At 70.8% G+C, this 57,473-nt stretch carries 50 protein-coding genes; 18 read left to right on the top strand and 32 right to left on the bottom strand.

Annotated features, from left to right (window positions below; translation table 11 throughout):
• Positions 1-113 precede the first annotated feature (113 nt).
• From OG485_RS27520 to OG485_RS27505, 4 genes are all read left to right on the top strand, one after another.
• Complete coding sequence (locus OG485_RS27520) at positions 114-1,517, top strand: class II fumarate hydratase (protein WP_328671193.1); 1,404 nt, start codon at positions 114-116, stop codon at positions 1,515-1,517.
• A gap of 115 nt (positions 1,518-1,632) precedes the next feature.
• Positions 1,633-2,325, top strand: a complete 693-nt coding sequence (gene fomD / locus OG485_RS27515; RefSeq protein WP_328671192.1) for a cytidylyl-2-hydroxypropylphosphonate hydrolase — start codon at positions 1,633-1,635, stop codon at positions 2,323-2,325.
• A 436-nt stretch (positions 2,326-2,761) separates the two neighbouring features.
• Complete coding sequence (locus OG485_RS27510) at positions 2,762-4,939, top strand: SpoIIE family protein phosphatase (RefSeq protein ID WP_328671191.1); 2,178 nt, start codon at positions 2,762-2,764, stop codon at positions 4,937-4,939.
• 300 nt (positions 4,940-5,239) lie between these two features.
• A complete protein-coding gene (locus OG485_RS27505) occupies positions 5,240-6,706 on the top strand; it encodes a catalase (RefSeq protein WP_328671190.1) in 1,467 nt (488 codons plus the stop codon).
• Positions 6,707-6,815: 109 nt separating this feature from the next.
• Here the strand turns inward: OG485_RS27505 and OG485_RS27500 are convergent, their stop codons facing one another.
• Entirely contained in the window at positions 6,816-9,134 is a 2,319-nt protein-coding gene (locus OG485_RS27500) for a transglycosylase domain-containing protein (RefSeq protein WP_328671189.1), read from the bottom strand.
• A gap of 537 nt (positions 9,135-9,671) precedes the next feature.
• Here OG485_RS27500 and OG485_RS27495 point away from each other — a divergent pair.
• The 3 genes from OG485_RS27495 to OG485_RS27485 are packed head-to-tail and all read left to right on the top strand — an operon-like array spanning position 9,672 to position 13,224.
• On the top strand, positions 9,672-10,199 hold the full coding sequence (locus tag OG485_RS27495) for a PadR family transcriptional regulator (protein ID WP_326785751.1): 528 nt from the start codon (positions 9,672-9,674) through the stop codon (positions 10,197-10,199).
• Positions 10,196-10,894: an ABC transporter ATP-binding protein gene (locus tag OG485_RS27490; RefSeq protein WP_328448694.1), complete on the top strand. Its 699-nt coding sequence runs from the start codon at positions 10,196-10,198 to the stop codon at positions 10,892-10,894. Before OG485_RS27495 ends, OG485_RS27490 begins: the two co-directional genes overlap by 4 nt.
• Entirely contained in the window at positions 10,891-13,224 is a 2,334-nt protein-coding gene (locus tag OG485_RS27485; protein WP_328671188.1) for an ABC transporter permease, read from the top strand. The genes OG485_RS27490 and OG485_RS27485 overlap by 4 nt, the downstream gene beginning before the upstream one ends.
• A gap of 117 nt (positions 13,225-13,341) precedes the next feature.
• On the opposite strand, the gene OG485_RS27480 is transcribed toward OG485_RS27485, so the two are convergent.
• From OG485_RS27480 to OG485_RS27465, 4 genes are all read right to left on the bottom strand, one after another.
• Entirely contained in the window at positions 13,342-13,770 is a 429-nt protein-coding gene (locus OG485_RS27480; RefSeq protein ID WP_328448698.1) for a hypothetical protein, read from the bottom strand.
• Between the two features lie 4 nt (positions 13,771-13,774).
• A complete protein-coding gene (locus OG485_RS27475) occupies positions 13,775-14,227 on the bottom strand; it encodes a roadblock/LC7 domain-containing protein (protein WP_328671187.1) in 453 nt (150 codons plus the stop codon).
• 51 nt (positions 14,228-14,278) lie between these two features.
• On the bottom strand, positions 14,279-15,238 hold the full coding sequence (locus tag OG485_RS27470; protein ID WP_328671186.1) for a MarR family transcriptional regulator: 960 nt from the start codon (positions 15,236-15,238) through the stop codon (positions 14,279-14,281).
• 277 nt (positions 15,239-15,515) lie between these two features.
• A complete protein-coding gene (locus tag OG485_RS27465) occupies positions 15,516-16,490 on the bottom strand; it encodes a LysR substrate-binding domain-containing protein (protein ID WP_328671185.1) in 975 nt (324 codons plus the stop codon).
• Between the two features lie 176 nt (positions 16,491-16,666).
• On the opposite strand from OG485_RS27465, the gene OG485_RS27460 reads away from it, so the two are divergent.
• Positions 16,667-17,221, top strand: a complete 555-nt coding sequence (locus OG485_RS27460) for a peroxiredoxin (RefSeq protein ID WP_328448706.1) — start codon at positions 16,667-16,669, stop codon at positions 17,219-17,221.
• Positions 17,222-17,227: 6 nt separating this feature from the next.
• The gene (locus OG485_RS27455) at positions 17,228-17,761 is read left to right on the top strand and encodes an alkyl hydroperoxide reductase (RefSeq protein WP_328671184.1); all 534 of its coding nucleotides are present in this window, start codon (positions 17,228-17,230) and stop codon (positions 17,759-17,761) included.
• A 154-nt stretch (positions 17,762-17,915) separates the two neighbouring features.
• Here the strand turns inward: OG485_RS27455 and OG485_RS27450 are convergent, their stop codons facing one another.
• The 4 genes from OG485_RS27450 to OG485_RS27435 all read right to left on the bottom strand — a co-directional run bounded on the left by OG485_RS27450 (position 17,916) and on the right by OG485_RS27435 (position 23,012).
• Positions 17,916-19,331 (bottom strand): AI-2E family transporter, encoded by a 1,416-nt coding sequence (locus OG485_RS27450; protein ID WP_328671183.1) that lies wholly within the window; start codon positions 19,329-19,331, stop codon positions 17,916-17,918.
• 135 nt (positions 19,332-19,466) lie between these two features.
• Positions 19,467-20,165, bottom strand: coding sequence for a lytic transglycosylase domain-containing protein (locus tag OG485_RS27445; RefSeq protein ID WP_328671182.1), 699 nt, complete (start codon positions 20,163-20,165; stop codon positions 19,467-19,469).
• Between the two features lie 427 nt (positions 20,166-20,592).
• On the bottom strand, positions 20,593-21,918 hold the full coding sequence (locus tag OG485_RS27440) for a PhoH family protein (RefSeq protein ID WP_328671181.1): 1,326 nt from the start codon (positions 21,916-21,918) through the stop codon (positions 20,593-20,595).
• A gap of 320 nt (positions 21,919-22,238) precedes the next feature.
• Positions 22,239-23,012, bottom strand: a complete 774-nt coding sequence (locus OG485_RS27435) for an isoprenyl transferase (RefSeq protein WP_326785763.1) — start codon at positions 23,010-23,012, stop codon at positions 22,239-22,241.
• 144 nt (positions 23,013-23,156) lie between these two features.
• On the opposite strand from OG485_RS27435, the gene mgrA reads away from it, so the two are divergent.
• Both mgrA and OG485_RS27425 read left to right on the top strand, forming a co-directional pair.
• Positions 23,157-24,194 carry an L-glyceraldehyde 3-phosphate reductase gene (gene mgrA / locus OG485_RS27430; RefSeq protein WP_328671180.1) on the top strand — a complete coding sequence of 346 codons (1,038 nt, stop codon included), beginning with the start codon at positions 23,157-23,159 and terminating at the stop codon, positions 24,192-24,194.
• 408 nt (positions 24,195-24,602) lie between these two features.
• Complete coding sequence (locus OG485_RS27425) at positions 24,603-24,938, top strand: DUF192 domain-containing protein (protein WP_328671179.1); 336 nt, start codon at positions 24,603-24,605, stop codon at positions 24,936-24,938.
• A 311-nt stretch (positions 24,939-25,249) separates the two neighbouring features.
• On the opposite strand, the gene OG485_RS27420 is transcribed toward OG485_RS27425, so the two are convergent.
• The 16 genes from OG485_RS27420 to OG485_RS27345 all read right to left on the bottom strand — a co-directional run bounded on the left by OG485_RS27420 (position 25,250) and on the right by OG485_RS27345 (position 40,234).
• Positions 25,250-26,125, bottom strand: coding sequence for an LLM class flavin-dependent oxidoreductase (locus OG485_RS27420; protein ID WP_328671178.1), 876 nt, complete (start codon positions 26,123-26,125; stop codon positions 25,250-25,252).
• Positions 26,126-26,297: 172 nt separating this feature from the next.
• Positions 26,298-27,521: an RNA-guided endonuclease InsQ/TnpB family protein gene (locus tag OG485_RS27415; protein ID WP_328671177.1), complete on the bottom strand. Its 1,224-nt coding sequence runs from the start codon at positions 27,519-27,521 to the stop codon at positions 26,298-26,300.
• Positions 27,522-27,663: 142 nt separating this feature from the next.
• Positions 27,664-28,254 carry a dihydrofolate reductase family protein gene (locus tag OG485_RS27410; RefSeq protein ID WP_328671176.1) on the bottom strand — a complete coding sequence of 197 codons (591 nt, stop codon included), beginning with the start codon at positions 28,252-28,254 and terminating at the stop codon, positions 27,664-27,666.
• 85 nt (positions 28,255-28,339) lie between these two features.
• Positions 28,340-28,987 (bottom strand): OmpA family protein, encoded by a 648-nt coding sequence (locus OG485_RS27405; protein WP_328671175.1) that lies wholly within the window; start codon positions 28,985-28,987, stop codon positions 28,340-28,342.
• A 3-nt stretch (positions 28,988-28,990) separates the two neighbouring features.
• Positions 28,991-29,584 carry a hypothetical protein gene (locus tag OG485_RS27400; protein ID WP_328671174.1) on the bottom strand — a complete coding sequence of 198 codons (594 nt, stop codon included), beginning with the start codon at positions 29,582-29,584 and terminating at the stop codon, positions 28,991-28,993.
• A gap of 15 nt (positions 29,585-29,599) precedes the next feature.
• On the bottom strand, positions 29,600-30,205 hold the full coding sequence (locus OG485_RS27395; RefSeq protein ID WP_328674685.1) for a pilus assembly protein TadG-related protein: 606 nt from the start codon (positions 30,203-30,205) through the stop codon (positions 29,600-29,602).
• Complete coding sequence (locus tag OG485_RS27390) at positions 30,202-30,402, bottom strand: hypothetical protein (RefSeq protein ID WP_328671173.1); 201 nt, start codon at positions 30,400-30,402, stop codon at positions 30,202-30,204. The genes OG485_RS27395 and OG485_RS27390 overlap by 4 nt, the downstream gene beginning before the upstream one ends.
• Positions 30,403-30,516: 114 nt before the next feature.
• A complete protein-coding gene (locus OG485_RS27385; RefSeq protein ID WP_328671172.1) occupies positions 30,517-31,248 on the bottom strand; it encodes a response regulator transcription factor in 732 nt (243 codons plus the stop codon).
• Positions 31,241-32,653 carry a sensor histidine kinase gene (locus OG485_RS27380; protein WP_328671171.1) on the bottom strand — a complete coding sequence of 471 codons (1,413 nt, stop codon included), beginning with the start codon at positions 32,651-32,653 and terminating at the stop codon, positions 31,241-31,243. Before OG485_RS27380 ends, OG485_RS27385 begins: the two co-directional genes overlap by 8 nt.
• Positions 32,653-33,543, bottom strand: a complete 891-nt coding sequence (locus OG485_RS27375) for a DUF5936 domain-containing protein (protein ID WP_328671170.1) — start codon at positions 33,541-33,543, stop codon at positions 32,653-32,655. The genes OG485_RS27380 and OG485_RS27375 overlap by 1 nt, the downstream gene beginning before the upstream one ends.
• Before the next feature lie 13 nt (positions 33,544-33,556).
• Positions 33,557-34,498, bottom strand: a complete 942-nt coding sequence (locus tag OG485_RS27370; protein ID WP_328671169.1) for a type II secretion system F family protein — start codon at positions 34,496-34,498, stop codon at positions 33,557-33,559.
• Positions 34,499-34,562: 64 nt separating this feature from the next.
• The gene (locus tag OG485_RS27365) at positions 34,563-35,906 is read right to left on the bottom strand and encodes a CpaF family protein (RefSeq protein ID WP_328671168.1); all 1,344 of its coding nucleotides are present in this window, start codon (positions 35,904-35,906) and stop codon (positions 34,563-34,565) included.
• 18 nt (positions 35,907-35,924) lie between these two features.
• Entirely contained in the window at positions 35,925-36,395 is a 471-nt protein-coding gene (locus tag OG485_RS27360) for a TadE family protein (protein WP_328671167.1), read from the bottom strand.
• Positions 36,392-38,011: an AAA family ATPase gene (locus OG485_RS27355; RefSeq protein WP_328671166.1), complete on the bottom strand. Its 1,620-nt coding sequence runs from the start codon at positions 38,009-38,011 to the stop codon at positions 36,392-36,394. Before OG485_RS27355 ends, OG485_RS27360 begins: the two co-directional genes overlap by 4 nt.
• A gap of 192 nt (positions 38,012-38,203) precedes the next feature.
• Positions 38,204-38,917 (bottom strand): Flp pilus assembly protein CpaB, encoded by a 714-nt coding sequence (cpaB, locus tag OG485_RS27350; RefSeq protein ID WP_328671165.1) that lies wholly within the window; start codon positions 38,915-38,917, stop codon positions 38,204-38,206.
• A 435-nt stretch (positions 38,918-39,352) separates the two neighbouring features.
• Positions 39,353-40,234, bottom strand: a complete 882-nt coding sequence (locus OG485_RS27345; RefSeq protein WP_328671164.1) for a hypothetical protein — start codon at positions 40,232-40,234, stop codon at positions 39,353-39,355.
• 383 nt (positions 40,235-40,617) lie between these two features.
• Between OG485_RS27345 and OG485_RS27340 the strand changes: the two genes are divergently transcribed.
• Positions 40,618-42,303 carry a chitinase gene (locus OG485_RS27340; protein ID WP_328674684.1) on the top strand — a complete coding sequence of 562 codons (1,686 nt, stop codon included), beginning with the start codon at positions 40,618-40,620 and terminating at the stop codon, positions 42,301-42,303.
• Between the two features lie 258 nt (positions 42,304-42,561).
• Complete coding sequence (locus tag OG485_RS27335) at positions 42,562-43,932, top strand: M14 family metallopeptidase (protein WP_328671163.1); 1,371 nt, start codon at positions 42,562-42,564, stop codon at positions 43,930-43,932.
• A gap of 100 nt (positions 43,933-44,032) precedes the next feature.
• Here OG485_RS27335 and OG485_RS27330 read toward each other — a convergent pair whose 3' ends face one another.
• From OG485_RS27330 to OG485_RS27310, 5 genes are all read right to left on the bottom strand, one after another.
• Positions 44,033-44,755: a hypothetical protein gene (locus OG485_RS27330; protein WP_328671162.1), complete on the bottom strand. Its 723-nt coding sequence runs from the start codon at positions 44,753-44,755 to the stop codon at positions 44,033-44,035.
• Between the two features lie 144 nt (positions 44,756-44,899).
• The gene (locus tag OG485_RS27325) at positions 44,900-46,423 is read right to left on the bottom strand and encodes a GntP family permease (protein WP_328671161.1); all 1,524 of its coding nucleotides are present in this window, start codon (positions 46,421-46,423) and stop codon (positions 44,900-44,902) included.
• Between the two features lie 179 nt (positions 46,424-46,602).
• Positions 46,603-47,013 carry a RidA family protein gene (locus tag OG485_RS27320; protein WP_328671160.1) on the bottom strand — a complete coding sequence of 137 codons (411 nt, stop codon included), beginning with the start codon at positions 47,011-47,013 and terminating at the stop codon, positions 46,603-46,605.
• 7 nt (positions 47,014-47,020) lie between these two features.
• The gene (locus tag OG485_RS27315; RefSeq protein ID WP_328671159.1) at positions 47,021-47,788 is read right to left on the bottom strand and encodes an IclR family transcriptional regulator; all 768 of its coding nucleotides are present in this window, start codon (positions 47,786-47,788) and stop codon (positions 47,021-47,023) included.
• Positions 47,785-48,870 (bottom strand): sugar kinase, encoded by a 1,086-nt coding sequence (locus OG485_RS27310; RefSeq protein WP_443048945.1) that lies wholly within the window; start codon positions 48,868-48,870, stop codon positions 47,785-47,787. Before OG485_RS27310 ends, OG485_RS27315 begins: the two co-directional genes overlap by 4 nt.
• A 299-nt stretch (positions 48,871-49,169) precedes the next feature.
• Here OG485_RS27310 and OG485_RS27305 point away from each other — a divergent pair, with 299 nt between their 5' ends.
• Together OG485_RS27305 and OG485_RS27300 are read left to right on the top strand one after the other, a co-directional pair.
• Entirely contained in the window at positions 49,170-50,447 is a 1,278-nt protein-coding gene (locus OG485_RS27305) for an amino acid deaminase (protein ID WP_328671158.1), read from the top strand.
• 85 nt (positions 50,448-50,532) lie between these two features.
• On the top strand, positions 50,533-52,161 hold the full coding sequence (locus OG485_RS27300; protein WP_328671157.1) for an N-acyl-D-amino-acid deacylase family protein: 1,629 nt from the start codon (positions 50,533-50,535) through the stop codon (positions 52,159-52,161).
• 20 nt (positions 52,162-52,181) lie between these two features.
• Here the strand turns inward: OG485_RS27300 and OG485_RS27295 are convergent, their stop codons facing one another.
• On the bottom strand, positions 52,182-53,084 hold the full coding sequence (locus OG485_RS27295; protein WP_328671156.1) for a S1 family peptidase: 903 nt from the start codon (positions 53,082-53,084) through the stop codon (positions 52,182-52,184).
• A gap of 544 nt (positions 53,085-53,628) precedes the next feature.
• Positions 53,629-54,288, bottom strand: coding sequence for a hypothetical protein (locus tag OG485_RS27290; protein WP_328671155.1), 660 nt, complete (start codon positions 54,286-54,288; stop codon positions 53,629-53,631).
• A gap of 126 nt (positions 54,289-54,414) precedes the next feature.
• Between OG485_RS27290 and OG485_RS27285 the strand changes: the two genes are divergently transcribed.
• The 3 genes from OG485_RS27285 (at position 54,415) to OG485_RS27275 (ending at position 57,466) form a co-directional block, all read left to right on the top strand.
• A complete protein-coding gene (locus OG485_RS27285; protein WP_328448764.1) occupies positions 54,415-55,626 on the top strand; it encodes a pyridoxal phosphate-dependent aminotransferase in 1,212 nt (403 codons plus the stop codon).
• 123 nt (positions 55,627-55,749) lie between these two features.
• Positions 55,750-56,169 carry an SCO4983 family protein gene (locus OG485_RS27280; RefSeq protein ID WP_328671154.1) on the top strand — a complete coding sequence of 140 codons (420 nt, stop codon included), beginning with the start codon at positions 55,750-55,752 and terminating at the stop codon, positions 56,167-56,169.
• A gap of 223 nt (positions 56,170-56,392) precedes the next feature.
• Complete coding sequence (locus OG485_RS27275; RefSeq protein WP_328671153.1) at positions 56,393-57,466, top strand: substrate-binding domain-containing protein; 1,074 nt, start codon at positions 56,393-56,395, stop codon at positions 57,464-57,466.
• Positions 57,467-57,473 lie beyond the last annotated feature (7 nt).

Here is a 57,473-nt window from a genome sequence, read left to right as displayed (position 1 = left end):
GCCGGGGGAACGGCCGCCGACAAGGCGGCCGTTCGTGCGTCGCGGCGCTCGCGCGGCGCCGGGCGGGAACACGGGCGGGCTCCGGGATGCTGTGCCCCATGGAGGTGTCACCAATGACGGATGGCCAGGGCGAAGGCGCGTACCGGATCGAGCACGACTCCATGGGCGAGGTGCGGGTGCCCGCGGAGGCGAAGTGGCGGGCGCAGACGCAGCGCGCCGTGGAGAACTTCCCCGTCTCGGGGCAGCGCATCGAGCGCGCGCACATCGAGGCCCTGGCCCGGATCAAGGGGGCCGCCGCGAAGGTGAACGGCGAGCTGGGCGTGATCGCCAAGGATGTCGCGGAGGCGGTCCAGGAGGCGGCCGCGGAGGTCGCCGAGGGGCGCTGGGACGCGCACTTCCCGGTCGACGTCTTCCAGACGGGCTCGGGCACCTCCTCCAACATGAACGCCAACGAGGTCATCGCCACGCTGGCCGGCGAGCGGCTGGGCCGGGACGTCCACCCCAATGACCACGTGAACGCGTCGCAGTCGAGCAACGACGTGTTCCCGTCCTCCATCCACATCGCCGCGACCGCCGCCGTCACCCGCGATCTCGTCCCCGCGCTGGAGCATCTCGCCGCCTCGCTGGAGCGCAAGTCGCGGGAGTTCGCCGATGTGGTGAAGTCGGGGCGCACCCATCTCATGGACGCGACGCCGGTGACGCTCGGCCAGGAGTTCGGGGGCTACGCGGCCCAGGTGCGGTACGGGGTCGAGCGGCTGGAGGCCTCGCTGCCGCGGCTGGCCGAACTGCCGCTCGGCGGCACGGCCGTGGGGACGGGGATCAACACGCCGCCCGGTTTCTCCGCCGCGGTGATCGCGGAGGTGGCGCGGGCGACCGGGCTGCCGCTGACGGAGGCCCGCGACCACTTCGAGGCGCAGGGGGCGCGCGACGGGATCGTGGAGACGAGCGGTCAGCTGCGGACCATCGCCGTCGGGCTGACGAAGATCGCGAACGATCTGCGGTGGATGGCCTCCGGGCCGCGCACCGGACTGGCCGAGATCAGCCTCCCGGATCTCCAGCCCGGGTCCTCGATCATGCCGGGCAAGGTGAACCCGGTGATTCCCGAGGCGGTGCTGATGGTCGCCGCGCAGGTGACGGGGAACGACGCGACCGTCGCCGTCGCGGGCGCGGCCGGGAACTTCGAGCTGAACGTGATGCTGCCGGTGATCGCGAAGAACGTCCTGGAGTCGGTCCGGCTGCTCGCGAACGTCTCGCGGCTGCTCGCCGACCGCACGGTCGACGGGATCGTCGCGCACCGCGAACGGGCCCGTGAGTACGCGGAGTCCTCGCCGTCCGTGGTGACGCCGCTGAACAAGTACATCGGGTACGAGGAGGCGGCCAAGGTCGCGAAGAAGGCGCTGGCGGAGCGGAAGACGATTCGCCGGGTGGTGCTGGAGTCGGGGTACGTGGAGCGTGGGGACCTGACCGAGGAGCAGTTGGACGAGGCCCTGGATGTCCTGCGGATGACACACCCGTAACAGCCCGGGCCCGTGGAGAAACGCCTGATGACAGCTCCGTAACAGCCGGTTGCCGTTGGCGGGAACCGTGACGCGAACCGCAGCGTCGCATGCCTGGGGCACCTAATATCTGGTCATGGCGGAGGGTGGAGCGGTGAGACGAGCGGAAGCGGGCGGGCCGGCGGCCCACTGGGAGCCCGGGAGCCAGATCCTGTGGCGGTACCGGGAGAACGGCGGCGACAGCGTCCACATCTGCCGCCCCGTGACGGTCGCACGCGACGACGCCGACCTGCTCGCGGTGTGGATGGCGCCGGGTACCGAATGTGTGAAGCCGGTGCTCGCCGACGGTTCGCCGGTGCATGGAGAACCGCTGGAATCGCGCTACACGAAGCCTCGCGCGGTGCGGCGCGACCGCTGGTTCGGGACCGGTGTGCTGAAGCTGGCGCGGCCGGGCGAGGCCTGGTCGGTGTGGCTGTTCTGGGAACAGGGCTGGCGTTTCAAGAACTGGTACGTGAACCTGGAGGCCCCGCTGACCCGCTGGGCGGGCGGGGTGGACTCGGTGGATCACTTCCTCGACATCTCGGTCAACCCGGACCGCAGTTGGCGCTGGCTCGACGAGGACGAATTCGCCATGGCGCAGCGGGCCGGTCTGATGGATGCTCAACTGGCGGCACAGGTGCGGGAAGCGGGGTGGTCGGCGGTGGAGGTGATCCGTTCCTGGGGCGCGCCGTTCTCGGACGGATGGCAGCACTGGAGGCCGGATCCGGGCTGGCCGGTTCCCGCTCTGCCGGATGACTGGGACCGTACGCCCGCGCACGTGTCCTCATGAGACCCTTGATGCGCCCCCGTGGTACAACCGTAGGATCGTCTTCCGCAAGGGCAAACGGCAGCGACAACTCCCGCAGGATGAGCCGGGCTTGACCATATGTCACCGAGGGGCGGCAGGACGTGAGCGAGGGGTACGAGGCGTACGGCGGCGTGGCCGGCCAGGGACCGGTCGCACCGCGCGGGCTCACCACGACGGCCGTGCGGGCCAGGCGTCACCGGGCATACGGGGCTTCGCGGACACGCCCCGGGGCTTCGGCCGTCGAACCGCTGTCGGCACGGACCGTTTCCGGCCGTCGGCGAGCCGTACCGTGCCGGGCGACGGCTGTTCGCGCCGTCGGTCCCGGCCCTGACGACACGCAGAATCCGTTCCTGGGGCACACATTCCGGGTATCGGGGCTGCGGGAAGAACTGTGCGCACGGCGCGCAGCCCCGGACGGATGGACTCGACACGCGTGACGGAGCATCCCACCTCGCACGAGCGCCGGCAGAGCGGCGCCGGCCGGCCGCCCGCCCCCGCGGACCCTCGCGGGGCGCTCCTGCGTACCTCCGAGCCGCCGTCCCCGCTGCCGGGTTCCGGCGCGTTACCGGTACAGGCCCGCACGGGCGACGCACCGAGGGGTTCGGGTGCGTCCAAGCCTCGCGGCAAGCGCGGGAAGGCAGGCGGCCAGGTGTCCGCCGACGTCGGCGCGTCCGCGTCCTCGGGCACCGACGTGCCGTCGTCCTCGCCGGTCTCCTCCGGGCCCGGCTCCGAGCACTCGCAGCCCTCGGCGACCGAGCCCGACACCCACCGCCCCCGGCCCGCGCCGGAGGGCATCCCGATCCAGCCGGACGCCGAGCAGGGACGGGCCCCGCGGGCTTCCGGAGGCAAGGACCGCCGTACGGGACAGGGTGTGCCGCAGGGCGGACCGATGCCGATGCGGCGGGACGGGGACCGGCTGCGCTTCGTGGGCGCCGCGACCCGGCGGATCGCCCGGGGCATCGACCTCGACGAGATCGTGATGGGGCTGTGCCGGGCGACCGTGCCGACCTTCTCCGACGCGATCCTCGTCTATCTGCGTGACCCGCTGCCGGTCGGTGACGAGCGGCCGACGGGTCCGCTGGTGCTGCGGCTGCGGCGCACGGACCGGATTCCCGAGGAGCGGGACACCGAGAGCGGTTTCCTGCCCGCGCTGCGGCCGGAGCCCAACGAGCTGTCGGCGATGACGGCCGAGCTGTGCGAGGTACGCCCCGGCGGCGCCCTCGCCGAGGTGCTGCGCGGGGTGCGGCCGGTGTTCGCGGACGCGCCCGCCGCGCGGGCCGCGCTGCCCGAGCTGCTCGGCGACGATCTGCCGGTGCCGAGCGGGCAGCGCGCGATCCTCGCGCCGCTGCGCGGCCGGCGCCGGGTGATCGGGGCGGCGCTGTTCCTGCGCCGGCCGGAGCGGCTCGCCTTCGAGGCGGACGACCTGCTGGTCGCGGCGCAGCTCGCCACGCACAGCGCGCTCGGTATCGACAAGGCGGTGCTGTACGGCCGTGAGGCGTACATCGCCGACGAGCTCCAGCGCACGATGCTGCCCGAGACGCTGCCGCGGCCCACGGGGGTCCGGCTGGCGTCCCGGTATCTGCCGGCCGCGGAGACGGCCCGGGTGGGCGGTGACTGGTACGACGCGATCCCGCTGCCGGGCAGCCGGGTCGCGCTGGTCGTCGGTGACGTGATGGGCCACTCCATGACGTCGGCGGCGATCATGGGCCAGCTGCGGACGACGGCGCAGACCCTCGCGGGGCTCGATCTGCCGCCGCAGGAGGTGCTGCACCACCTGGACGAGCAGGCGCAGCGGCTCGGCACCGACCGCATGGCGACCTGCCTGTACGCCGTCTACGACCCGGTGTCGCACCGGATCACCATCGCCAACGCGGGCCATCCGCCGCCGGTGCTGCTGCATCTGGGCGGGCGGGCCGAGGTGCTGCGGGTGCCGCCGGGCGCCCCCATCGGTGTGGGCGGGGTCGATTTCGAGGCGGTGGAGCTGGACGCGCCGGCCGGGGCGACGCTGCTGCTGTACACGGACGGGCTGGTCGAGTCCCGGCTGCGTGACGTCTGGACCGGGATAGAGCAGCTGCGGGAGAAGCTCGCGGCGGTCGCGGCGCTGACCGGGCCGGATCATCCGCCGCCGCTGGAAGCGCTGTGCGACGAGGTGCTCGACATGCTCGGCCCGGGAGACCGGGACGACGACATCGCGCTGCTCGCCGCGCGGTTCGACGGGATCGCGCCGAGCGATGTCGCGTACTGGTTCCTGGAGCCGGAGGACGCGGCGCCCGGCCGGGCCCGGCGTCTGGCCCGGCGGGCGCTGGCCCGCTGGGGCATGGAGGACATGACCGACTCCGTGGAGCTGCTGGTCAGCGAGGTCGTGACGAACGCGGTGCGGTACGCCTCACGGCCGGTGACGCTGCGGCTGCTGCGGACGGACGTCCTGCGCTGCGAGGTCGGCGACGACGTGCCCCAGCTTCCCCGGCTGCGGCAGGCGCGGGCCACGGACGAGGGCGGTCGCGGTCTGTTCCTGGTGAACCGGCTGGCGCGGCGGTGGGGGGCGACCCGGCTGAGTACGGGAAAGGTCGTCTGGTTCGAGTTGAACCGGAACTGACCGGGTACTCGTCCGGTCTCGCCCCGGTGGGCCGGCGCCGAACCGCGCCGGTGCGGCGGGTGCCGGACGGCGGCTGCGCGGGTGCCTGACGGGCCTGTGCCGGTCCCGGACCGTGCCTCCTGTGCCGGTGCCTTGAGGTGTCTGTACGGGTGCCTGAAGGCGCCTGTGCGGGCCGGTCGGTGCCGGTCTGGCCGTACCGGTGCCGGCACCCGAACCGTGTTGCCGACAAGATGTCGGCGGCGTTGACTGCTGGGGTGAGCGAAGCGACCTGACGACCTCATCTCCGACGGGAGGACGCTCGTGACGCAGGCATCCCGGAAGGCTCCGTACACCACGAACAACGTCGGGATTCCGGTGGAGAGCGACGAACACTCGCTCACCGTCGGCCCCGACGGCCCGATCCTGCTCCAGGACCACTACCTCATCGAGAAGATGGCGCAGTTCAACCGGGAGCGGGTGCCCGAGCGGGTGGTGCACGCCAAGGGCAGTGGCGCGTACGGATTCTTCGAAGTGACCAACGACGTCAGTCAGTTCACCAGGGCGGATCTGTTCCAGCCGGGCAGGCGTACGGACATGCTGGCGCGGTTCTCGACCGTCGCCGGTGAGCAGGGCTCGCCCGACACCTGGCGCGACCCCCGCGGCTTCGCGCTGAAGTTCTACACCGAGCACGGCAATTACGACATGGTGGGCAACAACACCCCGGTCTTCTTCGTCCGTGACACGATCAAGTTCCAGGACTTCATCCGCTCGCAGAAGCGCCACCCGGTGACAGGGCTGCGCGACAACGACATGCAGTGGGACTTCTGGACCCTCTCGCCCGAGTCCGCGCATCAGGTGACCTGGCTGATGGGCGACCGGGGCATCCCGAAGACGTACCGCCACATGAACGGCTACAGCTCCCACACCTACATGTGGATCAACGGCGGCGGTGAACGGTTCTGGGTGAAGTACCACTTCAAGACCGACCAGGGCATCGACTTCCTCACCCAGGCCGAGGCCGACGAGCTCGCGGGGACGGACGCGGACAAGCACCGCCGGGACCTGTACGAGTCGATCGAGTCCGGGAACGCGCCGAGCTGGACGCTGAAGGTCCAGATCATGCCGTTCGAGGACGCGGCGGACTACCGGTTCAACCCGTTCGACCTGACGAAGGTCTGGCCGCACGGGGACTACCCGCTGATCGACGTGGGCCGCATGGTCCTGGACCGCAATCCCGAGGACTACTTCGTCCACATCGAGCAGGCCGCCTTCGAGCCCTCGAACATGGTGCCCGGCATCGGGCCCTCCCCGGACAAGATGCTGCTGGGCCGGCTGTTCTCGTACCCCGACACCCACCGCTACCGGATCGGCCCCAACTACAGCCAGCTGCCGCCCAACCGGCCGCGCTCCCCGGTGAACTCGTACGCCAAGGACGGCCCGATGCGCTACGAGCCGTCGACGACGTCCCGCCCGTACGCGCCGAACTCCTACGGCGGGCCCGTGGCCGACTACGAAGGCCGGTTCGGTGACCCCGCGAGCTGGCAGACCGCCGGCGAGCTGGTGCGCGAGGCCTACAAGCCGCACCGCGAGGACGACGACTGGGGCCAGGCGGGCACGATGGTCCGCGAGGTGCTGGACGACGCGGCCCGGGACCGGCTGGTGGGCAACGTCAGCGGGCATCTCAAGGCCGGTGTCACCCGCCCGGTGCAGGAGCGCGCCTTCCAGTACTGGCGCAACGTGGACAAGGAGACCGGCGACCGGATCGCGCGGAACGTCGACGGCGGCTGAGGCGCCGAAAGGCCGGCCGGTCCCCGGGTGGGGGACCGGCCGGCCTCTTCGACAGCGGGGGCACCCGGATCTCCGGGTGCCCCCTCTGTCACGCGTCCGCTGTCGTCCGCTACTCGCTGGTCTGGCCGAACGGGTTGTCCGGGACGCCGTCGGTGGGCGAACTCGTCGGTGTGGACGGGCTCGTCGTCGTCGGCTCGGTCGTCGTCGGCTCGTCCGTGGGGGTCGGCGGAGCGCTCGTGGTGGGCGGCTCCGTCGACGGCTCCTCGGTGGTCGGGGTCGACGACGGCGTGCTGGACGGCGTCTGGGTGGCGGTGGGCAGGTCGGTCGGCGCCACCGCCGCGCCCGACGTGGTGTTCAGGTCGAACTCGGTGACCTTCCCCGCCATCGCCGCGAAGGTGTAGGCCGCCCAGATCTTCGCCGGGTAGCCACCACCGTTGACACGGCCGCCCTCCAGGTAGAGGCCCGTGGCGCCCTTCATGGAGACGTGGTTCTGGGTCTTCGGGTCCTCGCCGAACAGCAGGACCGAGGTGACCAGGTTCGGCGTGTAGCCGGTGAACCAGGCCGACTTGTTGTTGTCGGACGTACCGGTCTTGCCGGCGACCTGCTGGCCGTCGCGGGCCTGGTTGTTCGCCACGGACTCCCTGGCCGTACCGTCGTCGACCACACCGGTCAGCACCGAGGTGACCGTGTCGGCCGCCTCCTCGCTGACGACCTGCTCGCCGATCGGGTCCGGCATCTTGACCGTGGTGTCCTTGTGCTCGGCCTTGCCGACGATCGCCGGGGTGACCTTCTTGCCGTGGTTGTCGAGCGTGGCGTACACGCCGGCCATCTCCAGCGGGCTCGCGCCCATGGAGCCGAGGGTCTGGGCGGGTACGGCCTGGATGCCCTTGGTGTTCATGCCGAGCTTGCCCGCGACCTTCAGCACCTCGTCCATGCCGACGTCGACGCCCATCTGCGCGAAGACGGAGTTGATGGACTTGTTCATCGCGGTCTGCACGGTGACGGGGCCGTAGCTGTGCTCGTCCTCGTTCGGCGGTGCGAAACCGATGTCGCTGCCCACCACGGGACGGCGGTTGGTGCCGTCGTAGACCGTGTTCGCGGTGATCGGCCGGCCGGAGCGCGTCTTGGCCTCCTCGGCGAGGGCGGCCGCGAAGATCAGCGGCTTGAACGTCGAGGCGGCCTGGTAGTCACGGCGCGTCGCGTTGTTGAAGTAGTGCTTGAAGTAGTCCTTGCCGCCGTACATCGCGAGGACCTTGCCGGTCCTGGGGTCGACCGACGCGGCACCGGCCTGGATGTCGGCGTCGACCTTGCGCTTCTTCGGGTCCAGCTTGCTGGTGAGCTGCTGCTTGACCGTCTTCTCCAGCAGGGCCTGCTTCTTCTTGTCCACGTTGAGCGTGATGGTCCAGCCGCCCGCGGTGATCAGGGCCTTGGCGTCGTCCAGGTCCTCGGCGGTGCCCTGGGCGACGAGCTGCTTGGCCAGCTCGTTGTCGGCCGCCTCCACCAGATAGCCGGTCTGGCCCTCCATGCCCGGCGCGCCCTTGGGTTCCTTGGGGACCGGGAACTTCATGGCCGAGCGCTTGCCCGAGTCGAGCCAGTGCTGCTCGACCATGTTGTCGAGGGTGTAGTTCCAGCGGGCCTCGACGAGCTTCTTGCCGGTCTTCGAGGCGACCGCCCAGTCGTACTGGCTCGGAGCCTGGAGCAGCGAGGCGAGGTAGGCGCCCTGCGCGACCGAGAGGTCCTCGGCGTCGACTTGGTAGTAGGCCTGCGCCGCGGCCTGGATGCCGTACGCGTTGCGGCCGTAGTAGCTGGTGTTGATGTAGCCCGCGAGGATGTCGTCCTTGGACTTCTTGCGGTCCACCTTCAGCGAGATGACCATTTCCTTCAGCTTGCGCGTGACGGTCTGGTCCTGGCTGAGGTAGTAGTTCTTGACGTACTGCTGGGTGATCGTCGAACCACCCTGCTTGCCCTTGCCGGAGAGGGTGTTGATCAGGCCTCGGGCGGTGCCCTTGAGGTCGATGCCCGAGTCGCTGTAGAAGCTCTTGTTCTCGGCGGCGACGAACGTCTTCTGGACGCTCTTGGGCACCTTGGCCAGGTCGACTATCTCGCGGTTGACCTTGCCGCTGCGCCCGAGCATCGAGCCGTCGCTGTACTTGTAGATGTTGCTCTGGCGCTTGGCGGCGGCGTTGCCCTCGGGCACCGACACGACCATGTAGAGCACGATGAAGGCGCCCATGCCGAGCAGACAGAAGCCGAGGAACGTCCCGAGGATCGTCTTCCAGTTCACGAACCGGCGTATGCCGGTGCGGCGGGGCTTGCCGCCCGCCTTCGCGCCGGGCCCGGGGCCCGGCGACTCGTGCCCAGACGAGCGCTGGGGCGCCGCGCGGCGGCCCTGCACCTGCCGCGCTCGTCTCTCTTCAGCTCGTCCCATGGGTCGATCCGCTCCGCTTCATTCTCGTGTGGCACACAAGTTCGCCCGTCAGGTCAGCTCAGCAAGCTAACACCGCGCGCTATGACAAAGGGGCGCCGATCCGGTCTTTTCCGGACGTGACAATCAGCACGCCCTTGGCACCGCCCCACTGAATCCGACGTGCGGAGGGGCCGGAAGGTTGCCGGGAGGGGACAAAGTGAGACGACGAACAGCGCACGGCGGGCGCGCGGACCGGGTTCCTGCCGTGCCACGCACTCCCCGGGTCCGTGCGGACGGCGCCCCGGTCCGGGAGGGCGCCCGCTCCGGGTGCGGGAGGACGGGCGCCTCGGGTGGGGAGGGCGGGGCCCCGCGTGCGGGAGGAAGGGGGCCCGGGTTCGGGAGGGCGGGGGGCCCGGGTTCGGGAGGAGCGGCCGGACGGTTCCAGAACCGTGACAATCGGCCGTGACCAGCCGGTTCTCCTGGCTCGGGCCATCGCTCCCGCGACCTGTACGCACGGCGTATACACGCGGTGTATACGCCGTGTGTAGAGTGCTGGGCATGTCCATCGGTCACACCCTTCTAGGGCTCCTGGAGTCAGGGCCGCGCCACGGTTACGACCTGAAGCGGGCCTTCGACGAGAAATTCGGTCACGACCGGCCACTGCACTACGGCCAGGTCTACTCGACGATGTCGCGGCTGCTGAAGAACGGGCTCGTCGAACTCGACGGGATCGAGGCGGGCGACGGGCCCGAGCGCAAGCGGTACGCGATCACCGAAGCCGGCGTCACCGACGTGCAGCGCTGGCTCGCGACGCCGGAGACACCCGAGCCGTACCTCCAGTCGACCCTCTACACGAAGGTCGTCCTCGCCCTGCTGACCCACCGGGACGCGAGCGAGCTCCTCGACACCCAGCGTTCGGAGCATCTGCGGATGATGCGCATGCTGACCGAACGCAAGCGCAAGGGCGACCTGGCCGATCAGCTGATCTGCGACCACGCCCTCTTCCACCTGGAGGCCGATCTGCGGTGGCTGGAACTGACGGCCGCGCGCCTCGACCGGCTCGCCGAGGCGGTGACGGCCCGATGACGGCGGCCACTCCTCCCCCGGGCTCCCTGCTCACCGCCTCGGAGCTGCGCAAGACGTACGGCCCGACCACCGCGCTGGACGGTGCCGACTTCTCCATCCACCCCGGCGAGGTCGTCGCCGTGATGGGCCCCTCCGGCTCCGGCAAGTCCACCCTGCTCCACTGCCTCGCCGGCATCGTCACACCCGACTCCGGCTCGATCACGTACGACGGCCGCGAGATGGCGACGATGAACGACGCCCAGCGCAGTGCGCTGCGCCGCTCCGCGTTCGGGTTCGTCTTCCAGTTCGGCCAGCTCGTACCGGAGCTGAGCTGTGTCGAGAACGTCGCGCTGCCGCTGCGGCTGAACGGCACGGGCCGCAGGGAGGCCGAGCGCACCGCGCTGTCCTGGATGGAGCGGCTGGAGGTCGACGACCTCAGGGGCAAGCGGCCCGGCGAGGTCTCCGGCGGGCAGGGGCAGCGCGTGGCCGTCGCCCGTTCGCTGGTCACCAGCCCTCGGGTGCTGTTCGCCGACGAGCCGACCGGCGCGCTCGACTCCCTCAACGGCGAGCGCGTGATGGAGCTGCTGACCGAGGCGGCCCGCTCGACGAACGCCGCCGTCGTGCTCGTCACGCACGAGGCGCGCGTGGCCGCGTACTCGGACCGCGAGGTCGTCGTACGCGACGGCAGGTCCAGGGACATGGAGCGGATCGTATGAGTGCCCGCCAGTGGTCCCGCGACCTCGCCATGGGTGCCAGGTTCGCGGTGACCGGAGGCCGTGAGGCCTGGGTACGGGTCCTGCTGACGGCCGTCGGGGTCGGTCTCGGCGTGGCGTTGCTGCTGCTCACCACGGCGATCCCGAGCGCGCTGGACGCCCGGCACCATCGGGAGAGCGCCCGCACCGACATCACGTACAGCTCGACGATCAAGAAGAAGTCCGACCGTACGCTGCTCGTCGCGAACGTCGACACCACCTTCCGCGACGAGGACGTGCGCGGCCGGTTGCTCGAACCCGAGGGGGCCCGGGCGCCGTTGCCGCCGGGCGTGTCCACGTTCCCGGCGGTCGGTGACATGGTCGTCTCCCCCGCTCTCGACCGGCTGCTGAAGTCACCCGGGGGCAAGCTCCTGCGTGAGCGGCTCGACCACCGGGTCAGCGGCACGATCGCCGACAGCGGGCTGGTCGATCCGCACGAACTCGCCTACTACACGGGCGCCGACGACCTGACGGCCAGCGCGACGAGCACCGGCCGGGTCGAGCGCATCGACTCGTTCGGCCACGAGGAGCGGTCCGAGGCGATGGACCCCGTCCTGCTGCTGCTCGTACTGATCGTCTTCGTCGTACTGCTGATGCCGGTCGGCGTCTTCATCGCGGCGGCCGTACGGTTCGGCGGTGAGCGGCGCGACCGGCGGCTGGCGGCGCTGCGGCTGGTCGGCGCGGACGGGCGGATGACCCGGCGCATCGCGGCCGGCGAGGCACTGGCCGGGGCGCTGGTCGGACTGCTCCTCGGCGCCGGGTTCTTCCTGATCGGGCGTCAGCTCGCTGGCCTGATCATGCTCTTCAGGTTCAGCGTCTTCCCGGGCGACCTCAGTCCGGCACCCACCCTGGTGGCGCTGGTGGCCCTCTCGGTCCCGGCCGCCGCGGTCGCGGTGACGCTCTTCGCGCTGCGCGGCGTCGTGATCGAACCGCTAGGCGTGGTGCGTACGGCACGGCCCTCGCGGCGCCGGCTGTGGTGGCGGCTGCTGCTGCCGCTGGGCGGTCTCGCGATGCTGTACCCGATGATCGGACAGGGGCGGTCCAACGGGAACTTCAACGAGTACCTCGTCATCGGCGGCGTCCTGCTGCTGCTGGTCGGCATCACCGCGCTGCTGCCCTGGGTGGTCGAGGCGGTCGTGGCCCGGCTGAACTCCGGTGGCGTCGCCTGGCAACTGGCCGTGCGCAGACTCCAGTTGAGCAGCGGCTCGGCGGCCCGCCTGGTCAACGGCATCGCGGTGGCGGTGGCCGGCGCGATAGCCCTGCAGATGCTGTTCGCCGGGGTCGACAGCGACTACACGAAGGTCAACAAGAACGATCTCACGCGGGCCCAGATGTCCGTCAACGTGCCGGACACGGTGCCGATGGACAAGGCGGTCCGCGAGCTGTCGGGGACCAGGGGGGTCACGCGGACGACCGCCCTCGGACGGGGCTACCTGGGCGACGGACGCGACGAACCCGAGCGCCAGTCGAGCGTGACGGTCGGCGACTGCGCGGCCCTGCGGGAGTCGGCCCGGCTGCCCTCCTGCGAGGACGGCGACATCTTCGCCGTGGAGAACACCGAGTGGGACGAGAACACCGCAGCGCTCGACAAGGCCGGTACCGAGCTCTACCTCGACCCGTCCAACGGCTCCTACGCCAAGGGCAAGGAGGTCCCCTGGACGGTGCCGAAGGACATCAAGCGGGCGGACTCGCGCAAGGACCCCTCGGGCGACGAACGCGGCGGCTTCCTGTTCACGCCCGGCGCGCTGCCCGAGCGGGCCGCGTCCACCGTGCACGGGACGGTCTATCTCCAGCTCGACGAGTCGGTGCCGGACGTCCGTGAACTCGTCCGCAACAGCGCGGCGCGGATCGACCCGCACACCGAGGCCAACACCTGGACGGCGACGACCGAGATCGGGAAGTTCACGTCCGTCCGTACCGGGCTGTTCGTCGGTGCGGCCTGCGTCCTCGTGCTGATCGGGGCGAGCCTGCTGGTCTCCCAGCTGGAGCAGCTCCGGGAGCGCAGGAAGCTGCTGTCGGCGCTGGTCGCCTTCGGCACCCGGCGCCGCACGCTGAGCATGTCGGTGCTGTGGCAGACCGCGATCCCGATCGCCCTGGGGCTCGCCCTCGCGATGGCCGTGGGCCTCACCCTCGGCACGGTCCTGCTCAAGATGACGGACACCTCGGTGAGCGTGGACTGGGCGAGCGTGCTGTCGATGACCGGCATCGGCGCGGGTGTCGTGCTCCTGGTGACCCTGCTCAGCCTGCCGCCGCTGATCCGGCTGATGCGGCCGGACGGGCTGCGCACGGAATAGGGCGCCGGACGGGCGCGGCGGGGCGCGGTCCGCGGCCTGCCGTGCCACGCCGGTGACACGGTCTGCCGTGCCGCCGCCGGTGGCCCTCCCCGCCCGGGGAGGGCCACCGGTTCGCGTTCAGAGGCTGTACTCCTTCACCACGCGCCGGACCTGTGCGAAGAGCATGCCCACGTTGACCGCCTTGCGGCAGACGACCACGGCGACCACGTCCTGACTGTCGTTCATCCGCACGAACAGATGGGTGAGGTTGTCGCTGTTGACCAGGATCTCCTGGAAGAAGTGCGCGTCGGACTCGATGCCGCGCCGCTCCTTGAAGACGTCCTCGATCATCTGGACCGTACGCCCCTGGAACAGGTCGAGGGTCGCGCCCGCGAGCAGGTCCAGGACCTCCGGCGGATGGTTGTCGACGGTCTCGTAACTCAGCAGCATTCCGGTCGACATGTCGACCGCTCCGGAGGCGAGGCAGTCCGGAGCGTCGGTGCGCAGTGATTTGACCAGGCCCATGATCTGGTCGGAGAACCCCGGCGTCATTCGCTTGCTGGCCATGTCGTCATACCCCTTCGGTCGCGGTCTCGGTCACGGCTCCGACGAAAGCGTCGGGTACGGCGGGAGGTTCGGGGAGCGGATCGGGGCCGGCCCCGGTGAGGATCGATCCGATGCGGCCGAGAGCCGGCCGGGTGTGCTCGTGGAGCCGTTCGAGGTCGATGCCCTCGTCGCCGAGGACGATCATCAGCGCGGTGTCGCCGACCGCGTAGAAGGCCGCGAGCCCCTGGCTGCCGTAGGTCACGGTCTGCCGGAACGCGCCCCGGCCCGTGACCGCGGTCGCGCGGCGCGCGATACCGAGGCCCGCGGCGGCGATCGCGGCGAGGCTCTCCGGTTCGATGGTGTCGGCGGTGTCGGCCGCGATGAGCATTCCGTCGGCGGCCGCCACCGCCGTATCGGTGATTCCGGGAACCTGTTCCCGGAGTTCCCTCATTTCCCTGGCCAATGCCTCGTGATTCATTTATCGAACTCCCTGATGATGCGCATGTGATCGTTGACAGGTATTTCGGTTTCACGTTCCGGAGTCCGGGGTCCAGATCCGGTGCCGCAGCCGGAAGAATCCTTTCCAGCTCGCCCCTGCCCTTTCGGGGGCGAGGGTTTCGGTTATTCCGCTCGCGCCGGGATCACGGCGGGGCAGCGACGGGGCATGCGCGCCGGGGTCTCTGCGGGGCAGGGACGGAGCGATCGCCCCCGGTGGCGGTCCGGGGTCCGGCCGGGGCCCGGGTGCCGCGGACTCTCCGGCGGCCACCGCGGAGGACAGGGCGGAGAACACCTCGGGGTCCAGGGCGGGAGGGGCACCGGCGGGCCGCTGCCGGAGCGCTCCGGTCGGCAGGTCCCGCACGGTGACGCGGGTGGCGGAGTCGGGCTCCGCCGGCAGTTCCAGCAGCCCCTCGCCGAGCATGCGGGCCATCCCCACCGTGACGGTGTAGGCGCCGAGGCCGGTCGCGAAGGCGATGTCACGGGCGGTCCGGCGGCCGTCGGCGTGGGCCAGCAACTCCTTCTGCGGTGGCGGGAGCTGCTCGCGTATCTCGTCCGGCACCGCGGCCGGCACGGGGCGTTCCCGGTCCGGCCGTACGGGCCACGGCAGGGCGGCGACGGCCGCGAGCTTCCTCGCCGCGTCCTGGAGCAGCCGCCCCGGAGCCTCTCCGAGGGCGACCGGCGCGTACGGCTCGAAGGCGGCGTCGAGCGGGTCGCACGCCTCCACGTCACCGGCCACGACGGCGAAGGCCGCGTCCTGCATCGCCATCATGCAGACGACCCGGAGCTGTGCGGCCCCCGCGTAGCCGTGCGCGATCAGCCCGGCCTCGGGCCACCGGCTGCCGTCGGCCTCGCGGAGCAGTCCGGCCCACTGTTCACCGCTGACGCGGCCGGAGCGCAGCAGCCGCGCCTCGGCACCCGGGGCGCCCGGACTCTCGACGGCGACGACGCAGCCTTCGCGGAGATGGAAGACTCCTCCGGGCTTTCCGGACACCCGTAGTTTTCCCGTCACCCGTGTGCCCTGGCATTCGCTCAGCGCGCGCGACAGCAGGTCGTATCCGACCCTGCCAAGGGAATCCCGAATGCCCGACATCACTCCCCTTGGAACTTCCGGCACTTCGCACAGACGCCTGACGAGTCACCCTGAGGAGGTATGTGTACCAGCCGGGGCGGATATCCCAGCGAGAGTCGCACTACCTGACGGAAGTTGAAATATCCCGGCCTTCGAAGGGCATCATCGGTCGCCCGGATGACCGACTGTGCACGGCAGTTCAGGCCTTGGCGTCCAACACCCTGACGGGCAGCGGGCGCAGGGCCCCCCGCAGGGCCTCCGCCAGTTCCTGGTACTCCGTGCTCCGCGCGGCGCCCGACCGCATCGCGAGCGCGATCCGCCGGGTGGGCGCCGGGTCCGCGAAGTACCCGGTGAGGAGCTGATCGCTGCGGGTGGTCTCCACCTTGACGGCGGTACGCGGCAGCAGGGTCACCCCGAGACCGCCGGCGACCAGCTGGACGAGGGTCGACAGGCCCGCGGCGGTGGTGGTCACGGGGGCGTCCGCGCGCCCGGCCTCACGGCAGATGTCCAGGGCCTGGTCGCGCAGGCAGTGACCCTCGTCGAGGAGCAGCAGACGCAGTTCCCGCAGCGCCTCGCGCGGAATGCCCTCCCGCCCGCCGAGCCCGTGGCCGAGCGGGGTCACCAGCACGAAGTCCTCGTCGAACAAGGGGAGTTCGAGGACACCGGGCACGCCGAGGGGGACCGCGAGCAGCAGCAGGTCGAGCCGGCCGGCCGTCAGGCCCTCCAGCAGACTGGCCGTCTGCTCCTCGTGCACCTGGAGGTCGAGGTCGGGGTAGCGGTCGTGGACGAGACGCAGGACGGTCGGCAGGAGGTAGGGGGCGACGGTGGGAATGACACCCAGGCGCAGCGCTCCCGTGAACGGCGCGCGCACGGCTTCCGCCTCCTCCATCAGCGCGCCGACCTCGGCCAGCACGGCCCTGGCGCGTACGGCCAGACGCTCGCCGGCGGGCGACAGGAGCACTTTGCGGGTCGTACGCTCCAGCAGGGTCACCCCGAGGGTCTCCTCCAGGGCGGAGACGGCGCCGGACAGGGCGGGCTGGCTCATGCCGATCGCGGCGGCCGCGTCCCGGAAGTGCAGGTGCTCGGCGACGGCGGTGAAGGCGCGCAGCTGCGCGAGGCTGGGGCTGCGGCGCCCGCCGCCCTTGCCGCCCGCCCTGCCGGTGGGGCTTGCCATGGCCTCGCCTCTCGCTCCGGGTGGGTTCACCGGACGTCACTGATAGCCGTACTCGATCAACACGACCAAGTGTAGCTATTTCCCGAATCAATACTGCCTGTGCCACGATCGAGGTCGTCCACCCCCCCTAGGGAAACGCCCCCAAAAAGGGCTGCCCCTTGCTGCTAGGAGAGTTTGTGCTCACTGTCGGTGACCAGTTCCCCACGTTCGACCTGACCGCCTGCGTCTCGCTGGAGAAGGGCCAGGAGTTCGAGCAGATCGACCACAAGACCTACGAGGGCAAGTGGAAGATCGTCTTCGCGTGGCCCAAGGACTTCACCTTCGTGTGCCCGACCGAGATCGCGGCCTTCGGCAAGCTGAACGACGAGTTCGCCGACCGTGACGCGCAGGTGCTGGGCTTCTCCGGCGACTCCGAGTTCGTGCACCACGCCTGGCGCAAGGACCACGACGACCTGCGTGACCTGCCCTTCCCGATGATGGCCGACTCGAAGCACGAGCTCATGCGCGACCTCGGCATCGAGGGCGAGGACGGTTTCGCCAAGCGTGCCGTCTTCATCGTCGACCAGAACAACGAGATCCAGTTCTCCATGGTGACCGCCGGTTCCGTCGGCCGTAACCCCAAGGAGGTCCTGCGGGTCCTGGACGCTCTCCAGACGGACGAGCTCTGCCCGTGCAACTGGACCAAGGGCGAGACCACCCTCGACCCGGTCGCCCTCCTGGCCGGTGAGTGACCTTCCATGGCTCTCGACGAACTGAAGTCCGCCATACCGGACTACGCCAAGGACCTGCGCCTGAACCTCGGTTCGGTGATCGGCAACAGCGACCTCCCGCAACAGCAGCTCTGGGGCACGGTGCTGGCCTGCGCCATCGCCTCGCGCTCCCCGCGCGTCCTGCGTGAGCTGGAGCCCGAGGCGAAGGCCCAGCTGTCGCCCGAGGCGTACACGGCCGCCAAGTCGGCCGCCGCGATCATGGCGATGAACAACGTCTTCTACCGGACGCGGCACCTGCTGTCCGACCCGGAGTACGGGACGATGCGGGCCGGTCTGCGGATGAACGTCATCGGCAACCCGGGCGTGGAGAAGGTCGACTTCGAGCTGTGGTCGCTCGCCGTCTCCGCGATCAACGGCTGCGGGCAGTGCCTCGACTCCCACGAGCAGGTGCTCCGCAAGGCGGGCGTCGACCGGGAGACGATCCAGGAGGCGGTCAAGATCGCGTCTGTGCTCCAGGCCGTCGGCACCACGCTGGACGCCGAGGCGGTCCTCGCCCAGTAGTCCTCGCGCGCCCGAGCGGCTTGCAACCCGCTCGAACTCTCAGGGCCCTGCTCACCTTCACGGTGGGCGGGGCCCTGTGCGTTCACGATGGGTTGGGCCCTGCGCGTTCACGCCGGGCGGGGGTGCTGCGCGTTCTGCTGCGCGAGTGCGGCCGCTACGGCGTCAGCCGGTGGGCCGGGGACGCGTCCACGGCCGTGGCTCCGCGGGGCTCGGGGGCGTGGCGCAGATCCGCTTCGGCGGCGTACGACCGCAGGTAGACGACCACCGTGTTGGTCACCGCGACCAGCGGGACGGCGACGACCGCTCCGCCGATGCCCGCGACCATGCCTCCGGCGGCGACCGACAGGACCACCGCGAGGGGATGGACGCGGACCGCCCGGCCCAGGATGAAGGGCTGGAGGATGTGGCCCTCGATCTGCTGGACGGCGAGGACCACCACGAGCGTCATGACGGCGGCGAAGACGCCCTGGGTCACCAGCGCGACCACCACGGCCAGCGCCCCGGAGATCACCGCGCCCACCAGCGGGATGAACGCGCCGAGGAAGATGAAGACGGCGAGCGGCACGGCCATCGGGACCTTGAGGAAATAGATGCCCAGGCCGATGAAGGTCGCGTCGATCAGGGCGACGATCACCGTGCCGCGGACGTAGGCGGTGAGCGTGCGCCACGCGCGCGGGCCCGCGCCCGCGACCCCGGCCCGGGCGGCGGCCGGGACGAGCTTGAGCGACCACTCCCAGATCCGCTTGCCGTCGTAGAGCAGGAAGAGGGTCGAGAACATCGTGAGCAGGATGCCCGTCAGCGCCTCGACGATCACCGTCACACCCTGGAGGCCCGCCGACGTGATCTGGTCCGTGTTCGCGCCGATCGCCTCACGGAGGTTCTTCGCGATCTCGTTGATCTGCTTGTCCGTCACATGGAACGGGCCCTTGAGGAGCCACTTGCGCAGCTCGTCGATGCCGTCCTGGATCTGGTTGGAGAGGTTGTCGATGTTCTCCTGGACCTGCCAGACCACGAACCAGCCGACCAGCCCCATGATGACGAAGCCGAGGATCGCGGTGAGCGCGGTGGCGAGCCCGCGCGGCACCCCGTGACGTGTCAGCCGGCCCACCGTGGGCTGGAGCAGCGCGGTGATGAGCAGCGCGGCCACGAAGGCGAGTACGACGAGCTGCACGGCGCTGATGACCCGCATCAGCACCCACACGGTGCCCGCGAGGATGAGCAGCCGCCAGCCGGCCTCGGCGGCGACCCGCACTCCCCACGGCACGGCGAGGGCGGGGTCGGGGCGGTGGTGGAGCGGCGCGGCGTGGACGGGCGCCGCGGCCGTCTCCTCGGAGGGCCGCTGGACCGGGAGCGCGGAGGCGTCGGCGTCCGCCGCCGGGTCGTCGGGGGTCCCGGAAGCCCGCGGGAGGGTGCCGGGTGCGTCGAGGGGGGCGGGCGTGTCGAGGCCGTCCTCGCCGTCGAGGGGGCCCTGCGTCTCCAACTCGACCTCGGCGCGGCGCTCGTCCAGCCGCTCGCCGAGCTCGGTGAGCCCGGCGCCGATCCGACCGAGCCATCCTGGTACACGCGACATGATGCGTCCTCTTCCCCCGCTGCTCCCCACCACTCCCCCCTGGAGTCGTCGGGTCCGACCGTACATGGCCGAAGCCCCTCCCCTAGGACGGGGAGGGGCTTCGCAAGGTTGAGCCGCCGGCGTACGGCGTGGAACTCAGTACCAGCTGTTGGCCTGCCAGAACGACCAGGCCTCACAGGGGCTGCCGTACCGGCCGTTCATGTAGCTCAGGCCCCACTTGATCTGGGTGGCCGGGTTGGTCTGCCAGTCGGACCCGGCGGACGCGTACTTGCCCGCGGGCAGGGCCTGGAAGAGGCCGTAGGCACCCGAAGAGGCGTTGACGGCGTGGTAGTTCCAGCTCGACTCGTGGTTCACGATGTTGCTGAAGCACTGGAACTGACCGCTCGGCACCATCTGGGCCGCCATCGCCTGGATCTGGGCGACGGTGTACGAGGACTGGACCGAGAAGCTGGAGGAGTCACGCGTCGCGGAGCGGCTGGCCGCCTTCTCGGCTTCCTCGCGCTCCTTGGCGTCCTTCTCGGCCTTGGCCGCGGCCTTCTGCTTCGCGACCGCGTCGTCGGCCGCCTGCTTGCGGGCGGCCGCCTCGGCGTCCTTCTTGGCGCTCGCGTCGGCGGCGATGGCCTGGGCGTCGGCCTGCTGCGTCAGGGACGCGGTCTGCACCTGGGCCTGCTGGCCGGCAGGTATGTCAGCGAGGAGAGTCGAGTCGCTCGCCGTCGCCTCGGCATCGTTCGAGGGCTGGGCGACGCTGCCCGAGGCAACTCCGACCACGCTTCCGACGGCGGTGACCGCGGTGGCCGAAGCCACTGCGAATCCCCGGACCGAAATCCGGCTCACACGGTTTCCTTCCAGCATCGCCCGTTTAGGTGACCCTCGCGGACGCAATCGTGCCCCTCGGCGCTGGCCTCCCAACTGCGGGGTCACGGGGAGACACGGGCCCGGTGGGCAACTCCCGCTGGGGGAGCGCCGCATGGTGCGCGGGCGGCATACGACGGCTCTATGGAGTTCTGAGGTTCCGGTGTTGCCGTACCGCTGGGGGTACAGCTGTGTCGTATGCGGGGCCTGACAGGAGTGAGACTTTAGCCGTAACCCGGCTCCGCACGGCAATTCCGTGTCGCGTGTGAAAGCTCACACCCCGTTTGCCTCAGCTGTTTCCTGGAAACGCCAGCGCAGCAAGACGCCGCCCGGCTAGGCTCTTCGCCTTTGCCGGACGGCGCCAACCAGCGTGTATCCACCACCCTTTGACCAGGTGGGACAGCCGGGATCAGATCTGCCCGTCCTCCAGCATTTCGGTCACGAGTGCCGCAATCTGGGACCTCTCGGAACGATTCAGCGTGACGTGCGCGAAGAGCGGATGGCCCTTCAACTTCTCTACGACGGCGACCACTCCGTCGTAACGCCCGACGCGCAGATTGTCCCTTTGTGCCACGTCATGGGTCAGAACGACCCGCGAATTGGCCCCGATCCGGGACAGAACGGTCAACAGGACGTTCCGTTCCAGGGACTGGGCCTCGTCCACGATCACGAACGCGTCGTGGAGCGAGCGGCCGCGGATGTGGGTGAGCGGCAGGACCTCCAGCATGCCGCGCGCGGTGACCTCCTCGATGACCTCGCGGCTGGTGACCGCGGAGAGCGTGTCGAAGACCGCCTGGGCCCAGGGGCTCATCTTCTCGGACTCGGAGCCGGGCAGATAGCCGAGCTCCTGCCCGCCCACCGCGTACAGCGGCCGGAAGACCATCACCTTCTGGTGCTGGCGGCGTTCGAGGACGGCCTCCAGGCCCGCGCACAGCGCGAGCGCGGACTTGCCGGTGCCGGCCCGGCCGCCCATCGACACGATCCCGATGTCCGGGTCGAGCAGCAGATCGAGCGCGATGCGCTGCTCGGCGCTGCGGCCCTTGATGCCGAACGCCTCACGATCGCCGCGTACGAGCCGGACGTCGCCGTCGGCGGTGACACGGCCGAGGGCCTTGCCGCGCTCCGACTGGATCGTCAGACCGGTGTGGACCGGCAGACCGGCCGCTTCGGGGACATGGACGTGTCCCTCCTCGAAGAGGATGTCCACCTGTTCGCCGGCCAGGCTCAGTTCGGACATTCCGGTCCAGCCGGAGGAGCCCGTGATGGCGAGCTCCGCGCGGTACTCCTCGGCGAGGAGACCCACGGAGGACGCCTTGATCCTGAGCGGCAGGTCCTTCGAGACGACGGTGACGTCGTATCCCTCGGCCTGCAGGTTGCGGGCGACCGCGAGGATGCGGGAGTCGTTGTCCCCCAGGCGGTACCCGCTGGGCAGGACGCTGGGGTCCGAGTGGTTGAGCTCGACCCGAACCGTCCCGCCGAGCTCCCCGACGGGAATCGGGGAGTCGAGGCGGCCGTGCCGGACCCGGAACTCGTCGAGCAGGCGCAGGGCCTGCCGGGCGAAGTAGCCGAGTTCGGGATGGTGCCGCTTGGCCTCCAGCTCCGTGACCACGACGATCGGAAGCACTACTTCGTGCTCGTCGAAGCGGCTCAGGGCATTCGGGTCGGCCAGCAGGACGCTGGTGTCGAGAACATAGGTGCGCCGGTCTGGCTTGCGGCGCTTTGTGCTGGTCACCACGGAAGGACGTACCCCCTCGGATGAGGTCGGGGAGCGACGAAGGAGATCTGGACCGGTTACCGGCACCGATGCACGGGCCGAAAACCGGCCCTCCGCTTCGTCCGTACTGACCGCACGGTCGGGCTGGTGCAAAGGGCCTCCCGGGCGGACGGCCCCGAGCCGTCCGCTGAGATACGACACCCGTGGTTCGGGCATCGACCTGCAAGGCTTATGCCCTCGAACCGGCGAAGCCATGCCACGGCATATGACGGCGCGTTCGTTAACTCCCGATGACGTACGTCCCCACAGGGTGCCCCGCGCAGCACGGGGCACCCCGGAATTCAGCCTCCGTAACGGCGGTGTCGCGCCGCGTAGTCGCGCAGGGCGCGCAGGAAGTCGACTTTGCGGAAGGCCGGCCAGAAGACTTCGCAGAAGTAGTACTCGGAGTGGGCGGTCTGCCAGAGCATGAATCCGGACAGCCGCTGCTCACCGCTGGTGCGGATCACCAGGTCCGGATCGGGCTGGGCACCGGTGTAGAGGTGCTTGCCGATCAGGTCGACGTCGACGCGGTCCGCGAGATCCTCCATCGAGGTCCCCTTGTCGGCCGCGTCGAGGATCATCGAGCGCACCGCGTCGGCGATCTCCTGGCGGCCGCCGTAGCCGATGGCGACGTTGACGACTATCCCCTCGACATGGGCGGTGGCCTCCTCGGCCTCCTTGAGGGCCGACTGCATCGGGGAGGGCAGGATGTCCCGCGTCCCGACGTGGTGCACCCGCCAGCGGCCGTCGGCCGCCAGCGTGCGGACGACGCCCTCGATGATGCCGAGGAGCGGACCGAGCTCCTCCTGCGGGCGGTCGAAGTTGTCGGTGGACAGCAGCCACAGGGTGACGACCTCGACATCGGTCTCGGAGCACCAGCCGAGGAACTCCTCGATCTTGTCGGCTCCGGCCCGGTGGCCCTGGGCGGTGGTGGAGCCGGCGGCCTTCGCCCAGCGGCGGTTGCCGTCCATGATGACGCCGATGTGCTTGGGCACCTGGTCGTGATCGAGGTGGCCTTCCACCCTGCGTGCATAGAACCTGACCAGCAGGCGGCGCAGGTTGTCGCGCAAGGTCACGTGTTGTCAGCCCCTTTGTGCGGATCGGACAGACGCGCCCGAGCACAGTCCCTGTCCATGTGGCGGTCCCCCGGGGCGAAGCCTACCCCTGCGGAACGCGAGGGCTCCCGAGGGGCCTGTGCACCCTGGCATAGGTTCGTCCCCATGAACGACCCCACTCTGTACCGGGCCGCAACGGAGCGGTACGACTCGATGGAATACCGGCGTACGGGCCGCAGCGGCCTCAAACTGCCCGCGGTCTCGCTCGGCCTGTGGCACAACTTCGGCGACGACCGCGCGCTGGACTCCCAGCGCTCGATCCTGCGCCGCGCCTTCGACCTCGGCGTCACCCACTTCGACCTCGCCAACAACTACGGGCCGCCGCCCGGCTCGGCGGAGCTGAACTTCGGCAAGCTGCTGAAGGAGGACTTCGCCCCCTACCGGGACGAACTGGTCATCTCGACCAAGGCGGGCTACGACATGTGGCCCGGTCCGTACGGCGAGTGGGGCAGCCGCAAATACCTGCTGGCCTCGCTGGACCAGTCGCTGAAGCGGATGGGCCTCGACCACGTCGACATCTTCTACTCGCACCGCTTCGACCCGGACACCCCGCTCGAGGAGACGATGGGCGCGCTCGCGTCCGCCGTCCAGCAGGGCAAGGCGCTGTACGTCGGGGTCTCCTCGTACAGCAGCGAGCAGACGGCGGAGGCGGCCGGGATCCTGACCGGGATGGGTGTCCGTCCGCTCATCCACCAGCCCTCGTACTCGATGCTCAACCGCTGGACCGAGGACGACAGCCTGCTCGACACGCTGGAGGCGGCCGGTATGGGCTGCATCTCCTTCGCGCCGCTCGCGCAGGGTCTGCTGACGGGCAAGTACCTCCAGGGCATCCCGGAGGGCTCGCGCGCCACCCAGGGCAAGTCGCTGGACCCGGGCCTGCTGAGCGACGAGGTCGTGCGCCGGCTGAACGGACTGAACGGCATCGCGGCCCGGCGGGGCCAGTCGCTCGCCCAGCTCGCGCTCACCTGGGTGCTGCGCGACCAGCGGATGACCTCCGCCCTCATCGGCGCGTCCAGCGTGCGGCAGCTGGAGGAGAACCTGGCGGCGCTGGCGGCCCCGGAGCTCACGGACGAGGAGCTGAAGGAGATCGACACGTTCGCGGTGTCGACACAGGGCACCAACATCTGGGCCCAGCGGCACTGAGTCACCGCGATCCCGGGCCGCGCGGGGCGGCCACTCCCGGGGGCGCACGGGGGCGCCTGCCGGGCGGGCCGGCGCGGGCACAAAAAACGGGCCGGTCCGTGGGGGGGAGACGGACCGGCCCGAGGGGGGGTTTCCACCATAACCCTTCGTAAGTGATGCTGCGTGCATCCGCGTGCCACAACTACTCTCCGGAGTCGCCCGGCAACGCCTGGATGAGCATGGAGCCATCGATTCCGGGTGTGATCATGGCCGATTCATGGCTGATTCAAAGGGAATCGTGAAGGATCGACAGAGATCCAAGGGGTTCATGAGCACTCCCGGGGCGTGGCGCCGCCGTGTCGGTCCGTACTCCGGGCGGGTGATCCGCCTGACGGCCTCCCGCTTGACTCCCCCGCTAACTTCGCACCCATGGCCACGTTCACGACGGACAGGACGTCCGAGCCGGTGCCCCTGGAACTCGCCGCCACGGCGCGCGCCCGGCGACGGGGGCTGCTCGGACGCCGGGGGATCGAGGGCGCACTGCTGCTCACACCGGCGAACTCGGTGCACACCCTGGGGATGCAGTTCGCGATCGACGTCGCCTATCTGGACCGGTCGTCGCGGGTCCTGGCGGTACGTACGATGCGTCCGGGCCGGCTGGGGCTGCCGCGACCGCGGGCCCGGCAGGTCCTGGAGGCGGAGGCCGGCTCGATGGAGCGGTGGGGCGTGCGGCGCGGCGTGCGGATCACCGTCCGGCACGGCTGACGTCACGTCACCGGGCAAGGCAGCACCGCGCAGCCCCCTCCGCTGCGCGGTGCCACACGCGCAGCTTTGCTCACGCGAATTACCTTGGTCTGAACTTACGTGGGTCAAACATTCCTGGCGACAGCCGATCGATAACGATGTGGAAACCCCGTGCGGATCTCCCGCACGCGGCGCGCCGCACCCCGCCCCGCCACCCGTGCATCCGGACGGACATCTCACACCGAGCGACCCTCATTGGGAGCTTTTCGGTCAATCTGCTCCCGTGGCCGTGGATCATGCCCCGCGGGCCCGCGGATGAGGGGATCGGCGGATCAGGGGACCAGCGGGCGCACCTGTCCGGCCGCGAAGCGGACGAAGCCCTCGGGGTCCGGCTCGTCGGCGGTGGGCTGGAGGACCACCGTGTCGGCTCCGGCGTCCACGAGACGCTGGACGGCCTTGGCGACGGCGTCCGCGTCGCCCGCGACCCCGAGTTCCGGGACGGCGCTCTCGCCCTCGGCCTCGGTCTCGGCGCGCAGCCGGGCGCCGGCGTCCGCCCCGGTGGCGGTGCGCAGATAGACGACGACCCGGTGGTGTCCCTCCGTCCGGCCGGCCCTCTGCCGCCCCTCGTCGATGAGCCGGCGGGCCCGCCGTACCCCGTCGGCGGTGGTGGAGGCGGTGAGGACCGTGCCGTCGGCGGCCTCACCGGCGAGGCGGAGCGTACGGGGCCCGGTGGCGCCGGTGAGGACGTCGGGCGCGTCGGCGGGCGGCCAGTCGAGGGCGACTCCGTCGAGTCGCACGTACCGCCCCTGGGCGGTCACGCGCTCGCCGCGCAGCAGGGCGCGCAGCGCGTCGAGATGCTCGCGCAGCAACGTCAGGGGCGACTCGGCCCGCGCCCCGACCTGCCCCATCCAGTCCTGGACGCCGTGGCCCACCGCGACGGCGGCCCGCCCGGGGAACAGCCGGTGCAGGGTGGCGGCCTCCATCGCCGTGACGGCGACGTTCCGCAGCGGGACGGGCAGCAGTCCCACTCCCACCCGCAGACGCTCGGTCCAGGCGAGCGCCGCCGCGGCGGTGGAGATGCCCCCTTCGAGGAAACAGTCCTCCCACAGCCACAGTTCCTCGAGTCCCGCCTCCTCCGCCTCGCGCGCCAGGGCGCGCAGCCGCTCGGGGGGCAGTTGGGGCCGGAAGACGACGCCGAGTGAGGTCATGCCGTCTTCCTACCCAGGCGACCCGGGTGACCCACCACGCTCGACCGCTTACGCGCCTTCGGTGCCGGCCGTCCCCGGGGCGTCACCCGTGCCGGTGGTGGTGTCGCGCTCTTGACATGCTCCTCGGGCTGAGCCTCAAGGATTCTGGCCGTCGCTACTGGGTGCTGTGCCGCTACGCGGCACAGTTTCCGGTAGGGATTCCGTGGCTTCCTGTTTCTTCGCACCGTGCCGGGATGAGTCCCGGTCTTACCCGCGCTCCGCAGGCTGTCACCGCCAGTCCGGCGGCCCGTTTCACGTTCTTTGCAGCGTTCACGTCGCGGTCGTGGACGGTCTGGCATGCAGTGCAGGTCCACTCGCGCACGTGGAGGGGTTTGGGACCGTCGTGGTGGCCGCAGGTGGAGCAGACCTGGCTGGTCGGCTCGAAACGGTCGATCTTGATGAAGGTGCGGCCGTACCGTTCGGCCTTGTAGGCGAGTGCCGCCGTGAACTGAGACCAGCCTGCGTCGTGCACGCTCTTGGCCATCCTCGTGCGCGCCAGTCCCTTGACTGCCAGGTCCTCCACCGCGACTGCTTGGTTCTCGCGGATCAGCTTCGTGGAGAGCTGGTGGTGGAACTCGCGGCGCGCGTCGGCGACCTTCGCGTGCGCCCGGGCGACCTTCACCCTCGCCTTCTCGCGGTTCTTCGATCCCTTGCGCTTGCGGGCAAGGTTTTTCTGGTTCTTTTTCAGCTTTTTCTCCGCCCGACGCAAAAACCGTGGGGAGTCGATCTTCGTGCCGTCGGAGAGGACTGCGAAATGGGTCAGCCCCAGGTCGATACCGACGCTCCGGGTGGCGTCGGGCATCGCGGCAGCATCGGCTTCCGGATCGGTTTCAATGACGAACGACGCGAAGTACCGTCCCGCCGCGTCCTTGACGACGGTGACCGAGGACGGTGTGGAGGGCAGGGCCCGGGACCACTTCACCGCCACTTCACCGATCTTCGGCAGCAGCAGCCTCCCGCCCTCGGTGATCTTCCAGCGGGCGTTCGCGGTGAACCGCACCGCCTGACGGGCATCTCGGCGAGAGCGGAAACGCGGCTCGCCCACCCGCGCCCCAGCCCGCTCCCCCTTCAGCGAGGCGAAGAAGTTCGCGTACGCCGCATCCGCGTCCCGCAGCGCCTGCTGGAGCACGACCTGGGAGACCTCTGCGAGCCAGGCCCGCTCCGCACGCGCCTTGGCCTGAGTGATCAACGTCTTGGACAGCACCGCGGACGTCGGGTACCGCTTCCCGGCCGCGCGGGCGTCGCGCCGGGCACGCACCGCGTCGTTGAACACCACGCGGGCACACCCGAACGCCCGCGCCAACGCGCCACGTTGACCAGGTTCCGGGTACATCCTGAAGACATACCGAAGCTGCATGCGAGCATCGTAGAAACGACCGAATCACCGGCACCAGTTGGAACATTCGTTCAATGTGTCACCGGCTGCCAATCCGTAGTCTCTGTCCGGCTCCGCCGGAAGGTCATCGCGATGCTCGCGCGTCGCGACCACCGGATTCGCTTCATGAACGGGCTGAAGCCCCATGCACTGCGGACAAATCTCGGTAGCGCAGGAGGGCGACGCCGTTGCCGAAGGTCCGCGTCTCGATGAGGCGGAGGTCGGTCGGGGCCTCGGCCTCCGGGAACAGCGGCTTGCCGGCCCCGATGAGGACGGGGTGCACGTACAGCCTGATCTCGTCCACGAGGCCCAGCCGAAGGAACTCGGCGGCGAGATCGGCGCCGCCGAGCGCGAGGTCGCCGCCCTTCTGCGCCTTCAGGGCCAGGATCTCCTCGGGCACGACCTCCCGTACGACCGTGGTGTGCCCCGTGCCGCGCTCGAGCGTCCGCGAGAACACCAGCTTGGGGATGTTCCGCCAGATCCCGGCGAACTCGGCCATCTCCGGGCTGATGTCCGGGTCCTTGTCGGCCGTCGGCCAGTAGGCGGCCATCAGCTCGTAGGTCACCCGTCCGGACATCAGGACCCCGAACCCTCTGATCAGGTCGTTGAAGTGCTGGTGCAGTTCGGCGTCGACCCGGTGCCAGTCGATCTCGCGGTTCGGGCCCTCGATGTATCCGTCGAGGGACACCGACATCATCAACACGATCTTCCTCATGGCGGACTCCATCGACCTCGTGCGCGACCCGTTCGTCGGGGGCATGCTGCCAGGGCGCCGGGCGCGGGAGAAGGTGACGCGCGCGTCAGGCGCTGTTCCCGTCCGCGGCACCCCTCGGGAAGGTCACCTCCACCCGGCGGTTCTTGCGGCGGCCCTGCTCCGAGGTGTTGTCGGCGATCGGGTAGTCCTCGCTGTAGCCGCGCACCTCGAAGGTGATGTCCGACTCCGCGGAGCCGAGCGCCGCGGCCAGGCCGTCGTGCACTTCCTCCGCGCGCTTCTTGGAGAGGGTCAGGCCGTGCGCGTACGAGCCGAGGTTGTCGGTGAATCCGAAGACGCGGACGGTCGTCGCGTGCTGGGCCTTGATCTCGTCCGCGATCGCCTGGATACGGGACTGGGAGTCCGGGTTGAGTTTGGAGCTGTCCTTGGGGAAGAGGACCTCCGCCTGGAGCGCGAACGTCACGTCCGAGTTGGTGTCCTCGCGGCGCTCCTCGCCGCCCAGGTCCTCCACGACCGACTTGATGTCCAGCACCTTGGCGGGCGCCAGGGTCGCGCCGTCGGCGAGCTTGAGCCCCGGGCTGTTGGCGTCGACGTCGGGGGGCGGGGAGGTCGTGACGCTGCCGGGCGGGGCACTGGGGTCACCGTCGTCCGCGTACGCGGGACCCGGCAGGCCGAGGGTGATCAGCACGGCGAGGGCCGTGAGCGCGGTCGCGGCGGGGCGGGGCGGGAGGGCCATGGGTCAGCCCTCGGAGATCTCGATGGAGGCGGGTGGCATGGAGCCGACCTGGAAGTCGACGGCGGAGGTTCCGGCGGGGGGTGCGGGGAACTGGGCGAACCAGTCGGCCGACTCACCGGCGTCCACGCCGCCGCCGTCGAACTTGGTGCACAGGCAACGCCCTTGCGTGTCCCGCAGGACCAGGTACTTCTTCTTGCCCTTGCTGTCGGTCAAGGCGGCTCCGGCCATCGAGGCACCGTTCCGGCTCAACTCGCGTTCGTCTCCACGCCAGTTCGCGGCGACCCAGAACTGACCACCGCCGTTGGTCACCGTTCCGCTGACGGTCACGAATCCACCTTGATCCCGCACGGCCGAGGTGATCGTGAGCGTCACGTCGTCACCCTTGACCTCGGCCAGTATCTGGTCCTGGCTCGCTGTCGGCGACGCCTGATTCGCATCGTCGCCGCCCCCCTTGTCCGACTGGGAGGAAGACGAGCCGGCCTTCGGCTTGTCGCCGCCGTCTCCTCCGCCGCATCCGGACACCGTGAGGAGCAATCCGGTACTGACCGCCACCACGGCCATGGCCCTGCGGCCCTTCATGGTGTGCCGGAGATCCATCGGTACGGCTTCCTCTCACTCGGCCAGGTGCACGGAGAACAGCACGGACGCGTCCGGTAGGTCGTCCGGGTTGAAGTCTCCGGGGTCGATGTTCACGATCTCGCCGTCACAGTCGAGTTCGACGGGCTTCTGCGGATCCGCAGCCGGATCGAAATCGCAGCGCGGCTGAATCACGGCTATGGCATGGGCGTTCGCGTGCCGGCCTTCGGTGCCGGGGATGATGGAGTGGCCGACGGTGTAATTGGTCCGGATGTCGGCGCGGTACCCGGGGAAGCCGTTCCTCCTGGCGAACTCAACGCCCAACAGACTGGCATCGTTCTGGGCGGCCAACTGCTGGGCCGCGCTCTCTGCCCCTGCTCCGTCGGCCTCCAGGCCACCGTCCAACCAGTCCAGCCAGTCGTCGTCCTCGCCGACAGCCCCCGTCAGACGGTCCATCAGCTCGTCCCGGGTGTCCTGCGCGGCCGCCAACGCAGCAGCGTCCGCCGCAGATTGAGCTCCATTGCGGGCGGACGCTGCTTGAGCGAAAGCGAAGAAGGCGAACGCGGCGAAGAGCAGAATCCCCGTCAGCCAGATGTAGATGGGGAGGGTCTGCCCGCGGTCGCCGCAGGTCGAGAGGGTCAGCCTCCGGTGACCTGAGTGACCGCGTTCCGGATCGCACCGGAGATCAACCCGTCCAGGCCGATCTGGTCGATCAACGTGAAGATCCCCGCGATGATGATCATCAACCCCGCGTACTCCACGAACCCCGCGCCCGCGTCCCGGTGGGCGCCCCGCGTCCGGGAGATCACCGTTCGGGTCCATGTGGTGAACCTGCTCATCAGGACTGCCCTCCCTGCCGACGCCACTAACGACCCGAGCACCGTACGTGAGAAGTCGCCTACCGCGAGTGGGCCCAGGGGCCCAACTTCGCTGGTGGGGAGCGCGGGGCGGAGTCATCGGCTCCACCCCTCGCGTGTCGTCCCCAGCCAGTGGGCGATCGCTTCGCTCCGCGAGGAACTGTGCAGCTTCGCGAAGATGCGATTGATGTGATTCTTGACGGTCTTCTCCGCGATGAAGCAGGTGGCGGCGATCTGGCGGTTGTTCATGCCGGCCGCGATGAGGTCCATCACCTCCACCTCCCTTGAGCTCAGGCCGAACTCGGACTGATGGACGGCATGGCGGTGAAGTCCCGCCGCCGGCAAGGGCCGAGCCTCCGACGACTGTGCCACAGCAGATTGCAGGTGCGAAGAGAATGAGTGCGGTTGGTACGAAACTCCGAGTGAATCCGGGACAGCCGGGCGTCCGTGGCGTACCTCCCGTACGGCGGCGATCAGTTCGGCCGCCGTGAACTCGCCATGGACGAGATAGCCGGACGCGCCTTTGCGCAGGGCTTCCGCCACGACCTCGGGTTCGCGGCTGTACGTCAGCATCATCACCGGGGCGATCGCGCACAGTTCGGGCAGTGCGGTGAGGCCGTCCGTGCCGGGCATCCGCACGTCGAGAAGGACCACGTCCGGGACGAGAAGAACGGCACGGTCCAGTGCCTCCGCGCCGTCCCGCGCCGTCGCGACGACCGCGATGTCGGGGTGCGCGTCCAGCAGGGCGGTCAGACCGGCCCGTACGACCGGGTTGTCGTCGGCCACGAGGACACGCAGGGACGGACCGGAAAGTGCCTGGTCAGGCATGTGCGGCCTCCTCTTGGGAAGTGGGGGGAGCGGGAAGGGCGGCCGTCGAGAGCGGGAGGGTCAGCCGGACCTCGGTACCCCCGCCGAGGGTCCGGTCCAGCCGGACGAGGCCGCCGACGCACGCGGCTCGTTCCGTCATGCCGAGCAGGCCGAAATGGCCGGATCTCGTCCAGACAGCGAGCGCGGCGGGGGTCGCCGGCACCGGGAGGCCCACGCCGTCGTCCCGGACGAGCAGCGCGAACTCGTGTTCCGACAAGTCGAGTTCGACCGTCACCGCTTTCGCGCCCGAGTGGCGGTAGGCGTTCTCCAGCGCCTCGGACACGATCGCGAGGACGTGGTGGGCGGCGGTGCTGGGCAGGACCGCGGGCGCGCCCCGGTGCCGTACGGCCGGGGCGAGGCCGGTGCGGGCCTCGAAGTCGGCTGCCACGCAGCGGAGTTCGGGGAGGAGGTCGACGTCCGGGGCGGTCAGGTCGGTGTGCCGCCGCAGGTCCGACAGGAGGGTGCGGGACTCGGCGGCGGCGAGGCGCGCGGCGTCCGCCACGACGGTCGCCTGGCGTTTGAGCCTCTGCGGGTCCGCATCCTCCGCGGAGGCGGCCAGCGCCTCCGCGGCCAGCGCGAGGCCGTACAACGTCTTGGCCACGGAGTCGTGCATCTCGCGTGCCAGGCGGGCCCGTTCGGACTCCACGGCCTCCGCGACGGCGAGCCGGCTGGTCGCCTCGGCCAGGGCCTGGCCGGCCGTGCCGAAGCGGAACAGCAGATTGCGCAGGGTGACTCCGATGATTCCGGCACCGACGCAGAAGCCCGCGATGAGCAGGGTGCTGGAGCCCGCTCCGGGCCGGTGCTCCCAGGCCCTGAACACCGTGAGCAGCACGATGAGCTGGAACCCGGTGAAGACGCCCGCGCCGCGCCAGCCGTACAGCAGGCCCGACAGCAGCGGGGTGCAGACCGTGGCGTAGGCGAGGGGGGAGGCCGGGGACGCGGTGAGGAGCAGGACCGCCCCGAAGGTGAGGTCCAGGCCCATCAGGGTCGGGTGGGCGAGGAGACGCGGGCCGAAGCGGTCCCAGTCCCGGAGCATCGCGTAGGAGCCCATGACTCCGAGGACGGCGGCGGCGAGGACCGCGTAGCGCAGGAGTCCGCCCGTGGCGTTCGTCATCGCGAAGGGCGCGCCGACCGCGATGGCCGCGAGTCGGACCGCGAAGGCCTGACGGCACAGGGCCTGGAGGGCGTTGAGCTGGAGGCGGATGCCGCCGGGCGCGGGCGCGTCGTCCGCGAGGTAGCCGGTGCCCCGTTGTTCGCGGGTCCGTGCGAGCCGAAGGGAGCGGTGCGCATGGCTTCGGGCGAGCCGAAGGGGCCGGCGCAGGCGTGCGCGGAGGGTGTGACCCCGGTCGCTGGGAAGGCTCTTCATCAGCGCCCCAGGATCGAGCCGAAGTCGGTGCCCGAGCCCAGGAACATGCCCGTCGCGATGAGGATCATCGTCGCCGGGAGCATGAACACCAGGGTGACCATGGTGGCCTTGGGGATGGTCTTGGCGGCGCGGCGGCGGGCGTTCTGGGCGTCCGTGCGGCGCATGTCGGTGGCGAGCTGGATGAGGGTCTCGGCGATCGGGGAGCCGAGTTCCTCGCCCTGCTGGAGCGCCGAGACGAACTGGGCCACCTGCTCGGAGGAGTTGCGCCTGCGGAGTTCGTCGAAGGCCTGGCGACGGCTGACGCCCATGTCCATCTGGCGCAGGGTGATGCGCAGTTCGTCCGCCCAGGGGCCCTCGTACTTCTCCGCGACGCGGTCCAGGGCCTGGCGGAAGCCGAGACCCGCGGAGACGACGACCGCGAGGACGTCGAGGAAGTCGGGCAGGGTGCGGTCGATGACCTCCTTGCGCTCCCGGACGGCCTGCCAGATGAGGGCGTCCGCGGCGACCAGCCCGAAGGCCAGCGTGAGCACGGCGAAGAGGAACTGGCCGTTGGACAGGAAGACCAGGCCGAGGACGACGCCGAAGACCCCGTACACCGCGCGGCGGGCCGCGTAGCGGTTCAGGGTCAGGCCGCCGGGGTTGCCCGCCATGTCGATGCGCCGGCGTTTGGCGTTCACGCGCCGGGGGCCCATCAGGCGCAGGACCGTCGGCGCGAAGCGCATGCCGAGGCGGTCGACGGCCGAGTCCGCGACCGAGACCCGGGTTCCGCCGACCTCCAGGGCGAGCTGGAGGTCGCTGGGGAGTTTGACCTCGGAGCGGATCATCCGGACGCCCAGGAGGACGCCCGCGACGGCCGCGCCCATCAGGACGGCGAGCAGCAGCGGCAGCAACGTGATCCCTCCCTCACACTTCGATCTTGCCGAGCCGGCGGATGACGAAGAAGCCCACGGTGTAGAGGCCGAGGGCGAGCAGGACGAGCCCCTGGCCGAGCGGGGAGCCGGTGACGCGGGCGAGGGCTCCCTCGTTCGAGGAGTTGATCAGCACCAGGGAGCCGATGCCGAGGAAGGGGACCGTGAAGGCGGTCGCGTTGACCTCGGAGAGCATCGTGCGGACCTCGCGGCGGGTCTCCTTGCGGTCCTCCAGGGTCTGGGTGAGGTTGCGCAGGGAACTGACCACGGAGCCGCCCGCCTTGTTGGCCAGGACGAGGGTGGTGACGAGGACGATCAGCTCACGGGAGGGCAGTCGCTGCGAGAGTTCCCCGAGGGCGTCGTCGATCGTACGGCCCAGCATCAACTGGTCGGCCACGTGGGCGAGTTCCTCGCCCGCCGGGGCCTCCAGTTCCTCCGCGGCCATGGCGAGCGCCGTGCGCAGGGCGAGGCCGGCCGCCGTCGCGTTCGCCAGCAGGCGTGCGACGTCGGGGAGTTGGTTGATGAACGCCTCGATGCGTTTCTGGCGCTGCCAGTTGAGGAAGATGCCCGCGCTCCACACGCCGAGCAGGGCGGCGATCGGGCCGAAGAAGGGGGCCAGGGTCGCGGCGGCGATCAGCCACAGGGCGACGACCACGGCGGTGACGTAGGTGAAGAACTCCCCCGCCGTGAGATCGAGTCCGGTGGCCGTCAGGCGCAGGTGGATGGTGCGGCCGAGGCGGGTGCGGCGCAGCCGTCGGTCGACGCCCGCGAAGTGGCGTGCCCTGTCGCCCGCCGTGTGCGGAGTGCCGCCGCCGGAGAGCCGGTCGAGGAGGTCGCGGCGCTGGGCGCGGCCGGAGGCGTACGTGTGCACGCCCGCGACGGCGAGCGTGCCGCCGAGGAGCGTCCCGCCGAGGGCGAGGAGTGCGGGGTCGTTCACTGCTGCCTCCCTTCGGAGGTGAGGGGCTCGGGAGTAGGGGACGGGGACTCTGAGGTGGGGGGCGTCAACCGATGGCCTGCCTCGTGTTGTTGAGTACGTCGATGGCCTCGGCGACGCCGAAGGCGGGCGGCGGCGGCTCGTTGGCGACGTACAGCTTCTCCGCGACCGGGCGCGGGAGCGGAAGGTGCTCGAAGTGGCCCCGCACGACGCGGTCGGGACCGACCGGGAGGGGCACGAAGCGGGTGACCGGGGTGACGCGGAACTGCTCGCGGCCGTGCGAGACGAGCAGCGCGACCTCCGTGACCTTGCGGGAGCCGTCGGCGTGCCGGGAGAGCTGGACGACGACGTCGACGGCGGAGTTGATCTGGTCCTTGAGCGCCTCGAAGGGGATCTGGACCTCGGACATCGAACCGAGGGTCTGGAGGCGCATGAGGGCGTCCTCGGCGGAGTTCGCGTGGACGGTGGCGAGGGAGCCGTCGTGGCCGGTCGACATGGCCTGGAGCATGTCGAGGGTCTCGCCGCCGCGGACCTCGCCGACGATGATGCGGTCGGGGCGCATGCGCAGCGAGTTCCGGACCAGGTCGCGGATGGTGATCTGGCCCTTGCCCTCCACGTTCGGGGGGCGTGATTCGAGGCGGATGACGTGCTCCTGCTGGAGCTGGAGTTCGGCGGAGTCCTCGATGGTGATGATGCGCTCGTGGGAGGGGATCAGGCCGGAGAGCGCGTTGAGCAGGGTGGTCTTGCCGCTGCCGGTGCCGCCGCTGACGATGACGTTGAAGCGGGCCCGGACGAAGGCGGCGAGCAGCATGAGCGTCTGTTCGTCGAGGGAGCCGAGACCGATGAGCTCGGGGAGCGTGTACGCGCGGGGGAAGCGGCGGATGGTGAGGGTGGGGCCGGTCAGGGCGAGCGGCGGGATGATGACGTTGACGCGCTCGCCGGTGGGCAGGCGGGCGTCGACCATCGGGTTGGACTCGTCGACGCGGCGGTTGACCGTCGAGACGATGCGTTCGATGGTCTGCATGAGCTGCTCGTTGGAGGCGAAGCGCAACGGCAGCTGTTCGACGCGGCCTGCCCGCTCGACGAAGATCGAGTCCGGGCCGTTGACCATGATCTCGGTGATGGACGCGTCGGCGAGGAGCGGTTCGAGGACGCCGAGTCCCAGTGCCTCGTCGACGACCCGGCGGATCAGCTGGGAGCGTTCGGCGGTGGAGAGGACCGGGCCCTCGCGGCTGATGATGTGGCCGAGGACGCGTTCGAGCCGGGCCCGGCGTTCGGCCGCCGCCAGGCTGGACATCTCGGCGAGGTCGATCTCTTCGAGGAGTTTGGCCCGGTAGACGGCGACGAGGTGTCCGTCCTCACGGGCGGGACCCCCCTCGTCGGGGGCGGCGATACGGGAACGCAGGCTCATGACGTCGGCTCCTCCCGGTCAGTCGTCGGTGGGCATGGTGGCGCGGCGGGTGATCTCGTAGGGGCCGAAGAGGGGGATGACGCCGGGGACCCTGACCCTGACCGTGGCCGTGGTGAGGTCGGGGCCGGAGACGGGATCGACCTTCGGGTCCAGCCAGCCGCTCACAGCCGCCCGGCCCGCGGCCTCACCCGCCGGGGGGCCGCCCTGCTGGGAGGCGGCCCGCGCGGCGGCCCGCGCCCCGGAGCCGGCCTGGTTGGCGCCGTACCCGATGAGCCCGAGCTGGATGGCCGCCATCCCGACGAGCAGCAGGACGGGCAGGAACCCGGCGAACTCCAGGATGGAGACACCCCGGTCGCCCCGGAGCCGGCGCGCGGCCCGGAGCCTGCCCGAGGGGTGGAGGGCGGCGCGGATCCCGCCCGTGGCGTCGGGCCGGTGCACACGGCTGAGCCCGTGCGGGACGCGTGAGCCGCGCCGGAGGAGTGTCCTCATCCGTCGTCACCCTCCAGCGCGGCGCCCGCCTGGCCCCGTACGTGGAAGCGCGAATCGAAGCCGGGGAAGAACAGCGGGACGTCGACGTCGACGGTGGCCCGCATGACGGGGCCCTCGACGCCGCAGGCGATGTCCGCGTCCTTCCAGGAACCCGGCAGATGCTTGCTCCCGGCGGCGGCGCACGCGCCCGGGACGTCGCCGTGGACCGCGTAGGCCGCGGTGGCCGCCCGGGCCGCCTCGTCCGCCGCGTTCCCGGCCAGCGAGTACGAGTACCCGTACAGCACGCACTGCCACAGGATCGTCATGACGACCAGGAGCAGCGGGAACATCCCGGCGAATTCGAGGGTGACCGCTCCCCGGTCGCCGCCCCGGCCGCGGAGCGAGAGCGCGCCCCGGTCCGACGCGGACGCCTTGCGGCGCCTGCCGCCGGCCCCGCCTTCCTGGGGGACGACGAGACCGAGCTCGGCGGCGAGTGCCCACAGCGCCTGCTTGACGGTCGAGCGGGCGTCCAGGTCCTGGAGCCGGCCCGCGTCGACGACCGACTGGAGTTCCTTGAAAGCGGCGGGAACCGCGGAGCGGGCGACCTTGGTTCCGGTGACGCGTTCGACGAGGGACGGCTGGATCTCCGTACCGCGGGCGAAGCGGTTCACGACGGTCGTGGTCTCCTCCGCCTTGCGGATCTGGAGGCGGTCCCACATACGGACCATGCGTTTGGCGGCGCGTACGGCGATGACGTCGGGGGTGACGAGGAGCAGGGCCCGGTCGGCCATCTCGACGGCCGCGGCGGTGGCCGAGTTCATCTGGGAGCCGCAGTCGACGACCACGATGTCGTGGCGCGAGCGGAGCGCGCCGAGGATCTGGCGGGCCACCCGGTCGGTGACCTCCTCGCCCCGTTCGCCCTCGGCGGGCGCGAGCAGGAGGGCGATACCGCTGTCGTGGGTGTAGACGGCGTCCTGGAGGACGCGCGGGTTGATGTCGGTGATGGCCGCCAGGTCGGCCACCGACCGGCGGAACTGCACGTCGAGGTACGAGGCCACGTCCCCGGACTGGAGGTCCAGGTCGAGCAGCGCGACGTTGTGACCGGAGGCCTTCGCCGCGAGGGCGAGCTGGACCGCGGTGACGGTCGCGCCGACGCCGCCCTTCGCGCCGGTCACGGTGACGACGGTGCCGCCGGGGCCCGCGTACAGCTCGGGCGCGCCGCTGTGCAGGTGGCGGCGCATTCCGGCGGACCAGGCGGCGGCGGCCTGGACGCGTTCGGCGAGGGCGTCATAGCCCAGGGGCAGGCCGATGATGCCGCGGGCGCCGGAGTCCATGGCGGCGGTGAGGACGCCGGTGCTGGTGTCGGCGGTGATGAGGACGACACCGACGGCCGGGAAGCGCATCACGAGGTCGCGGATCAGGTCCAACGCCGCTACCGGGCCGATGCGTTCGTGGACGAGGACGACTTCGGGGAGCTCGTCGAGGGACTCGGCGGCGAGGTGCGCGAGGGTGTCGAGGAGGGCTGTCGAGTCGGGTACGGGCGGGGCGGGTTCGGTGTCGGCGAGCTGGCTCAGCAGGGTGGTGAGCGCGCGGGCCGAGTCGATGTCGCCGACGGCGGGAAGGATACGGATGGTCATCGGCGAAGCTCCTCGCTCGCGTGCCGTGCGCCGGCCCCGGTGCCCGGTGCCGCGGCGGGCGACGGCACCCCGCGGACCCGCCGCCGCGTCCCGGACCAGGGGGCCGGCGCCGGCCGTGTCCGCGTCGCGGGGGTCGGCCTCGTGCGCCGCCCTGGGCGCCGCCCCGTGGGCATGGACCTCATGCGCGGCCTCCTACTTGTCCTCGTCGAGGGTGTACGTACGGTCGCCGGGCGCCACGATCGGGTCGGAACCGCCGGCGACCAGGGCGAGCCGCACGTGCTGGGCGAACGACTCGGCGTACGCCACGCGTTGGGCGTCGGCGGTGCCGAGGGCGAAGGTGATCGGGACGGCCTGGGCGGCGCTGTTGCGCCGGTCGGAGCTGGACTGGTCGGGTTCGAGAGCGGTGAGCTTGCCGACGTCGATGACGCGGGCGTTCTCGACGATCACCTTGGACTGGTCCCTGGCCTTGTCGTTCTCGGCCTTGAAGGTGGCGTAGATGTTGACCCGGGAGCCGGGGTCGATCTTGCCCGCGACACCGGTCGAGGCGTCGATCATGATGGCGATCTCCTGCTGCCCGGCGGCCAGTTGCGGCTTGTCCACGATCATGTCGGCCTGCAGCAGGGAGCCCTTCTCCAGCTGGGTGACGGCGATCTTGCCGCGGATCCGGGAGAGGTCGGTGACGGCGGTGGACGACAGCCACCGCTCAGGCATCGCGATCTTCTCGAACTGGTCGGCCGACAGCTCCTTGTAGGGCGCGATGTCGCTCTTCAGGCGGTACGCCGTCACCTCCGGGCCGACCTTGGAGTTCACGTCGCGGATCACCGAGAGGACTCCGGCGAAGGCGCCGAGGGCGCACAGGACCGAGAGGACCAGCAGGATGACGCCGCGGCGCTGGCGCGAGTTCACTGAATCTCACCTCGTGGGGCGGTACCGGAAAGGGGACCGGGCTGTCGTTCCTGCCGGGGATCCGGGGGCTGACCTCCGGGACAATGCAGCATGTTCAGGACAACCTCGATCTACAGGGACGGCGGGTCGGACGGTGGTGCCTGGCGGTGCCTGGTGCATGGTGCGGGTGCGCTGTGCGGTCGTGGCTGACGTGCTGCGCGGTGGTGCCTGGTGCGCTGTTCGGTCGGCTCTGCAGGTGCTGTGCGATGGTGCCTGGCGTGCTGTGCGGTGGTGTCTGACGTGCTGTGCGGTCGGGTCCGCAGGTGCTGTGCGGTGGTGCCTGGCGTGCTGTGCGGTGGTGTCTGACGTGCTGTGCGGTCGGGTCCGCAGGTGCTGTGCGGTGGCGCTTGGTGCGCTGTGCGGTCGCGCCCGGTGCGCGCGATGTGCACGAGGGGCCTACGTGGCGCCTCGGGGCAGGGCGCGTACCGGAGAGGCTGCCCGGACGGTGGTGGCCGGAAGCTCCTGCGCGGAAGGCGGCGACAGCGGGGCCGCGCAGAACCCGCAGCGGTCACCGATGAGTTCGAGCCCGCACCAGCGGCACTCGTCCCGCCGGACGGAGGAGACGAGCTGGTAGAGGACCGAGACGTCGTACAGTCCGGCGGCGAATTCGACGAGCCGGTTCGTCCCCCACCAGCGGACCGACTCCCCTGGCAGCGGGACGGTGGCGGCGCCCTGGACCTGCCAGGCGGGCGCGAGGGTGGAGGTGACCCAGTCGGAGGGCGGCTGGCCGGCGGCCGAGAGCATCCGGGTCCCGAACTCCGGGCCCGGCAGCTCCTCCTGGCCGACTCTGATCAACTCGGCGCGCGGATTGGCGAGGACGGCGAACTGGGCTCCCGGAACCCATGACTTGGCGTGCGACTTCAGGGAGACCGGGACCCGGTCGAGCTTGGCGACGGAGCCGAGCAGGGCGCCGGCGTAGATGTAGTGCGCGAGCAGCCGGGCGGCGGAGGCGAGCACGCCGGGGCTGAAGTCACAGACCGACAGCTGACGTAACTGCTGGGCCAGCAGGGCGATTCCGAGCGGTGGCAGGTCGATGCCGAGCAGCGCGATGCGGTCGCTCTCCAGGACGGAGCGGACGGTGTGCAGCCGCCGGGTGACGGCGGTCTCGGTGCCGGCCGGGTAGAGGGAGATGACATACCCGTGCTGCTCGATGAGCGTGTGCATCCCGGTGAGGGAGTCCTCCAGGGTGCCGAGCGGCTGGACGGCCGCCGGCGGGGTCTGCCGGTCGTGCGGCGGGAGCACCAGATCGGGACTGGTGACGGCTATCGCGGTCGGCACGCTGCACACACCCCGTTCGCTGCGGCGGGGTGGTCAACCACCGCCTCAGATCGCCCCTTTGTCGCCAAAGAGCGTCGCGGTCCGTTCCTTCGACGGCCACGGATCGCCACGCTGACGCCCTCTTGCATCAGCACCATATCCACGGCATGGCCCGCTCAACACCGAATCTCCGAGATCATCTCACCGAAGGTGCGGGCGTGATCAACGGAGAGTAAGCCGTCTCAAAACAACTGGGGCCTCCCATAAGGGCGTTGGGGGCGCCGTGGGACTTGACAACCAGATTGGTCTGGACCAACTTGTATCCACCGGCGGTGGCCACCGTTCCGTTCCCCCTCCCCTCCCCCACCTCTCCCCTGGAGGACCCAGTGGACCGCGTCACCCGTATGCCCGGACGGAGATGGGCGGGAGCCCTCGCCGCCGTCGTCACGGCGTCCGTCCTCTCCCTCACCGGCCTGGCCGGCCAGGCCCAGGCCGCCGACATCAACAACGTCAAGAACGGCGGCTTCGAGTCCGGCCTGAGCAACTGGACCTGTTCGGCGGGCAGCGGCACGACCGCCTCCTCACCGGTGCACGGCGGCTCGGCCGCCCTGAAGGCCACGCCCGCGGGGCAGGACTACGCCCAGTGCTCCCAGTCCGTCGCCGTGAAGCCCAACTCGACGTACACGCTGAGCGCCTGGGTCCAGGGGTCGTACACCTACCTCGGGGTGAGCGGCACGGGGACGACGGACGTGTCGACCTGGACGCCCAACACCACCTGGACGCAGCTCACGAACACCTTCACCACCGGCGCCTCGACGACCTCGGTGACGGTCTGGTCGCACGGCTGGTACGGGCAGCCCGCCTACTTCGCCGACGACTTCTCGGTGTTCGGACCCGACGGCGGCGGTGGCGGCGACCCGGCCCCGACGGTCCCGGCGACCCCCGCGGGCCTCGCCGTGTCCGGCACGACCTCCTCGTCCGTCTCCCTGGCCTGGAACACCGTGTCGGGCGCGACCGGCTACAACGTCTACCAGGGCGGCTCCAAGGTCCAGTCGGTGACCGGAACCTCCGCGACCGTCTCGGGGCTCACGGCCTCCACCTCGTACTCCTTCCAGGTCAGCGCGACCAACGCGGCCGGTGAGTCGGCCAAGTCGTCGGCCGTCACCGGGACGACGGCCGCGTCCGGCGGTGGCGGGGGCGGCGGTACGGTGCCTGCGCACGCTGTGACGGGCTACTGGCAGAACTTCAACAACGGCGCGACCGTGCAGAAGCTCTCCGCCGTGCAGTCGCAGTACGACATCATCGCCGTCGCGTTCGCCGACGCCACGAGCACGCCGGGCGCCGTGAGCTTCACGCTCGACTCGGCCGGGCTCGGCGGCTACACCGTCGACCAGTTCAAGGCCGACATCAAGGCCAAGCAGGCCGCCGGCAAGAAGGTCATCATCTCCATCGGCGGCCAGAACGGCACCATCTCGGTGAGCGACTCCGCCTCGGCCACGAACTTCGCCAACTCCGTCTACTCCCTGATGCAGACGTACGGCTTCGACGGCGTGGACATCGACCTGGAGAACGGCCTCAACGCGACCTACATGTCCCAGGCGCTGCGCTCGCTGTCCACGAAGGCCGGCTCGTCCCTGGTCATCACGATGGCCCCGCAGACCATCGACATGCAGTCCACGTCGAACTCCTACTTCCAGACCGCGCTGAACATCAAGGACATCCTCACCGTCGTCAACATGCAGTACTACAACAGCGGTTCGATGCTCGGCTGTGACGGCAAGGTCTACTCGCAGGGCTCGGTCGACTTCCTGACGGCGCTCGCCTGCATCCAGCTCCAGGGCGGTCTCGACGCGTCCCAGGTCGGCCTCGGCCTCCCCGCCTCCACCAGCGGCGCGGGCAGCGGCTACGTCTCCCCGGCCATCGTGAACAACGCCCTCGACTGCCTGACCAAGCTCACCAACTGCGGTTCGTTCAAGCCCTCCAAGGCCTACCCGGGCCTGCGCGGCGCGATGACCTGGTCGACCAACTGGGACGCCTCGGCGGGCAACGCCTGGTCGAACGCGGTCGGCCCGCACGTGCACGCACTGTAGTTCCGGACCGCCACGTCACCCTTCCCCCGGCGGTGCCCCTTCCGGCCCCGTTCGCCGCAGTCGCGGCGAACGGGGCCGGTGCCGTTCCGCGCGGCCGATTCCCGCCGACGACCCTTTGTCATCTCTTGACCTGCTCATGCCACACCCCTCACCATGAGCGCCACACCCGCACCAGGCACGTCACCTTGAGCCGCTCCCTGGCTCCGCTCCCCCACAATTCCGGAGATCCCGGAATTTACGGAGAAACAAGGAGACTTCATGCGAATTCGCCCACGTGGCAGTGGCAGCGCCGACGGCAAGGGCAGAGGCCGCCGACGCGGCGCCGCCCTCGCCGTCCTCGCGGCCCTCGCTCTCGCGGCTCCCCTGACCGCCGCCGCCACCGACGCCACGGCGAGCGGGGCCAGGGTCCTCGCACCCTCGTCCGACGACGTCAGGCAGTACGAGATCCACCAGAGCTCGACCTCCGCGTCCCGGACGCAGATCCAGCGGTCGGGCGTCACCGTGGACGAGGCCGACGAGGAGACCGTCGTCGTCTCCGGCCGCGCGGACCAGATCGCCACGCTGCGCCGGCAGGGCTACGACGTCACGCCGCTGGGCTCGGCGCCCGACCGCTCCACCGCCGCCGACGACGTACGTCTCTTCGACTTCCCGACCGCGGACTCGAAGTACCACAACTACGCCGAGATGAACACGGAGATCGACCAGCGGCTCGCGGCCTACCCGAGCATCATGAGCAAGCGGGTGATCGGAAAGTCCTACCAGGGCCGGGACATCGTCGCCATCAAGGTCAGCGACAACGTGGCGACCGACGAGAGCGAGCCCGAGGTCCTGCTCACCTTCCACCAGCACGCCCGCGAGCACCTCACGGTGGAGATGGCGCTGTATCTGCTGCGTGAACTCGGGGCCGGCTACGGCAGCGACTCCCGCGTCACCAGCATGGTGAACAACCGCGAGATCTGGATCGTCCCCGACCTCAACCCGGACGGCGGCGAGTACGACATCGCGAGCGGCTCCTACCGCTCCTGGCGCAAGAACCGCCAGCCCAACTCCGGTTCCTCCTACGTCGGTACGGACCTGAACCGCAACTGGAACTACAAGTGGGGCTGCTGCGGCGGCTCTTCGTCCTCCAAGTCCTCCGAGACCTACCGCGGCGCCTCGGCCGAGTCCGCGCCCGAGGTGAAGGTGGTCGCCGACTTCGTACGGGGCCGGGTCGTCGGCGGCAAGCAGCAGATCACCGCCGGAATCGACTTCCACACCTACAGCGAGCTGGTGCTGTGGCCGTTCGGGTACACCACCGCCGACACGGCCACCGGAATGACGGCGGACGACGCCGCCGCGTTCAAGGCCATCGGCCAGAAGATGGCCGCCAGCAACGGGTACACGGCCGAGCAGGCCAGTGATCTGTACATCACGGACGGCTCGATCGACGACTATCTCTGGGGCACCCAGAAGATCTTCGACTACACCTTCGAGATGTATCCGACGTCCAGTTCCGGCGGCGGCTTCTACCCGCCCGACGAGGTCATCGAGCGGGAGACGTCCCGCAACCGGGACGCGGTGCTCCAACTCCTGGAGAACGCCGACTGCATGTACCGGTCCATCGGCAAGGCGGCCCAGTACTGCTCCTAGGGCCTGACTCCGGCCGAGGCGGCCGGTGAACGGGGATCCGCGCGCCCTTCCTGACCGGCGCGCGGATCCCCGTACCTCGTACCTCGTTACCTCGTACCTCTTACGGCTTCTCGCTCTTGCCCTCGCCCTTGTCGTCCTCGACCTCAGCCTCGGCCGCCGTCTCGGCCTCGACCTCAGCCTCGGCCTCAGCCGTCACCTCGACCTCAGCGGCCGTCTCGGGCTCGGTCTCGGTCTCGGGCTCGCCGTCCTCGAAGTAGGCGTCCAGGACGGCGTCGAGCTGCTCCTCCCACTCCTTGAAGCGTGCCCGGGCGTTCGCCTCTATCTCGATCGGATACCAGCGGCGCTCCGGCGTGTGCACCGTGATGGTGAACCGCTTGCCGAAGCGCGGCGACTCCGTCTCGACGGCGCCGATCTCGTCCCAGCGGAACTCCGCCTCCTGGTCGTCCAGGCGCAGCCGGACACCGCTGTGGTCGGCCCTGATCGAGGCGCGCCGGTCGGAGGCCTCGAAGACGGGACCGTCGGGGACGGCCTCGGATTCCAGGTCGGCCTCGGATTCCGGGTCGGCCTCGGAGGCGGCCTCCTCCTCGGACTCGGACTCCTTCGGGGTCTCGGCGGCGGGCGCCTCGTCGGACGCCGCCTCGTCGGACGCCGCGTCCTCGGAGACCGTCTCGTCGGAGACCGTCTCCTCGGCGACGGCCTCCTCGGTCTTCGCGACCGCGTCCTTCGGCTCCGCCGGCACGGGTGACGTAAGCCCGGGGATGTAGGCCGGGTTCACCGCGGCTGCGTCCAGGGGCTGGCTCTTCGAACCTATGCGCTGCTCCACAGCGGGAAGTATGGTCGAAGATCCTGTGCGGGGCACAGCCAGCCCCGAATTGGCGATGCCTCTGTTACACGAAGAGAGTCATCTCGGACGTACGGACAGGCCGGCGGGCGCCGTACGGCGGCGCCGGCCCCGGCCGGACAGGTCCTAGACGAAGAGGCTGACCACGGCTGCCACGGCGAACCCCGCGACGGACAGCACCGATTCCAGGACGGTCCAGGTCCTGAGGGTGTCGCGCTCGGTGATGCCGAAGTACTTGGCCACCATCCAGAAACCGCCGTCGTTGACGTGCGAGGCGAAGATCGAACCCGCCGAGATCGCCATGATGACCAGGGCGACGAAGGCCTGGGAGTGGTGCCCCTCGGTGAGCAGGGGCGCGACGATGCCGGCCGTGGTGACGATCGCGACCGTGGCGGAGCCCTGCGCGACCCGCAGGACCAGGGAGATCAGATAGGCCAGGAAGATCACCGGGAGGCCGACGTCGTTGAAGGTGTCCGACAGGGCCTGGGCGACCCCGCTGGCCTTCAGCACGGCGCCGAAGATTCCGCCCGCGCCGACCACGAGCAGGATGTTGCCGACCGGCTTGAGGGACGAGGTCGACACCGTCTCCAGGGACTTGCGGGACCAGCCGCGCCGGATGCCGAGCAGGTAGTAGGCGAGGAGCAGCGCGATCGTGAGGGCGACGAAGGGGCTGCCGAAGAACTCGATCACCGAGCGGAGGGTGGAGGGGTCGAGCGCGATCGAGGAGAAGGTCGCCGCGAGGATCAGCACCAGGGGCGTACCGATGATGCCGAGGACCGTGCCGAGCGGCACCGGCTTCTCCTGCGGCTCAGCGACGTCCCCCGAGCTGTCGGCCTCACCCGGCAAGGGGGCACCCGTGCCCCGCTGTTCGGCTACGACGGCCCGCTTGGCCTCGGCCGCCGCCTCGACCATGTCCTGCGGTACGGGGACGAAGATGCGCTTGCCGATCCAGGCGGAGTAGACCCAGGCGGCCAGCACCGCGGGGATGCCGCAGACGATGCCCATGAGGATGACCCAGCCGAGCTGGACGTGCAGCAGCCCGGCGGCGGCGACCGGGCCGGGGTGCGGCGGCAGGAAGGCGTGGGTCATCGACAGGCCGGCGAGCAGCGGCAGGCAGTAGAGCAGGATCGACTTGCCGGACCGCTTGGCGGCGGCGTAGACGATCGGCGCGAGGACGAAGATGCCGACGTCGAAGAAGACCGGGATGCCGAAGATCAGGCCGGTCAGGCCCATGGCGAGCGGAGCCCGCTTCTCTCCGAAGAGGCCGAGCAGCCGGGAGGCCAGCACCTCCGCGCCACCGCTGACTTCGAGGATCGCCCCGAGCATCGTGCCGAGTCCGATGATGATCGCGACATGGCCGAGGATGCCGCCCATGCCCGTCTCGATGACGGACACGGCGGTCGACCGCTGGACCGTGCCGAACAGCTCGGTGACCGAGAGTCCGGCCGCGAGGCCGACGGCTATGGAGACGGCGAGCAGGGCGACGAACGGCTGGAGCCTGACCTTGATGATCAGGAAGAGGAGGAGCGCGATACCGAGGGCGGCGACCGTGAGCAGTCCGGCCGTTCCGTCGAGAAGGAGCAGGAGACCACCGGTGTGCGGTGGTGTCTCCGGGGCTGGGGCTGTCGCTGCGAGCGGGTACGACGACATGTCGGGGAGCCTCTTTTTCGTCAGTCCGTGGGGGCTTTCGGGCAGGGCGGATCGCGGTGCGGCACGCCGGGGTGGCCGGGTGCCGCACCGTGACGTCGTACGTGGTGCGGAAGTTGCGCGGGTTACGCAGATTGCGCGGGTTGCGGGGGAGTCGCGCGGGCGTGGGCCCGGAGGGGACGTCAGCCGAGAACGGCGAGCACGTCGATCTCGACGAGGAGTCCGGCCGGCAGGCCGACGTAGACCGTCGTGCGGGCGGCGGGGGGCGCGGTGAGGCCCTGCTCCTCGAAGTACTGGTTGTAGATCTCGTTCATCTCGGCGAAGTGGCCGGTGTCCGTGAGGTAGACGCGGATCATCATCGCGTCGTCCCAGCCGGAGCCGCCCTCTTCGAGGATGGCCTTGACGTTGGCGAGCGTCTGGAGGGTCTGCTCGCGCAGCGTCGGACCCGCGGGGGTCGGGGGCTTGCCCTCCTCGGCGGGCAGGAAGCCGACCTGCCCGGCGACCTGGAGGATGTTCCCCTTCCGCACGCCGTGCGAGAACTTGGCGGGCGGGGTGGTGTGGGTCGCGGGGGTGAGGGCGGTCTTGTCGGTCATGCGGTGCTCATTCCTTGGGATCGTCCTTCGTGGGGGCTTTGCCGGAGTAGTCGTGGCTGATGGCGTCAGCCGTACGGCGCACCAGCGGGAGCAGGGCGAGGAGTTCCTCGGCGGTGACGACGACGTTGGGCGCGGAGACCGACATGGCGGCGGCGACGCGTCCGTCGGCGCCGCGGACGGGGGCGGCGACACAGTTGATGGATTCCTCGTGGCCGCCGAGGTCGGTGGCCCAGCCCTGTTCGCGCACCGCCGCCAGTTCCTTCAGGAAGGCGGGCGCGTTGGGCGTCGAACGGGCCGTGTACAGGGGGTAGTCGAGCCGGTCGGCGACGGCGCGGCGCTCGGTCTCGGGCAGGTCCGCGAGGAGGAGCTTGGCGACCGCGGCGACGGTGATGGCGACGGGTTTCCCTATCCGCGAGTACATGCGCACCGGGTAGCGGCTCTCCACCTTGTCGATGTAGAGCACCTCGCCCTCCTCGTACACGGCGAGGTGGACGGTGTGTCCGCAGCTCTCGTTGAGGCGGACGAGGTGGGGGTGGGCGATCTCGCGGACGTCGAGGTTCTCGACGGCCTCCTGGGCGAGGGCGAACAGCCGGGCGCCGAGCCGGTAGCGCTGGTCGGACTGGCGGTAGACCAGGCCGTGTTCGTGCAGGGTGCGCAGCAGCCTCAGGGCCGTGGACTTGTGGACGCTGAGGCGGTCGGCGACCTGTCCGAGGTCGGCGGGGCCCTCGGCGAGCAGCGGCAGGATGCTCAGCGCTCGGTCGACGGTCTGGCTCATGGCGTACGTACCTCCTCCGCGGCCCGTGCGTCGGCTGCGGTCCAGCCGGGGCCGAGACGAAGTGTCTCCCAGGCACCGTCGTCGAGAGCGGCCAGCCGGTCGGCGAGCCCCCGGGCGGGCGGTTCGGCGAGGTCGCCCGGGACGGTGAGGGCGGCCGCGGCCGTCAGATGGCCGTGCCGCAGGCGGCCGCGGGCGGGAAGGCCGCGCAGGGTGGCGGAGAGGAACCCGGCGGCGAAGGCGTCACCGGCGCCGACGGCCGCGACGACGTCGACCCGCAGGGCGGGGACGAAGACGGCGGCACCGGCCGCGTCCCCGCCGCACTCGCCGCCGCCCCCGGCGGTTCCCCCTTCGGCACGGACGGCGTTCCCGGCCGGCTCCGTCCCGCCGGTGCTCCCGGCGGTGGTCCTGTCGAAGACGACGGCACCGGCCTTGCCGTCCTTGACGACCAGGACGTCGGGTTCGGGCAGCGCCTCGCGGATCGCGTGCGCTCCGCGCAGTCCCCAGGCTTCGCGGGCCTCGTCGTCGCCGACGAAGACGAGGTCGGCGCGGCGCGCGAGGTCGAGCAGGACGCGCGGTCCCTCGGGGTGGTCGCGCCACAGGCCCGGGCGGTGGTTGACGTCGAAGGAGACGAGGGGGCGGCCCGGGCGGGGGGCGGTCAGCTCGCGCATCAGGGCCAGACAGCCGTCGGAGAGCGCGGCGGTGATGCCGGACAGGTGGAGCACGCGGCCCGAGCGGGCGGCGGCCAGGTCCGTGTTCCGCGCCGTCATGGCCGAGGCGGCGGATCCGGCCCGGTAGTAGGCGACTTCGTGGGCGCCGGTCGCCCGGTCGCCCGCGGTGCGGAAGTAGACGCCGGTCGGCCGGGCGGGATCCCGGCGCACGGCGGAGGTGTCGACGCCGTACGCGGTGATCGCCTCCACCAGGTGGTCGCCGAACCCGTCGGCGCCGACCCTGCCGACCCAGCGGACGGAGTGACCGGCGCGGGCGAGCACGCAGGCCACGTTCGACTCGGCGCCGCCGATGCCCCGCTCGAACGACGGCACGTCGGCGAGCCGTCCGGGGCTGGTGGGCAGGAAGGTGACCATGGACTCGCCGAGCGCCACCACGTCGACGCCGCCCGAGCCGACATCCGCACCGGTGGTGGCGCCGGCGTCCGTCTCGGTGCCGGTGCCGGTGTCCGTGCCGGTGCCGGTGCCGGTGTCGGGGGGCGCGGCATCCGCGGGTCCATTGCTGCTCACGGCGGTCGGGGCTCCTCGCTCTGGCGGTCGACGGCGTTGGACGGCACCGTTGACCGTGCGTCGGCTGGGATGTTAGACAGCAGGAAACGACATACGCAATGAGCGTTGCACATGATGCAACGGACCGATCAGGCCGAGGAGGCCCCATGAGCGCCGACACCGCCGCCGCACCACTGGCCGCTCTCGCGGCGGAGCGCGTCGACCACCGTTTCAAGGGCCTGCCGCCGGACGCCGGCGGGCTGAGCGTCGGCGAGCTGGCCGCCCAGCGCCGCAACCTCTTCACGGACGGTTTCACCACCCCCGTCCTCGCCCTCTCCGCCGAGCGCCTGACCCACAATCTCGAACTCATGGAGACGTACGCGACCCGGCACGGCCTCGCCTTCGCCCCGCACGGCAAGACCTCCATGGCGCCCCAGCTCTTCTGGCGGCAGATCGAGCACGGCGCCTGGGGCATCACCCTCGCCGTCCCCCACCAGGTGCGGGTGGCCCGGGAGTTCGGCATCGACCGGATCTTCCTCGCGAACGAACTCGTCGACCCGGCCGCCCTCCGCTGGATCGCCGCCGAGCTGGCCGAGGACCCGGACTTCCGGTTCGTCTGTTACGTCGACTCGGTGCGCGGGGTGGAGCTGATGGACGCCGCGCTGCGCGGGAGCGCCCGCCCGGTGGACGTCGTCGTCGAACTCGCCGCGGGCGCGGGCGCCCGTACCGGGGCGCGGACGGAGGAGGAGTGCGAGGCGGTCGCCGACGCGGTGGCGGCGGCCGGGACGCTCCGGCTGGCCGGCGTCGCGGGGTACGAGGGCGAGGTACCGGACGCGAACCCCGAGCGGGTGCACGCCTGGCTGCGGCGGCTGACCGCGCTCGCGGCGGCCTTCGACGCCGCCGGGCGGTTCAAGGATGTCGACACGATCGTCGTCAGCGCGGGCGGCAGCGCCTGGTTCGACGCGGTCGCCGACGTGTTCGCGGAGATCCCCGGACTCTCGCTGCCCGTCCTGAAGCTGCTGCGCTCGGGCGCGTACGTCTCGCACGACGACGGCCACTACCGCAGGCTCACCCCCTTCACCCGTGTCCCGCGGGAGGGCGCCCTGCACCCGGCGTTCCGCCTCTGGTCGCAGGTCGTCTCGCGGCCCTCCCCCGAGCAGGCCTTCACCAACGCCGGCAAGCGCGACGCGGCCCACGACCTCGATCTGCCCTTCGCCCAGGTCGTGCGCCGGGGCGGCACCGAGCGCCCGGCGGCCGGCATCGAGGTGAGCGGGCTCTCCGACCAGCACGCCTGGCTGCGCACGGCCCCCGAGGCGGACCTGGAGGTCGGCGACTGGATCGGCATGGGCCTGTCCCACCCGTGCACGTCCTTCGACAAGTGGCAGCTGATCCCGCTGGTCGAGTCGGACGGCACGGTCGTCGACTACATCCGTACGTTCTTCTAGCCATCCCTCTTCCAGCCGCCCCTCTTCCGGCCGTCCCCGGGTTCAGCCGGAGATCCGTACATCGTTCCGAGACGGGAGACGCCCCATGGACCACGCCGACCTGGTCATCCAGGACGTGGACGTCGCCGACGGCAGCGGCGCGCCGACGTATCGCGCGGACGTGGCCGTCAAGGGCGGCCGGATCGTCGCGATCGTCCAGGAGGCCGCGGCGGCCGGCTGCCAACGGCCGCGCGGCACACGGGAACTGGACGCCGAGGGTCTTGTCCTGGCCCCCGGCTTCATCGACATGCACGCGCACAGCGATCTCGCGCTGCTGCGGGACCCGGACCACAGCGCGAAGGCCGCCCAGGGCGTGACCCTCGAAGTCATCGGCCAGGACGGTCTGTCCTACGCCCCGGTCGACGACCGTACGCTCGCCGAGGTCCGCCGGACGATCACCGGCTGGAACGGCCACGGCGACGACATCGACTTCAGCTGGCGCTCGGTGGGCGAGTACCTGGACCGTCTCGACCACGGCTTCGACGGCGCGGGCATCGCGGTCAACGCCGCCTACCTCGTCCCCCAGGGCACCGTCCGCATGCTCGCCGTCGGCTGGGAGGACCGCGAGGCGACCCCCCGGGAGCTGGACCGGATGCGGCGGTTGGTCGCGGACGGGCTGCGGGAGGGCGCGGTCGGCATGTCCTCGGGCCTGACGTACACCCCCGGGATGTACGCCGGGGACGCCGAACTCACCGCCCTGTGCCGGGTGGTGGCCGAGTACGGCGGCTACTACTGTCCGCACCACCGCTCGTACGGGGCGGGCGCCCTGGAGGCGTACGAGGAGATGGTGACCCTCACCCGCGAGGCGGGCTGCCCGCTCCATCTCGCCCACGCCACCATGAACTTCGGCGTGAACGAGGGGAGGGCGCCGGAGCTCCTCGCCCTGCTGGACAAGGCGCTGGCACAGGGCGCCGACATCACCCTCGACACCTATCCGTACACCCCGGGGTGCACCACCCTGGCGGCGATGCTGCCGAGCTGGGCGGGCGTGGGCGGCCCGGAGGCGGTGCTCGCCCGGCTCCGGGACGACGACACCGCCGAACGGGTCCGCCACCATCTGGAGGTCGTGGGCTCGGACGGCTGCCACGGCGTCCCCATCGCGTGGGAGACGATCGAGATCTCCGGTGTGAACGACCCCGCCCTCGGGTCGTACGTCGGCCGGACCCTCCAGGAGTCCGCCGACCTGCGCGGCGAGGAACCCTGGACCACCGCCCGGCGGCTGCTGGTCGAGGACCGGCTCGGCCCCACGATCCTCCAGCACGTCGGCCACGAGGAGAACGTCCGGGCGATCATGCGGCACCGTGTGCACACCGGCGGCTCGGACGGCATCCTGCACGGCGCCAAACCGCACCCGCGCGCCTACGGCACCTTCCCGCACTATCTCGGCCGGTACGTACGGGAGTTGGGCGTCCTGACGCTGGAGGAGTGCGTCGCCCGTCTCACCGGCAGGCCCGCCGCCCGGCTGCGGCTGCCCGACCGCGGCCTCGTCCGCGAGGGGTACCGCGCCGACCTGGTCCTCTTCGACCCGGCGACGGTCGCGGCGGGCTCGACCTTCGCGGCGCCGCGCACGCTGCCAACCGGCATCCCGCACGTCCTGATCGATGGCCGTTTCGTCATCGAGGACGGACGCCGGACCGACGTGCTGGCGGGACGGGCGGTCCGCCGGACGGCGTGACCGCCCGCCCTCCCTCGGCCCTACGGCTTGGGCAGGACGCAGCCGCTCGCGCTCAGGTTCAGCAGGTTGCCGGTCGTGAAGCAGGCCGGGATCTGGTAGGTCTCCTCGGCGTAGTTGATGCCTTCCCGGACGGTGACGTTGCCGCTCGCGTCGACCTCGCACGGGTTGTTCACCGTGCAGGTCTCACCGTCCTCGTTGCCGGTGTTGTTGACCGCGACGACCTTGCCGGTGGACTGGTCGACGACCGGAGAGCCCGAGGTGCCGCCGATGGTGTTGCAGGCGGAGGTGTAGCGGACGGAGTCCTTCCAGGTCCAGTCACCCTCCTTGAGGCGGTACGCGAACCCGTCGATGCTGCAGTTGTAGAGCCGCTTCCAGTAGCCGGAGGCCACGGTGATGGCGGTGCCGGCGACCGGGTGCGTGTCCTGCACGGTCAGCGCGCTGATGCCGTACGAGTTCTTGATGGTCGCGTACGTGCTGGTGAGCTGATAGATCGTGATGTCCGTGTCGGTCATGGTCGAGTACGCGACCTTGTTCGCACGCAGGGTCGCGACCTTGGTGCCCGCCGAGTTGAGCAGGCTGAAGGTGCGGCTGGACGACTGGCCGACGATCACCTCACCGGGGTCAGGGAAACCGGTCTCCAGGCAGTGGCCGTTGGAGAGCACGAGCGCCGGGGCGCTGTCCGCCGAGTTGGGGAAGCGGATGACGGAGCCGGAGCAGTTGCTGAGCGCGACGGTCCCGGCCAGGCTGACCGCCTGGAGGGTGGGCGCCGCCTCGGCGCCGGCCGTGACGGCGGGGGCCGACACGCGCGCGGGAGCCGAGTGGGAGGCGGGTACGGCGTGGGGAGCGGGTGCCGCGACCGCGGGTGCCGCGCCCGCCCCGGACAGCACCAGGGCGAACAGTGCGGCGACGAGAGGCTTTCTCATGTGGGGGTCCCCTCTTGCGACTTGGGGCGGCCGAAGGTCATCCGGCCGCCTTCCGTTGGCCGGAGGTCTTCCGGCCGTCTGTTGTCATGCGCATTGTGAGGGGAGAGAGAAAAGTGAACAAGGAGCCGTTTCCGGCCGTTGCCCGAGATATCGGGAGCCGATCTCCGGCCGTCGGTGGCGGTGCCGGGAGCGGTGTCCGGCCGCCGCCCGCGGTACCGCGGGCTGTCTTCAGGCCGCCACCCGCGGTGCCGGGGGCCGTCTTCAGGCCGCCACCCGCGGTGCCGGGGGCCGTCTTCAGGCCGCCACCCGCGGTGCCGGGGGCCGTCTTCAGGCCGCCGACGGCGATTGCGGGAGCCGTTTCCGGCCGCCGCCCGCGGTGCCGGGGGCTGTTTTCCGGCCGTCGCCCGCGGTACCGGGAGCCGTTTCCGGACGTCACCGGCGGCGGTGCCGAGCCGGACAACGCGTACGTCTCCCGGGCGCAGCGGACGAGGAGGGCGCCGCTCGTGGCGTGGCGACCTGCCGGGACCGGCCCGGACGACGCCCTCTAGTCGGACCCCCAGCCTCCGTGCCCGTGGCCGTGTCCGTGCCTGCCGGGGGTGCTCGTCGCAGACGGGGTCGGGGTGACCGAAGGGCTGGTGGAGGCCGTGGGGGCGCCGGACGCCGTGGGTGCGGGGCCCGTGGAGGCGTTCCCGGGCGTGGAGGCGCCCGCGCTCGCGGTCACGCTCGCGGTCGCGCCCTGAGAGGCGGTGGCCGCCGACGTGGTGGTCGGCGGGGCCTGAAGGGGCTGCGCGGAGGCGGCCGCGGTGGAGTCGTCGTCCTCCTGGGCGGGTCCGGTGGGGAGGCGCACCGGCTGGGACGTGCCCTGGGGCGTACCACCCGCTCCCCCGGCCGCCCCGGAGTCGAACACCCCGGAGACGGCGATGCCGAGCGCGACGACGCCCGCCGCGCCTCCGGCCACGGCCAGCCGCCGGGCCAGCTTGCCGCGGCGGTTCGGCCTGCGGCGCGACCGCCGCTCCTGCCGCTCCGCCGGATCGCCGGGCACGACGGGCAGGACGCTGGTGTCGTCGCCGTCCGTGTAGGCCTTCCGCCAGCCGTGCGCCTCGGCGGGATCGGCGTACGTCTCGTAGGCCAAAGGCGTCGTCCCGTCGCTCTGCGGGAGGTACACCGTCGGCCGGGCTTCGGGATCTCCGGACTGCCAGGACATGATCGCGCATTGTAGGGACCACCAGGGCGTTCGGCGCAGCCGAAGGGCGAAGATGCCGGACCCGACACGTCTCACGTGGTGGAAAACACGCCCCGGCGCGCGGTGCACGGCCGTAAGCTCACGGATATGCAGGTGATCCAGTCCACGAAGCTCGCCAACGTCTGCTACGAGATCCGGGGTCCGGTTCTTGAGGAGGCGATGCGGCTGGAAGCTGCCGGTCACCGCATCCTCAAGCTCAACACGGGCAACCCGGCCGCCTTCGGGTTCGAGTGCCCGCCGGAGATCCTCGAGGACATCCTCCGCAACGTCTCCTCGGCGCACGGTTACGGCGACGCCAAGGGTTTGCTGGCCGCCCGCCGCGCGGTCGTGATGCACAACCAGACCCTCGGTATCGAGACGGACGTCGATCACGTCTTCATCGGCAACGGCGTCTCCGAGCTCATCGTGATGGCGATGCAGGCGCTGCTGGACGACGGCGACGAGGTGCTCGTACCGGCCCCGGACTACCCGCTGTGGACCGCGGCGGTCTCGCTGTCCGGCGGCACGGCCGTGCACTACCGCTGCGACGAGCAGTCCGACTGGATGCCCGACCTCGCGGACGTGGAGCGGAAGATCACCGACCGCACCAAGGCGATCGTCATCATCAACCCGAACAACCCGACGGGCGCGGTCTACGACGACGCGATGCTCCGGGGGCTGACGGACATCGCGCGGCGGCACAACCTGCTGGTCTGCTCCGACGAGATCTACGACAAGATCCTGTACGACGGCGTCACGCACACCGCGACCGCCAAGATCGCCCCCGATCTGCTCACCCTCACCTTCAACGGCATGTCGAAGGCGTACCGGGTGGCGGGCTACCGCGTCGGATGGATGTCGGTCTCGGGGCCGCGCGCGCACGCCTCCTCCTACATAGAGGGACTGACGATCCTCGCGAACATGCGGCTGTGCGCGAACATGCCGGGGCAGCACGGAGTGGTGGCGGCGCTCAGCGGACGCCAGACGATCAACGACCTGGTCCTGCCGGGCGGGCGCCTGAAGGAGCAGCGGGACGTCGCGCACGAGCTGCTGACGCAGATCCCGGGTGTGACGTGCGTGAAGCCGAAGGGCGCGCTGTATCTGTTCCCGCGCCTCGACCCGAAGGTCTTCAAGGTCAAGGACGACCGGCAGATGGTGCTCGACCTGCTGCGGGCCGAGAAGATCATGGTCGTCCAGGGGACGGGCTTCAACTGGCCCGAGCCGGACCACTTCCGGGTGGTCACCCTGCCGACGGTCGCGGATCTGACGGACGCGGTGACGCGGATCGGCACGTTCCTGGACGGCTACGGCCAGCCGTGACGCCCGCCGGGACGCGCCCGGCGCTCACCCTGTGTGTGTGCCGCGTCCCAGTATGCGAACCAGCTCAACTTTAGACGAAATCCAAGCTAGGATGGCTTCCTGTCAGTCACAGGAGGCCATTCCATGTACGAACCGATCCGTTCGAAGTCGGTCCACGCGATGGCCGACGCCCCCTCCTCCGACTTCCCCCACCGGTCGCGCGAGGAGGAGCTGGACATCCAGCTCGCCGCTCACCTCGCGGCACTGCTCGCCGTCACCGACGAGATCCGCGCGATCGCTCCGTCCGCCGATCTGGACGCCGGCGCCGAGCGGCTCGCCGGGCAGGTGACCCGGCTGCGGGGCGAGGCCCCGCTGCGCGCCGCGGCCGCCACGGCGTCCGGCGCGTCGCGCCTCACGGCCCTCCACCGGCGGGCCCACACCCTCGCGGGCCGTGCCCTGGTCGTCGCGGCCTCCCGCGCCGACACGGCCGCGGCGATCCTCTCCGCCGAGCGCATGGACGCCCACGCGCCGGCCCTCGAGCCCCGCGAGCTGGCCACCCGCTGAACCCCTCGGGCCCCTGAGCCCGAGGCCCCGTACGGCCCCGGTCCGCGCGCCTTCGAAGCGACGCGCGGACCGGGTGCCACACACCTTCGCAAGCCGCGCGCGGGGCTCCGTGCCGCCCTCGTAGCGGCACCCCCTCCTCCGGTTGCGTACCGGGACCCGGTGGTCACTTCGTGTTCACCCCCCGAGGCGGGGAACGTTGGATTCCGAGGTGCACGCTCCAGGCGTGAGACGCATCGCGGGAATCGTCCTGGCGATCCTGTTGATCGGCGGAGTGGCAGCAGCCGTCGTCGCAGGCCGCAATGATCAGGACAAGGGCACGGCAACGAAGACCGTGCAAGGAGTGATCGGTTCGGAGAAGGCGGAGTTCTTCGCCGATCCCGACGTGGTGAAGGCCCTCGCTGCCAAGGGCTACGCCGTGAAGACGGAGACCTCGGGGTCCTGGGCCATGGAGGGCCTCGACCTCAAGGGGTACGACTTCGCCTTCCCTTCCAGCCAGGCACCGGCCGACGAGCTCGCTGACAAGTACCACGTCCGAAAGCCGCTGCCCCGGCCCTTCTACTCGCCCCTCGTCGTGGTGGCCCACCGCAGCGCGGCGCAGGTCCTCGCCGCCAACGGGCTGGCCACCCTCGACAAGAACAGCGGCACGCTGAAGATGGCCGCCTATCTGGACGCGGCCCGGCACGAGCGGACCTGGCAACAGCTCAAGGGCGCGAAGGCGCACGGTGAACTGACCGGCACGCTCTACATCGCCACCACCGACCCGGAGACCTCCAACTCCGGCGCCCTCTACCTGGCCGCCGCGTCCTATGTCGCCGACGGCGGGCGCGTCGCCGCCGACAGCGCCGCCGTCGACCGCACGGCGCCCCTGATGCACCGCCTCATCAGCGTCCAGGGCGCCCAGCAGCCCAGCAGCGAGGCCGAGTTCGGCGACTTCATCAGCGGCGTCGGCAATCCGCTCGTCCTCGTCTACGAGTCGCAGGTCGCCGCGCTGCTCGCCGAGGGCCAGGACACCGGCGACCTCACGGTCCTCTACCCGGACACCACCGCCATCAGCGACCACACGGTCGTCCCGCTCACACCCGAGGGCCGCGCGCTGGGTGAACTCCTCAGCAGTGACCCGACGTTGCGCAAGCTCGCCGTCCGGTACGGGTTCCGGCCGCAGGGCGCGACCGCCGAGTTCACGGCGGCGACCGCGGCCCACGCCACCTATCTCAATCAGAAGATGACCGGCCTCCGGCAAGCGCCCGTGCCCGCCTCCAAGGTGCTGCACGAGATGGCGCGCCGGGCCGGGAACTAGGGGGAAG

The organism is Streptomyces sp. NBC_00328 (assembly GCF_036139655.1).
GTDB lineage: Bacteria > Actinomycetota > Actinomycetes > Streptomycetales > Streptomycetaceae > Streptomyces.
Note: the sequence above shows the minus strand (reverse complement) of the source record. Positions and strands in the feature narration are given on the sequence as shown.

Coding starts and splice junctions, on each gene's coding strand:
- OG485_RS27520 (WP_328671193.1), top strand. CDS start 114: ATGACGGATGGCCAGGGCGAAGGCGCGTACCGGATCGAGCACGACTCC.
- fomD (WP_328671192.1), top strand. CDS start 1,633: ATGGCGGAGGGTGGAGCGGTGAGACGAGCGGAAGCGGGCGGGCCGGCG.
- OG485_RS27510 (WP_328671191.1), top strand. CDS start 2,762: ATGGACTCGACACGCGTGACGGAGCATCCCACCTCGCACGAGCGCCGG.
- OG485_RS27500 (WP_328671189.1), bottom strand. CDS start 9,134: ATGGGACGAGCTGAAGAGAGACGAGCGCGGCAGGTGCAGGGCCGCCGC.
- OG485_RS27495 (WP_326785751.1), top strand. CDS start 9,672: ATGTCCATCGGTCACACCCTTCTAGGGCTCCTGGAGTCAGGGCCGCGC.
- OG485_RS27490 (WP_328448694.1), top strand. CDS start 10,196: ATGACGGCGGCCACTCCTCCCCCGGGCTCCCTGCTCACCGCCTCGGAG.
- OG485_RS27485 (WP_328671188.1), top strand. CDS start 10,891: ATGAGTGCCCGCCAGTGGTCCCGCGACCTCGCCATGGGTGCCAGGTTC.
- OG485_RS27480 (WP_328448698.1), bottom strand. CDS start 13,770: ATGGCCAGCAAGCGAATGACGCCGGGGTTCTCCGACCAGATCATGGGC.
- OG485_RS27475 (WP_328671187.1), bottom strand. CDS start 14,227: ATGAATCACGAGGCATTGGCCAGGGAAATGAGGGAACTCCGGGAACAG.
- OG485_RS27465 (WP_328671185.1), bottom strand. CDS start 16,490: ATGGCAAGCCCCACCGGCAGGGCGGGCGGCAAGGGCGGCGGGCGCCGC.
- OG485_RS27455 (WP_328671184.1), top strand. CDS start 17,228: ATGGCTCTCGACGAACTGAAGTCCGCCATACCGGACTACGCCAAGGAC.
- OG485_RS27450 (WP_328671183.1), bottom strand. CDS start 19,331: ATGTCGCGTGTACCAGGATGGCTCGGTCGGATCGGCGCCGGGCTCACC.
- mgrA (WP_328671180.1), top strand. CDS start 23,157: ATGAACGACCCCACTCTGTACCGGGCCGCAACGGAGCGGTACGACTCG.
- OG485_RS27425 (WP_328671179.1), top strand. CDS start 24,603: ATGGCCACGTTCACGACGGACAGGACGTCCGAGCCGGTGCCCCTGGAA.
- OG485_RS27420 (WP_328671178.1), bottom strand. CDS start 26,125: ATGACCTCACTCGGCGTCGTCTTCCGGCCCCAACTGCCCCCCGAGCGG.
- OG485_RS27415 (WP_328671177.1), bottom strand. CDS start 27,521: ATGCAGCTTCGGTATGTCTTCAGGATGTACCCGGAACCTGGTCAACGT.
- OG485_RS27410 (WP_328671176.1), bottom strand. CDS start 28,254: ATGAGGAAGATCGTGTTGATGATGTCGGTGTCCCTCGACGGATACATC.
- OG485_RS27405 (WP_328671175.1), bottom strand. CDS start 28,987: ATGGCCCTCCCGCCCCGCCCCGCCGCGACCGCGCTCACGGCCCTCGCC.
- OG485_RS27400 (WP_328671174.1), bottom strand. CDS start 29,584: ATGGATCTCCGGCACACCATGAAGGGCCGCAGGGCCATGGCCGTGGTG.
- OG485_RS27390 (WP_328671173.1), bottom strand. CDS start 30,402: ATGAGCAGGTTCACCACATGGACCCGAACGGTGATCTCCCGGACGCGG.
- OG485_RS27385 (WP_328671172.1), bottom strand. CDS start 31,248: ATGCCTGACCAGGCACTTTCCGGTCCGTCCCTGCGTGTCCTCGTGGCC.
- OG485_RS27380 (WP_328671171.1), bottom strand. CDS start 32,653: ATGAAGAGCCTTCCCAGCGACCGGGGTCACACCCTCCGCGCACGCCTG.
- OG485_RS27365 (WP_328671168.1), bottom strand. CDS start 35,906: ATGAGCCTGCGTTCCCGTATCGCCGCCCCCGACGAGGGGGGTCCCGCC.
- OG485_RS27360 (WP_328671167.1), bottom strand. CDS start 36,395: ATGAGGACACTCCTCCGGCGCGGCTCACGCGTCCCGCACGGGCTCAGC.
- OG485_RS27355 (WP_328671166.1), bottom strand. CDS start 38,011: ATGACCATCCGTATCCTTCCCGCCGTCGGCGACATCGACTCGGCCCGC.
- OG485_RS27340 (WP_328674684.1), top strand. CDS start 40,618: ATGCCCGGACGGAGATGGGCGGGAGCCCTCGCCGCCGTCGTCACGGCG.
- OG485_RS27335 (WP_328671163.1), top strand. CDS start 42,562: ATGCGAATTCGCCCACGTGGCAGTGGCAGCGCCGACGGCAAGGGCAGA.
- OG485_RS27325 (WP_328671161.1), bottom strand. CDS start 46,423: ATGTCGTCGTACCCGCTCGCAGCGACAGCCCCAGCCCCGGAGACACCA.
- OG485_RS27320 (WP_328671160.1), bottom strand. CDS start 47,013: ATGACCGACAAGACCGCCCTCACCCCCGCGACCCACACCACCCCGCCC.
- OG485_RS27315 (WP_328671159.1), bottom strand. CDS start 47,788: ATGAGCCAGACCGTCGACCGAGCGCTGAGCATCCTGCCGCTGCTCGCC.
- OG485_RS27310 (WP_443048945.1), bottom strand. CDS start 48,870: ATGGTCACCTTCCTGCCCACCAGCCCCGGACGGCTCGCCGACGTGCCG.
- OG485_RS27305 (WP_328671158.1), top strand. CDS start 49,170: ATGAGCGCCGACACCGCCGCCGCACCACTGGCCGCTCTCGCGGCGGAG.
- OG485_RS27300 (WP_328671157.1), top strand. CDS start 50,533: ATGGACCACGCCGACCTGGTCATCCAGGACGTGGACGTCGCCGACGGC.
- OG485_RS27295 (WP_328671156.1), bottom strand. CDS start 53,084: ATGAGAAAGCCTCTCGTCGCCGCACTGTTCGCCCTGGTGCTGTCCGGG.
- OG485_RS27290 (WP_328671155.1), bottom strand. CDS start 54,288: ATGTCCTGGCAGTCCGGAGATCCCGAAGCCCGGCCGACGGTGTACCTC.
- OG485_RS27285 (WP_328448764.1), top strand. CDS start 54,415: ATGCAGGTGATCCAGTCCACGAAGCTCGCCAACGTCTGCTACGAGATC.
- OG485_RS27280 (WP_328671154.1), top strand. CDS start 55,750: ATGTACGAACCGATCCGTTCGAAGTCGGTCCACGCGATGGCCGACGCC.